The 56753-nt window shown below is 69.0% G+C and carries 54 protein-coding genes (2 of these 54 running past the window's edge); 21 read left to right on the top strand and 33 right to left on the bottom strand.

Annotation, left to right across the window (positions count from 1 at the left end):
- Nucleotides 1–391, top strand: the 3' portion of a protein-coding gene (locus ACWIBS_RS05275) for an Lrp/AsnC family transcriptional regulator (RefSeq protein WP_376126434.1). The gene continues 83 nt to the left of window position 1, outside the view; the window shows 391 of its 474 coding nt (coding positions 84–474); the start codon falls outside the window, past its left edge; its stop codon occupies nt 389–391.
- On the opposite strand, the gene ACWIBS_RS05270 is transcribed toward ACWIBS_RS05275, so the two are convergent.
- Nucleotides 363–1367: an EamA family transporter gene (locus tag ACWIBS_RS05270; protein WP_376126432.1), complete on the bottom strand. Its 1005-nt coding sequence runs from the start codon at nt 1365–1367 to the stop codon at nt 363–365. The two genes, ACWIBS_RS05275 and ACWIBS_RS05270, sit on opposite strands and share 29 nt — an antisense overlap.
- A 75-nt stretch (nt 1368–1442) precedes the next feature.
- Here ACWIBS_RS05270 and ACWIBS_RS05265 point away from each other — a divergent pair, with 75 nt between their 5' ends.
- Nucleotides 1443–1997, top strand: a complete 555-nt coding sequence (locus tag ACWIBS_RS05265) for a CGNR zinc finger domain-containing protein (protein ID WP_376126429.1) — start codon at nt 1443–1445, stop codon at nt 1995–1997.
- Here the strand turns inward: ACWIBS_RS05265 and ACWIBS_RS05260 are convergent.
- Nucleotides 1957–2856, bottom strand: coding sequence for an alpha/beta fold hydrolase (locus ACWIBS_RS05260; RefSeq protein WP_376126426.1), 900 nt, complete (start codon nt 2854–2856; stop codon nt 1957–1959). The genes ACWIBS_RS05265 and ACWIBS_RS05260 overlap by 41 nt on opposite strands.
- Before the next feature lie 94 nt (nt 2857–2950).
- On the opposite strand from ACWIBS_RS05260, the gene ACWIBS_RS05255 reads away from it, so the two are divergent.
- On the top strand, nt 2951–3679 hold the full coding sequence (locus ACWIBS_RS05255; RefSeq protein ID WP_376126423.1) for an exonuclease domain-containing protein: 729 nt from the start codon (nt 2951–2953) through the stop codon (nt 3677–3679).
- Between the two features lie 52 nt (nt 3680–3731).
- Here ACWIBS_RS05255 and ACWIBS_RS05250 read toward each other — a convergent pair whose 3' ends face one another.
- The 3 genes from ACWIBS_RS05250 to glgA form a co-directional block, all read right to left on the bottom strand.
- Nucleotides 3732–3980 (bottom strand): type B 50S ribosomal protein L31, encoded by a 249-nt coding sequence (locus ACWIBS_RS05250; protein WP_376126420.1) that lies wholly within the window; start codon nt 3978–3980, stop codon nt 3732–3734.
- A gap of 82 nt (nt 3981–4062) precedes the next feature.
- Nucleotides 4063–4854 carry an ABC transporter ATP-binding protein gene (locus ACWIBS_RS05245; protein ID WP_376126418.1) on the bottom strand — a complete coding sequence of 264 codons (792 nt, stop codon included), beginning with the start codon at nt 4852–4854 and terminating at the stop codon, nt 4063–4065.
- A 10-nt stretch (nt 4855–4864) separates the two neighbouring features.
- Nucleotides 4865–6058, bottom strand: a complete 1194-nt coding sequence (glgA, locus tag ACWIBS_RS05240; RefSeq protein ID WP_376126415.1) for a glycogen synthase — start codon at nt 6056–6058, stop codon at nt 4865–4867.
- Nucleotides 6059–6134: 76 nt separating this feature from the next.
- Between glgA and ACWIBS_RS05235 the strand changes: the two genes are divergently transcribed.
- The 3 genes from ACWIBS_RS05235 to ACWIBS_RS05225 are packed head-to-tail and all read left to right on the top strand — an operon-like array spanning nt 6135 to nt 8805.
- Entirely contained in the window at nt 6135–7379 is a 1245-nt protein-coding gene (locus ACWIBS_RS05235; RefSeq protein ID WP_376126412.1) for a glucose-1-phosphate adenylyltransferase, read from the top strand.
- 40 nt (nt 7380–7419) lie between these two features.
- Nucleotides 7420–8061 carry a phosphoserine phosphatase SerB gene (serB, locus tag ACWIBS_RS05230; protein WP_376126410.1) on the top strand — a complete coding sequence of 214 codons (642 nt, stop codon included), beginning with the start codon at nt 7420–7422 and terminating at the stop codon, nt 8059–8061.
- Nucleotides 8062–8094: 33 nt separating this feature from the next.
- Nucleotides 8095–8805 carry an alpha/beta fold hydrolase gene (locus tag ACWIBS_RS05225; RefSeq protein WP_376126408.1) on the top strand — a complete coding sequence of 237 codons (711 nt, stop codon included), beginning with the start codon at nt 8095–8097 and terminating at the stop codon, nt 8803–8805.
- 20 nt (nt 8806–8825) lie between these two features.
- Here ACWIBS_RS05225 and ACWIBS_RS05220 read toward each other — a convergent pair whose 3' ends face one another.
- Nucleotides 8826–9536 (bottom strand): beta-ketoacyl-ACP reductase, encoded by a 711-nt coding sequence (locus ACWIBS_RS05220; protein ID WP_376126406.1) that lies wholly within the window; start codon nt 9534–9536, stop codon nt 8826–8828.
- Between the two features lie 108 nt (nt 9537–9644).
- On the opposite strand from ACWIBS_RS05220, the gene ACWIBS_RS05215 reads away from it, so the two are divergent.
- The 4 genes from ACWIBS_RS05215 to ACWIBS_RS05200 are packed head-to-tail and all read left to right on the top strand — an operon-like array spanning nt 9645 to nt 11658.
- On the top strand, nt 9645–10184 hold the full coding sequence (locus ACWIBS_RS05215) for a DUF4190 domain-containing protein (protein WP_376126404.1): 540 nt from the start codon (nt 9645–9647) through the stop codon (nt 10182–10184).
- A 33-nt stretch (nt 10185–10217) separates the two neighbouring features.
- The gene (locus ACWIBS_RS05210; RefSeq protein WP_376126402.1) at nt 10218–10601 is read left to right on the top strand and encodes a DUF3099 domain-containing protein; all 384 of its coding nucleotides are present in this window, start codon (nt 10218–10220) and stop codon (nt 10599–10601) included.
- Nucleotides 10598–10804 carry a hypothetical protein gene (locus tag ACWIBS_RS05205; RefSeq protein ID WP_376126400.1) on the top strand — a complete coding sequence of 69 codons (207 nt, stop codon included), beginning with the start codon at nt 10598–10600 and terminating at the stop codon, nt 10802–10804. Before ACWIBS_RS05210 ends, ACWIBS_RS05205 begins: the two co-directional genes overlap by 4 nt.
- Nucleotides 10801–11658: an SURF1 family cytochrome oxidase biogenesis protein gene (locus tag ACWIBS_RS05200; protein WP_376126397.1), complete on the top strand. Its 858-nt coding sequence runs from the start codon at nt 10801–10803 to the stop codon at nt 11656–11658. Before ACWIBS_RS05205 ends, ACWIBS_RS05200 begins: the two co-directional genes overlap by 4 nt.
- A 116-nt stretch (nt 11659–11774) precedes the next feature.
- Here the strand turns inward: ACWIBS_RS05200 and ACWIBS_RS05195 are convergent, their stop codons facing one another.
- Genes ACWIBS_RS05195 through sufB form a run of 8 tightly spaced genes read right to left on the bottom strand, consistent with a single transcriptional unit; the run spans nt 11775 to nt 20027 of the window.
- Nucleotides 11775–13373, bottom strand: a complete 1599-nt coding sequence (locus ACWIBS_RS05195) for an ABC-F family ATP-binding cassette domain-containing protein (protein ID WP_376126394.1) — start codon at nt 13371–13373, stop codon at nt 11775–11777.
- 58 nt (nt 13374–13431) lie between these two features.
- The gene (locus ACWIBS_RS05190) at nt 13432–14796 is read right to left on the bottom strand and encodes an MFS transporter (RefSeq protein ID WP_376126392.1); all 1365 of its coding nucleotides are present in this window, start codon (nt 14794–14796) and stop codon (nt 13432–13434) included.
- Nucleotides 14793–15953, bottom strand: coding sequence for a MalY/PatB family protein (locus tag ACWIBS_RS05185; RefSeq protein ID WP_376126389.1), 1161 nt, complete (start codon nt 15951–15953; stop codon nt 14793–14795). Before ACWIBS_RS05185 ends, ACWIBS_RS05190 begins: the two co-directional genes overlap by 4 nt.
- A gap of 19 nt (nt 15954–15972) precedes the next feature.
- Nucleotides 15973–16302 (bottom strand): metal-sulfur cluster assembly factor, encoded by a 330-nt coding sequence (locus ACWIBS_RS05180; RefSeq protein WP_376126386.1) that lies wholly within the window; start codon nt 16300–16302, stop codon nt 15973–15975.
- Nucleotides 16303–16311: 9 nt separating this feature from the next.
- The gene (sufC, locus tag ACWIBS_RS05175; protein WP_376126383.1) at nt 16312–17094 is read right to left on the bottom strand and encodes a Fe-S cluster assembly ATPase SufC; all 783 of its coding nucleotides are present in this window, start codon (nt 17092–17094) and stop codon (nt 16312–16314) included.
- On the bottom strand, nt 17095–17421 hold the full coding sequence (locus ACWIBS_RS05170) for a non-heme iron oxygenase ferredoxin subunit (protein WP_376126380.1): 327 nt from the start codon (nt 17419–17421) through the stop codon (nt 17095–17097).
- A complete protein-coding gene (gene sufD / locus ACWIBS_RS05165; RefSeq protein WP_376126378.1) occupies nt 17418–18608 on the bottom strand; it encodes a Fe-S cluster assembly protein SufD in 1191 nt (396 codons plus the stop codon). The genes ACWIBS_RS05170 and sufD overlap by 4 nt, the downstream gene beginning before the upstream one ends.
- Nucleotides 18609–20027 (bottom strand): Fe-S cluster assembly protein SufB, encoded by a 1419-nt coding sequence (gene sufB, locus ACWIBS_RS05160; RefSeq protein ID WP_376126376.1) that lies wholly within the window; start codon nt 20025–20027, stop codon nt 18609–18611.
- A gap of 247 nt (nt 20028–20274) precedes the next feature.
- On the opposite strand from sufB, the gene ACWIBS_RS05155 reads away from it, so the two are divergent.
- Complete coding sequence (locus ACWIBS_RS05155) at nt 20275–21246, top strand: COX15/CtaA family protein (protein WP_376126373.1); 972 nt, start codon at nt 20275–20277, stop codon at nt 21244–21246.
- A 672-nt stretch (nt 21247–21918) separates the two neighbouring features.
- On the opposite strand, the gene ACWIBS_RS05150 is transcribed toward ACWIBS_RS05155, so the two are convergent.
- Nucleotides 21919–22845 carry a heme o synthase gene (locus ACWIBS_RS05150; protein WP_376126370.1) on the bottom strand — a complete coding sequence of 309 codons (927 nt, stop codon included), beginning with the start codon at nt 22843–22845 and terminating at the stop codon, nt 21919–21921.
- A 255-nt stretch (nt 22846–23100) separates the two neighbouring features.
- On the opposite strand from ACWIBS_RS05150, the gene tkt reads away from it, so the two are divergent.
- From tkt to pgl, 6 genes are read left to right on the top strand one after another with little or no spacing between them, the layout of a single operon-like run.
- Nucleotides 23101–25182: a transketolase gene (gene tkt / locus ACWIBS_RS05145; protein ID WP_376126368.1), complete on the top strand. Its 2082-nt coding sequence runs from the start codon at nt 23101–23103 to the stop codon at nt 25180–25182.
- Nucleotides 25179–26297, top strand: a complete 1119-nt coding sequence (gene tal, locus ACWIBS_RS05140) for a transaldolase (RefSeq protein ID WP_376126365.1) — start codon at nt 25179–25181, stop codon at nt 26295–26297. Before tkt ends, tal begins: the two co-directional genes overlap by 4 nt.
- On the top strand, nt 26294–27916 hold the full coding sequence (locus tag ACWIBS_RS05135; RefSeq protein ID WP_376126363.1) for a glucose-6-phosphate isomerase: 1623 nt from the start codon (nt 26294–26296) through the stop codon (nt 27914–27916). Before tal ends, ACWIBS_RS05135 begins: the two co-directional genes overlap by 4 nt.
- 13 nt (nt 27917–27929) lie before the next feature.
- Complete coding sequence (gene zwf / locus ACWIBS_RS05130; RefSeq protein WP_376126360.1) at nt 27930–29480, top strand: glucose-6-phosphate dehydrogenase; 1551 nt, start codon at nt 27930–27932, stop codon at nt 29478–29480.
- Nucleotides 29477–30430: a glucose-6-phosphate dehydrogenase assembly protein OpcA gene (locus tag ACWIBS_RS05125; RefSeq protein ID WP_376126357.1), complete on the top strand. Its 954-nt coding sequence runs from the start codon at nt 29477–29479 to the stop codon at nt 30428–30430. The genes zwf and ACWIBS_RS05125 overlap by 4 nt, the downstream gene beginning before the upstream one ends.
- On the top strand, nt 30423–31202 hold the full coding sequence (pgl, locus tag ACWIBS_RS05120; protein ID WP_376126354.1) for a 6-phosphogluconolactonase: 780 nt from the start codon (nt 30423–30425) through the stop codon (nt 31200–31202). The genes ACWIBS_RS05125 and pgl overlap by 8 nt, the downstream gene beginning before the upstream one ends.
- Here the strand turns inward: pgl and ACWIBS_RS05115 are convergent.
- The 13 genes from ACWIBS_RS05115 to coaE form a co-directional block, all read right to left on the bottom strand.
- Nucleotides 31196–31549, bottom strand: a complete 354-nt coding sequence (locus ACWIBS_RS05115) for an RNA polymerase-binding protein RbpA (protein ID WP_376126351.1) — start codon at nt 31547–31549, stop codon at nt 31196–31198. The two genes, pgl and ACWIBS_RS05115, sit on opposite strands and share 7 nt — an antisense overlap.
- Entirely contained in the window at nt 31549–31800 is a 252-nt protein-coding gene (gene secG / locus ACWIBS_RS05110) for a preprotein translocase subunit SecG (protein WP_376126348.1), read from the bottom strand. Before secG ends, ACWIBS_RS05115 begins: the two co-directional genes overlap by 1 nt.
- A 124-nt stretch (nt 31801–31924) precedes the next feature.
- Nucleotides 31925–32716 carry a triose-phosphate isomerase gene (gene tpiA / locus ACWIBS_RS05105; RefSeq protein ID WP_376126345.1) on the bottom strand — a complete coding sequence of 264 codons (792 nt, stop codon included), beginning with the start codon at nt 32714–32716 and terminating at the stop codon, nt 31925–31927.
- Complete coding sequence (locus ACWIBS_RS05100) at nt 32707–33921, bottom strand: phosphoglycerate kinase (protein ID WP_376126343.1); 1215 nt, start codon at nt 33919–33921, stop codon at nt 32707–32709. The genes tpiA and ACWIBS_RS05100 overlap by 10 nt, the downstream gene beginning before the upstream one ends.
- Before the next feature lie 9 nt (nt 33922–33930).
- Complete coding sequence (gene gap, locus ACWIBS_RS05095; protein ID WP_376126340.1) at nt 33931–34935, bottom strand: type I glyceraldehyde-3-phosphate dehydrogenase; 1005 nt, start codon at nt 34933–34935, stop codon at nt 33931–33933.
- Nucleotides 34936–35167: 232 nt separating this feature from the next.
- On the bottom strand, nt 35168–35788 hold the full coding sequence (locus ACWIBS_RS05090) for a superoxide dismutase (protein ID WP_376126337.1): 621 nt from the start codon (nt 35786–35788) through the stop codon (nt 35168–35170).
- Between the two features lie 132 nt (nt 35789–35920).
- Complete coding sequence (gene whiA, locus ACWIBS_RS05085; RefSeq protein WP_376126334.1) at nt 35921–36898, bottom strand: DNA-binding protein WhiA; 978 nt, start codon at nt 36896–36898, stop codon at nt 35921–35923.
- 69 nt (nt 36899–36967) lie between these two features.
- The gene (gene rapZ, locus ACWIBS_RS05080; protein WP_376126331.1) at nt 36968–37849 is read right to left on the bottom strand and encodes an RNase adapter RapZ; all 882 of its coding nucleotides are present in this window, start codon (nt 37847–37849) and stop codon (nt 36968–36970) included.
- Nucleotides 37850–37874: 25 nt separating this feature from the next.
- Nucleotides 37875–39839, bottom strand: coding sequence for an excinuclease ABC subunit UvrC (gene uvrC / locus ACWIBS_RS05075; RefSeq protein ID WP_376126330.1), 1965 nt, complete (start codon nt 39837–39839; stop codon nt 37875–37877).
- A gap of 1 nt (nt 39840) precedes the next feature.
- Entirely contained in the window at nt 39841–42696 is a 2856-nt protein-coding gene (uvrA, locus tag ACWIBS_RS05070) for an excinuclease ABC subunit UvrA (RefSeq protein WP_376126524.1), read from the bottom strand.
- A gap of 237 nt (nt 42697–42933) precedes the next feature.
- Nucleotides 42934–45201: a bifunctional metallophosphatase/5'-nucleotidase gene (locus ACWIBS_RS05065; protein WP_376126327.1), complete on the bottom strand. Its 2268-nt coding sequence runs from the start codon at nt 45199–45201 to the stop codon at nt 42934–42936.
- 178 nt (nt 45202–45379) lie between these two features.
- Nucleotides 45380–47476: an excinuclease ABC subunit UvrB gene (uvrB, locus tag ACWIBS_RS05060; protein WP_376126324.1), complete on the bottom strand. Its 2097-nt coding sequence runs from the start codon at nt 47474–47476 to the stop codon at nt 45380–45382.
- 62 nt (nt 47477–47538) lie between these two features.
- Nucleotides 47539–48159, bottom strand: coding sequence for a dephospho-CoA kinase (coaE, locus tag ACWIBS_RS05055; RefSeq protein ID WP_376126321.1), 621 nt, complete (start codon nt 48157–48159; stop codon nt 47539–47541).
- A 219-nt stretch (nt 48160–48378) separates the two neighbouring features.
- Here coaE and ACWIBS_RS05050 point away from each other — a divergent pair, with 219 nt between their 5' ends.
- From ACWIBS_RS05050 to ACWIBS_RS05035, 4 genes are read left to right on the top strand one after another with little or no spacing between them, the layout of a single operon-like run.
- Complete coding sequence (locus ACWIBS_RS05050) at nt 48379–48918, top strand: hypothetical protein (RefSeq protein WP_376126318.1); 540 nt, start codon at nt 48379–48381, stop codon at nt 48916–48918.
- Nucleotides 48919–48959: 41 nt separating this feature from the next.
- The gene (locus ACWIBS_RS05045; RefSeq protein WP_376126316.1) at nt 48960–49505 is read left to right on the top strand and encodes a signal peptidase I; all 546 of its coding nucleotides are present in this window, start codon (nt 48960–48962) and stop codon (nt 49503–49505) included.
- A complete protein-coding gene (locus ACWIBS_RS05040; RefSeq protein WP_376126313.1) occupies nt 49502–50143 on the top strand; it encodes a hypothetical protein in 642 nt (213 codons plus the stop codon). The genes ACWIBS_RS05045 and ACWIBS_RS05040 overlap by 4 nt, the downstream gene beginning before the upstream one ends.
- Nucleotides 50144–50151: 8 nt before the next feature.
- Nucleotides 50152–51012, top strand: coding sequence for a response regulator transcription factor (locus ACWIBS_RS05035; protein ID WP_376126310.1), 861 nt, complete (start codon nt 50152–50154; stop codon nt 51010–51012).
- On the opposite strand, the gene ACWIBS_RS05030 is transcribed toward ACWIBS_RS05035, so the two are convergent.
- The 5 genes from ACWIBS_RS05030 to ACWIBS_RS05010 all read right to left on the bottom strand — a co-directional run.
- Nucleotides 51013–52173 (bottom strand): hypothetical protein, encoded by a 1161-nt coding sequence (locus tag ACWIBS_RS05030; protein WP_376126307.1) that lies wholly within the window; start codon nt 52171–52173, stop codon nt 51013–51015. It abuts the gene before it with no gap.
- Nucleotides 52170–53843, bottom strand: coding sequence for a sensor histidine kinase (locus tag ACWIBS_RS05025; RefSeq protein ID WP_376126305.1), 1674 nt, complete (start codon nt 53841–53843; stop codon nt 52170–52172). The genes ACWIBS_RS05030 and ACWIBS_RS05025 overlap by 4 nt, the downstream gene beginning before the upstream one ends.
- A gap of 158 nt (nt 53844–54001) precedes the next feature.
- Nucleotides 54002–55450 (bottom strand): 30S ribosomal protein S1, encoded by a 1449-nt coding sequence (rpsA, locus tag ACWIBS_RS05020; protein WP_376126303.1) that lies wholly within the window; start codon nt 55448–55450, stop codon nt 54002–54004.
- A 188-nt stretch (nt 55451–55638) separates the two neighbouring features.
- The gene (locus tag ACWIBS_RS05015; RefSeq protein ID WP_376126300.1) at nt 55639–56001 is read right to left on the bottom strand and encodes a TraR/DksA family transcriptional regulator; all 363 of its coding nucleotides are present in this window, start codon (nt 55999–56001) and stop codon (nt 55639–55641) included.
- Nucleotides 55998–56753 carry the 3' portion of a zinc-dependent alcohol dehydrogenase family protein gene (locus ACWIBS_RS05010; RefSeq protein ID WP_376126297.1) on the bottom strand. 294 nt of this gene lie beyond the right edge of the window, so 756 of the gene's 1050 nt are visible here — the last part of the coding sequence; its start codon lies off the right edge, out of view — the gene reads right to left on this strand; the stop codon is at nt 55998–56000. The genes ACWIBS_RS05015 and ACWIBS_RS05010 overlap by 4 nt, the downstream gene beginning before the upstream one ends.

Raw genomic sequence — 56753 nt, 5'->3', positions numbered from 1 at the left:
GAGACTCGGCCTGTCACGCAACACCGTCCAGGCGCGCATGTCGCGTCTCGACCGCGCCGACGTGTTCCTGTCGTATGAGCGTGCTCTCTCGTCGGCCGCTCTCGGCTACCCGATCGAGGCGTTCATCAGCGTCATCGTCCGGCAGGCAGACCTGCCGCGCATCACGGAAGACCTCGCTGCGATCCCCGAGATCGTGCAGGCGCACGGACTGAGCGGTCAGATCGATCTGCTCGTGCGCGTCGCCTGTCGAGACACCCAGCATCTGTTCGATACGGACGCGCGCATCCTCGCGATCGACGGCGTCGAGCGCACCGAGACATCGCTCGTGATGGACGAGGTCATCCCGTACCGCCTGATGCCGCTCATGGAGCTGGCACGGCGGGAGAGATAGCCTTCCCGGCGCGCCCCCGCCGCCCCGTGCCCGCCGAGGCATCGAGGCGCACGAGCACGACGCCGACGAGGATGAGCGCGCCGCCCACGAACTGGACGGGCGCGGGCACCTCGGCCAGCAGGAGCCAGGCGAACCCCAGAGCGAAGAGCACTTCGGACAGCCCGACGAAGGACCCGACCCGCGATCCGATGCGCGGGATCGCCATGACACCCAGACCGTATCCGAGCGTCGTCGCGACGCACGCGACCCACAGCAGCGGCACGAACCACGGCACCTCGATGCCGGCGAGCTCGACCGAGACCGGTGGAGCGTGGAACGGCAGGACGCCGATGACCACGAGGACCCCCATGAACAGGGCGCCGGCGAGCAGTCCTCCCGCCGCGAGCGCGAGGGGCGGCAGATCGTCGCGCGACTTCTCGGCGATCAGGTAGTAGGCCATGACGCAGACGGCGGCGCAGAGGGCGAAGAGCGTGCCGACGAAGTCGAAGCTCACCCCCGAGATGTCCACGACGAGCACGAGACCCGCAACGGCCACGACCGATCCCACGATGACGAGCGTGGACGGCGCGCGCTTCGTGCGCACCCAGGCCAGCAGAACGAGCATGACGGGGGCGAGGAACTGGATGAGCAGCGCCACGGCCACCGGCATCCGCTGCATCGCCAGGAAGTAGAACAGCTGGCATCCGACGACGGCGGTCACCCCGAACCCGACCATGAGCAGACCGTGGCGACGCAGGAACGACCGCTGTCGTCGCATCGCGACGAACAGCGCGGGCGAGAGCAGCAGCCCCGCGAGGCCGATCCGGACGATGAGCGCTGCGCCGACCGACCAGCCCGCTTCGAGGAGCGGCTTGATGAACGGCCCGCTCGATGAGAAGGCGAGGGCCGAGGCGACCGCCAGGACGAGGCCCGTCGTGCTGAGTCTCGTCGGCGGGGCGATGTCGCGGATGATCGGGATGGGTGCGGTCGAGGTCATGGGCGGCATCCGGCTGTCAGGAGTGAAGGGTGATTACACTGGTGACAGTATCCGAGTCGAATGTCAGGAGTCAACATGGTCTTCATCCGTGACACGAGACAGAGTCTCGAAGCCGCCGCCGCCCTCGTGAACACGCTCCCGCTGTGCGACGGCGAGGACACCATGACCACGGTCGCCGACCTCGATTCCTACCTCGCCGATCACCCGTATTCGGGTACCGTCCGGCGCGATCGAGCGACGGTCGAGGAGATCCGCCAGGTGCGCGCCCGGGTGCGGAAGCTGTGGGAGGTCGACCGCGAAGGAGCCGTGCCGCTCATCAACGACATGCTGCGCGACGGCGAGGCCGTGCCGCGGCTGGTCATCCACGGCGAACACGACTGGCATATCCACGCGACTCCCGACGACGCCCCCATCGCGACGCGCATCATGGTCGAAGCGGCGATGGCCTTCGTCGAGGTGATCCGCAGCGACTCGTACGATCGCGTGCGGGTGTGCGAGGCCGATGACTGCGACGCGGTCTACATCGACTATTCGCGCAACGGATCGAAGCGCTACTGCGACACCGGAAACTGCGGCAACCGCATGAACGTCATCGCGTACCGGGAACGGAAGGCGCGAGAAAGCGCCTGATCGCTGCGGCCGCGGGTTCCGGGGTCTCGTAGTGGATCAGATGCCCGACATCGGGGATCTCGACGAGCTCGACGTCGGCGAACAGCGTCGCGAGGTGGCGCTGCGCCTGGATCGGGGTGATGTCATCGCGCACGGCGGCGATGAGCAGCGTCGGCACGTCGATGCGCGGTGCCGCCTCGCGGACATCGTGCGACACCGACGTCACGAACGCGTCGTGCAGCACATCGCGGTCGGCGAAGCGTGAGAAGTAGGTGTCGTGCTGATCGTGCACGAAGCGCCGCAGCGCGGCATCCTTCGTCTTGGCCATCGACACGCTCATGACCCGCACGATGAGGCCATTGCGCAGCAGCGCTTCGCCGATCGCCGCGGGCAGCTTCGCACCGGCCCAGTAGTAGAGGACGGCGAGCCGCGTCAGCACGCCCCGCGGGCCCTCGAGCGCGGGAGCGCCGATCGGATTGATCAGGATGAGGCGGGGCGTGGCCAAGCCGCCGGCGACCGCCGCCGAGGCGACGATCGAGCCGAAGGAATGCCCGAGGATCACGGCGCCGGGGGCGACCGTCTGCGCGAAGCGCGTGAGCCACTGGGCGTAGGCCTCGAGATCGTGCGTGCGGCCCGGCAGCGGAGGTGTCTCTCCGAAGCCGGGGAGATCGGGCGAGATGACGCGGATGCCGCGCAGTTGGGCGATCACCGGTTCCAGCCCGTGGTGGTCGCCGCGGAACCCGTGCACGGCGATGATCGTCGTCTCGGCGTCGTGCGGACCGTAGTCCCAGTACGCCGTCGTGCCACCGAGCACCTCGACCTCATGCCGCTCGACGGGGATCTGCTCGAGCAGGGCGGCATAGGGGTTGAACGCGGGCACCGGACGAGTCTACGAGTGCGGGCAGGACCAGGCCGCCTGTCGCACGCGGAGCGCCTCGCGCGCGATGTCGGGGGTGTCGCATACCGTGGGCGGCATGCAGCCCACGCACGCCGCGCCCGCTCCCCCGGTGCATCCGCACTGGTCCACCGCCGTGGGCGTGTTCGATCTCGAGACGACGGGCGTCGACGTCCGCACCGATCGCATCGTGACGGCCTACGTGGGACTGCTCGACGGCACGGGAGCCGTCGTGCGCGCGCGAGACTGGCTCGCCGATCCCGGGGTCGAGATCCCCGAGGGCGCCGCTGCGATCCACGGGGTCACCACCGCCCGGGCCCGCGCCGAGGGCCGCGCCGCGCGCGATGTCGTCGGCGAGGTCGTCGAAGCGCTCCGCGCGATGCTCGACGCCGGCATCCCGGTCGTCGCCTACAACGCGGCATACGACTTCTCGCTGCTCAAGCACGAGGCCGAGCGCCACGGCATCGCCGGCATCGCCACGCCGTCGCCCGTCATCGATCCGTTCGTGATCGACAAGCACTGCGACCGCTATCGCCGCGGCAAGCGCACGCTCGAGGCCGTCGCGGCGCACTACGCCGTGCCGCTCGCGAGCGCGCACGAAGCGGCATCCGACGCCGTCGCCGCGGGCCGCGTGGCACAGGCGCTCGTCACGCGCTACTCCACGCGCCTGCCCGCCACACCGCACGAGCTGCACACGAGTCAGATCTCCTGGGCGCGCGCGCAGACGGCGAGCCTCACCGAGTACTTCATCCAGATCGGGCGTCTCGACCCCGGCGACGCCCTCGACGGCGTGTGGCCCGTGCGCTGACGCGCACAGACGACGAAAGCCCCGCCGGAGCGGGGCTTTCGCACGTCGGCTGTTACTTGCCGAAGTTCTTGAAGCGCTGGTTGAACTTCTCGACGCGACCGGCCGAGTCCATGATGCGCTGCTTGCCCGTGTAGAACGGGTGCGATGCCGACGAGATCTCGACGTCGATGACGGGGTACTCGACGCCGTCGAGCTCGATCGTCTTGTCGCTCGTGACCGTCGAACGGGTGAGGAAGGTCTCGCCCGAACCGAGGTCGCGGAAAACGATGGCCCGGTATTCGGGGTGGATGTCAGTCTTCATGAAAAGTCCTTAAGGGGATGGCGTCCCTGCTGAGAACCAGGGACCAGGGTCCGTGGTGCGAGTGCACCAAGGAGCGATTCTATCAGGAAACCGACTCCGCGCGCGCCGCGTACCGGCCGTCGGCCTCGGACAGGATGATCGGCACGCCGAACGTTTCGGTGAGCGACTCTGCCGTGAGCGCTTCGGCGATCGGGCCCTGTGCGACAGCGCGTCCGTCGCGCAGCAGCAGCACGTGCGTGAAGCCGACCGGGATCTCTTCGACATGGTGGGTCACCATGATCATCGCCGGGGTCGTGGGCGCCTGCGCGTATCCGCTGAGGAGCGCGAGGAGCTCTTCCCGCGCCCCGAGGTCGAGGCTCGCGGTCGGCTCGTCCAGCAGCAGCATCTCGGGGTCGGTCATGACGGCACGCGCGATCTGCACGCGCTTCTGCTCGCCGTCGCTGAGCGTGCCGAACGTGCGATCGGCGAGGTGGTCGAGCTTCCACTCCGCGAGCACGCGCAGCGCGCGCCTCTCGTCGATGTCCTCGTAGTCTTCGCGCCAGCGCCCGAGCACCGAGAACGCCGCCGTCAGCACGACATCGACGACGGTCTCCTCCGGCGGCACACGGCGTGCCATGGCGGACGAGGCGAAGCCGATGCGCGGACGCAGCTCGAACACGTCGGTGCGACCGAGTCGCTCACCGAGGATCGTCACGACGCCGGACGTGGGGTGCAGGAGCGTGTCGGCGAGCTGCAGCACCGTCGTCTTGCCGGCGCCGTTCGGGCCGAGGATGACCCATCGTTCGTCGTCCTCCACCGTCCAGTCGAGGCGATCGACGATGTTGCGGGAGTTTCGGCGGACGATGACGTCGGAGAAATCGAGCACCTGGGGCATGACGCCCAGCCTAACGGCCCGACGCGGCGACCTCGGCGTAGAGCGCCGCCGTCTGCTCCGCGATGCGCGCCCAGCTGAAGTCCTTGCCCGCGCGCTCGCGCCCCGCTGCACCGTAACCGGCGGCGCGAGCCGGATCGCTCACGACCTCGGCCAGGACGCGCGCGAGGTCGGCGACGAACCGGTCGGGGTCGGTCGGGGTCCCGGTCCCGTCCTGCACCTGGTCGATCGGCACGAGCCGGCCCGTCACCCCGTCGACGACGACCTCGGGGATGCCGCCGGTCGCGGTGCCGACGACGGCGGCGCCGCACGCCATCGCCTCGAGGTTGACGATGCCCAGCGGTTCGTAGATCGACGGGCAGACGAACGTCGTGGCCGCCGTGAGGATCGTGCACAGCTCGTGCCGCGAGAGCATCCGATCGATCCACACGACGCCGTCGCGCGTGCGTTGGAGGCCACGCACGAGGTCCTCGACCTCGGACATGATCTGCGGTGTGTCCGGTGCGCCCGCGCACAGGATGACCTGCACGTCGGGCGGCAGCAGCTGGGCGGCGCGCAGGAAGTACGGCAGTCCCTTCTGCCGCGTGATGCGCCCGACGAACACGACCGACGGGCGGGACGCGTCGACCCCGAGCTCGGCGAGCAGGGCGGGATCATCGACGGGATGCCACCCCTCGACGTCGATGCCGTTGTAGACGACGTGCACCTTGGCGGCATCCAGCGCCGGGTAGCTGCGCAGGATGTCGTCGCGCATGCCCCCGCTCACGGCGATGACGGCGGCGGCCGACTCGTACGCCGTCTTCTCGATGTAGCTCGACACGGCGTACCCGCCGCCGAGCTGCTCGGCTTTCCAGGGGCGCAGCGGCTCGAGCGAATGCGCCGTCACGATGTGCGGGATCCCGTGCAGCAGGGACGCGAGGTGCCCGGCGAAGTTCGCATACCAGGTGTGGGAGTGCACGACGTCGGCACCGGCGACATCGCCCACGATCTCGAGGTCGGTGCCGAGTGTCCGGATCGCGGCATTGGCATCCGCCAGTTCGGCGGGCACGCCGTACGACGTCGTGCCCGCTTCGTCGCGGTCTGCCCCGAACGCGCGCACTCGCACGTCCATGCTCCGGCGCAGGGCCGCGACGAGCTCGGTCACGTGCACGCCCGCGCCACCGTAGATCTCCGGCGGGTACTCCTTGGTCACGATGTCGACGCGCATGGCACGAAACCTAGTACACGAGACGTTCCTGTGACAGTCGCTATACCTCGCCGCGCGGCGCCCCTAGGGTGGTGCCATGCCTGCAGCGCCGAAGGTCTTCGGAATCATCCTCGCGGGGGGCGAGGGCAAGCGACTCATGCCTCTCACGGCCGATCGCGCCAAACCGGCGGTGCCGTTCGCGGGCCAGTACCGGCTCATCGATTTCGCGATCTCGAACCTGATCAACTCCGGCCTGCGCCAGATCGTCGTGCTCACGCAGTACAAGTCGCACAGCCTCGACCGCCACATCTCCCAGACATGGCGCATGTCGCCGCTGCTGGACTCCTACGTCGCCTCCGTACCCGCTCAGCAGCGACTCGGGAAGCGCTGGTTCTCGGGATCGGCCGACGCGATCCTGCAGAGCCTCAACCTCATCACCGACGAGAAGCCGGACATCGTCATCGTGATCGGCGCCGACCACGTCTACCGCATGGATTTCCGGCAGATGCTCGGCGCGCACGTCGAGTCCGGCGCGCGGGCGACCGTCGCCGGCATCCGCCAGCCCATCGGGCTCGCCAACCAGTTCGGGGTGATCGACGTCGACCCGGCCGATCCCGGCCGCATCCGCGAGTTCCTCGAGAAGCCGCAGGACCCGACCGGGCTCGCCGACTCCCCCGGCGAAGTGCTCGCGTCGATGGGCAACTACATCTTCGACACCGACGCGCTCATCGAGGCCGTCGAGTCCGATGGCGAGCTGCCGACCTCGAACCACGACATGGGCGGCGACATCGTGCCGTACTTCGTCGAACGCGGCGAGGCGGGCGTGTACGACATGAATCGCAACGACGTGCCGGGCTCGACCGACCGCGACCGGTACTACTGGCGCGATGTCGGCACGATCGAGTCGTTCTTCGACGCCCACCGCGACCTGATCTCGACGCTGCCGATCTTCAACCTCTACAACATGCAGTGGCCGATCCACTCGCAGGCCGTCAACTCCCCGCCCGCCAAATTCGTGCGCGACGCGGACGGACGCATCGGCAACGCGATCGACTCGGTCGTGTCGCTGGGCTCGGTGCTCTCGGGCACGCATATCGAACGCAGCGTCGTGGGGCCCTGGACGCTCGCCGGGGGTGGATCGACGATCACCGACTCCGTGCTGTTCGACCATGTCCGCGTCGGGGCGGGCGCGCGCGTGCACCGCGCCATCCTCGACAAGAACGTCTTCCTCGACGACGGCGCGACCGTCGGCGTCGACGTCGAACGCGATCTGGCGCGCGGCTACACCGTGACCGACAGCGGCATCACGGTCGTCGGCAAGGGCATCCGCGTCGAGCGCTGACGTGTCCGGCGCGGCACTCGCGCGACGCTAGCGTGGAGGGATGCCGCTTCAGGACGCCCGTTTCCTCGTCGTTCTCGACGCCGATTCCACGCTCATCCGCAACGAGGTCATCGAGCTCATCGCCGATGAGGCGGGGCGCGGCGCCGAGGTCGCCGAGGCGACCGAGGCCGCGATGCGCGGCGAAGTCGACTTCGCGACGAGTCTGCGCTCGCGTGTCGCCACCCTCGAGGGCGTGCCTGTCGCGGCGTTCGCCCGCGTGCTCGCGCGCGTCGAGCCGACGCCGGGCGTGCACGAACTGATCGCCGCCGTGCACGAGCGCGGCGGCCGGTTCGGCGTCGTCTCGGGCGGCTTCCACGAGATCCTCGACACGGTCGCTCCGCAGCTCGGCGTCGACATCTGGCGCGCGAACCGTCTCCAGGCCGCCGAGGGCGCCCTCACGGGGCTCGTCGACGGCGAGATCGTGGATGCCGCGGGCAAAGCCACCGCACTCGGCGAATGGGCCGCCGCAGCCGGTGTCCCGCTGTCGCGCACGATCGCCGTCGGCGACGGCGCGAACGACCTGCTCATGATGGCGGCCGCGGGGCTGGGCCTGGCGTTCAACGCGAAGCCCGCCGTGCGGGAGCTCGCCGACCTCGTGATCGGTCCCGTCGACCTGCGCGAGGTCATTCCGCTGCTGCCCTGACGGATGTCCGAGGTCCGGCGTACCGTCTGTGCCATGGACATCGTGCTCATCCCGGGACTCTGGCTGGACGCATCCTCCTGGCGTGCGGTGACCCCCGCGCTCGAGCGCGCGGGGCACACGCCGCATCCGCTCACGATGCCGGGGGTCGGCGAGCCCGCGCCGGCATCGGGCGACATCGGCATCGCGGACTGGGTCGCCGCGACGGTGTCCGAGATCGACCGGATCGACGGTCCCGTCGTGCTCGTCGGCCACAGCGGCGGCGGCAACGTCGCCTACGGCGCGGCAGACGCCCGCCCCGAGCGCGTGCAGCACATCGTGTTCCTCGACACCTTCCCGCCCGGCGACGGGGGTTCCATCTGGGAGTTCCCGGCCGTCGACGGGGTCGTCCCCTTCCCCGGCTGGAGCTTCTTCGACGCCTCCGACACCGCCGACCTCGCCGACGATCTCCGCGCGGCGATCGGTGCCGGCGCGCAGACGGTTCCCGTGCGCGTGCCGACCGACCCGATCCGTCTCACGGATGAGCGGCGCCGCAGCGTGCCCGCGACGATGATCACCTCGACGGTGCCCGAGGCGCAGATCCGCGCGCACATCGCGCAGGCGCCGGCGTGGGCGGCCGAGCTCGCCGCGCTCGAGAACCTGAACATCGTGCAGATCGTGCCCGACGGTGAGCCCACGGGCCACTGGCCGCAGTTCTCACGCCCCGGTGCGGTGGCGGCGGCGATCGTCGAGGCGATCGCGCGCTGACGCGGCGGGGTCGGTGCGGGTCAGTGCCCCATGCCGAGGCCGCCGTCGACGGGGATCACGGCGCCGGAGATGTAGGCGGCGTCGTCCGACGCGAGCCACGTGACGACGCCCGCGATCTCGTCGGGGGCCCCGAAGCGGCCGGCGGGGATGTTCTTCTTGTACTCCGCCTGCGTCTCGGGCGCGAGCTGCGCCGTCATGTCGGTCTCGACGAAGCCCGGAGCGACGACGTTCGCGGTGATGCCGCGCCCGCCGAGCTCCCGCGTGAGCGACCGGGCGAACCCGACGAGGCCGCTCTTGGACGAGGAGTAGTTGATCTGCCCGGGCGAGCCGTAGAGGCCCACGACCGACGAGATGAGGATGACGCGTCCCCAGCGCGCACGCAGCATCCCCTTCGATGCGCGCTTGACGACACGGAACGCACCGCCGAGGTTCGTCGCGACGACCGAGTCGAAGTCGTCCTCGGTCATGCGCAGCAGCAGCATGTCCTTCGTGATGCCGGCGTTGGCCACGACGATCCCGACCGGACCGAGCTCCTGCTCGACCTGTGTGAAGGCGACATCGACGGATGCCGCATCCGTGACGTCGGCGCGCACCGTCAGCGTGCCCTCGGGACCCTCGCCGGAGCGCGCCGTGACGGCGACCCGGTATCCCGCGGCGACGAAGCGCTCCGCAATGGCGCGACCGATGCCGCGGTTTCCGCCGGTGACGAGCACGACGCGATCGGTGAACATGACAGCTCCCTCGGGATGACGACGAACCGCCCCAGCCTAGCGGCGCGTCGTTTGACCTATGCCGCCCGCGCTGGAACGCTGGAGGCAGCATCGACGAAAGGCGCGACCGTGAGCACCCCGGAGAACCCCTCTAACGACGACCACGACGACGCGCGTCCGACGTACGCTCCTCCGGCCTACACGCCGCCTCCCGCGTACAGCGCGCCGCCCGCCTACACTCCTCCGGCCGAAGCGCCGGCGCCGCCCGCGGCGGACGCACCCCCGCAGGCGCCCGGCGCCTACCCCGCCTACGGCGGGTACGCGCAGCCGCAGTATCCCAGCGCGCCCGCGTACGGTGCCCCGGCGGGCCCGTACGGGGCCGCTCCCGCCTATGGCTACGCCGCTGTCAAGACGAACGTCCTCGCCATCATCTCGATGATCGCGAGCATCGCCGGATTCATCTGGATCCTTCCCTTCGTCGGCTCGCTCGCCGGCGCCATCATGGGTCACATCTCGCTCAAGCAGATCGCGCGCACGGGCGAGAAGGGTCGCGGCATGGCCCTGGCCGGCGTCATCGTGGGCTGGGTCGGCCTGGCCTTCCTCGTGCTGGGTGTGCTCTTCTTCCTGGCGTTCATCCCCTTCGCCGCCACGCAGTCGTCTTTCCGCTGATCCGCCGCGGGCGAAGCGGCGTACGCTGGATGGGTGAGGAACTCGTCTGCGCGGCAGTCTGCGACTTCGCTCCCCGCGTCGCCGCACGACGACACGAGCGACCGCGCGAAGCACTACCTCATCACGATGGGCGTGCGGGTCGCGTGCTTCGTGCTGATGGTCGCGATCACCCCCTACGGCTGGTACACGTGGGTGCTCGGTGCGGCCGCGGTGTTCCTGCCCTACTTCGCGGTCGTCACGGCCAACGTGAGCAAGAGCACGAACCGCACGACGTCGGAGTCGCCCGAGCTCGCCCTGCCGTCGCAGGCGTCGCCCACCGCCGCCGGCGGTCCCACCGTCATCCGGCTGAACGAGGCCCGCGCTGTCGACGAGGGCCCGCACGACGCGACCGGGCCCGTCGAGAAGGATTCCGCATGACCGGCGCCACCGACACCACGTGCTCGCGCGCCGGGTGCCGTGCGACGGCCCGCTGGCGCATCGACTGGCGCAATCCGCGCATCCACGCCGAGGACCGCCGCAAGACGTGGGTGGCGTGCGACGACCACGTGGCGTACCTGCGCGAGTTCCTCTCGGCGCGCTCCTTCCCGCTCGACGTGGGTGAACTCGAGGTTCCGTCATGAAGAACGCCCCCGCCGCCGTCCGCTGGTCGACCTATGTGCTCGTCGCCGCCGTGTTCGCGATCGCGTGCGCGTTCCTGTCGGACTGGCAGTTCACCCGCAACGGCGACCGCTCCGCGCAGCTCGCGCTCGTCGAGCAGAACTACGACGCCGCGCCGGTCGCCTTCGCCGAGCTGATCCCCGACGGCGAGACGCTCGACGCGGGTGATGAGTGGCATCCAGTCGTGTTGACGGGCGAGTACCTCGCCGATGAGCAGCTGCTCGTGCGCAACCGCCCGCACGGCGGCACGGCGGCGTATGAGGTTCTCGTGCCGTTCCGCCTCGACGACGGGCGCGTGCTCGTCGTCGATCGCGGCTGGGTTCCGCCCGGCGCCGACCAGCCCGAGCCCGATGCCGTGCCGGCACCGCCGGCCGGCGAGGTGACGGTCATCGTCCGGCTCCGGCCGGGTGAGCCGCTCCCCGCGTCCGGCCGCACGGCCGATGCGGGTCAGGTGCCGACGATCAACCTGCCCTTCGTCGCCGAGCGGGTCGCGCCCGACATCGGCGACGCGCTCGTGCAGAGCGCCTACGGCATCATCGTGTCCGAGGATCCCGCCGTCGAGGCGATGCCCGGTTCCCTCCCGTCGCCCTCCGAGGACCCCGGCCCGTACCTGTCGTACGCGATCCAGTGGATCCTGTTCGCCGTCATGGGCTTCATCTTCATCGGATACATGATCCGCACCGAGATCATCGCCCGCCGCGAGGACGCCGAGGACGACGAGCACTCCCCGCCGAGGCCGCCGCGCCCCGCGGCATCCGCTCGTCGTCGCGACCGCGACGCCGACGCCGAGGACGCCCTCCTCGACGCCGTCCGCTGACCCCACCCCTCACCCGCGAGACTGCACGGGGCGGCCGAGACCGCGGGGTTCACCCGCAGTCTCGGCGCGCGCGTGCAGTCTCGCCGTCAACGGGCAGAGGGGATGCCGCGGGCCGGTCAGGCGAGGGAGACGAGGTCGGCGTAGTCGCGACCCCAGATGTCCTCGACGCCGTCGGGAAGGATGAGCACACGCTCGGGATTGAGCGCCTCCACGGCGCCCTCGTCGTGCGAGACGAGCACGACGGCGCCCTCGTAGTGCGCGAGCGCACCGAGGATCTCCTCGCGCGAGGCGGGGTCCAGGTTGTTCGTGGGCTCGTCGAGCAGCAGCATGTTCGCCGAGGACACCACGAGCGTCGCGAGCGACAGTCGCGTCTTCTCGCCGCCCGAGAGCACACCGGCGGGCTTGAGCACGTCGTCGCCCGTGAACAGGAACGACCCGAGCACCTTGCGCGCCTCCGTCGCCGTGATGTCCGGCGCCGCCGACATCATGTTCTCGAGCACCGACCGCGAGACGTCGAGGTTCTCGTGCTCCTGCGCGTAGTAGCCGATCTTGAGACCGTGTCCCGGTTCGAGCTGCCCCGTGTCGGGCTTGTCGACGCCGGCGAGGATCCGCAGCAGCGTCGTCTTGCCGGCGCCGTTGAGGCCGAGGATCACGACGCGCGAACCGCGGTCGATCGCGAGGTCGACGTCGGTGAAGATCTCCAGCGAACCGTACGACTTCGACAGTCCCGACGCCATGAGCGGCGTCTTGCCGCACGGTGCGGGCTTGGGGAACCGCAGCTTCGCGACGCGCTCCTCCTGCCGCACCTCGTCGAGCCCCGCGAGCATCTTCTCCGCGCGCGCGACCATCTGGTGCGCGGCAGCCGCCTTCGACGCCTTCGCCCCGAACCTGGCCGCCTGCTGCTGCAGCACGGTGGCCTTCTTCTCGACGTTGGTGCGCTCCTTCTTGCGGCGCTCCTCGTCGGCCACCCGCTGGCGCAGGTAGTTCTTCCAGTTCATGTTGTAGACGTCGATGACCTGGCGGTTGGCATCCAGGTAGAAGACGCGGTTGACCGTCTCGCCGACGAGCTCGACATCGTGCGAGATCACGATGAGCCCGCCCTTGTATCCCTTGAGGAACTCCCTCAGCCACACGACGCTGTCGGCGTCGAGGTGGTTGGTCGGCTCGTCGAGGATCATCGTCTGGGCATCCGAGAACAGGATGCGAGCGAGTTCGATGCGGCGGCGCTGACCACCCGACAGCGTCTTGAGCGGCTGATCCAGGATCCGGTCCGGCAGCGAGAGGTTGTGAGCGATGGATGCCGCTTCCGCTTCGGCGGCATACCCCCCGAGCGCCTCGAACCTCTCGGTGAGGGTGCCGTACTTGCGCATCGCGCGAGCAGCGACAGCGGGATCGTCGTCGCCCATCGCGAGCGAGGCCTCCTGCATGCCGATCGCGAGCGAGCCGAGCCCGCGCGCGTCGAGCACACGGGTCCGCGCGAGCATCTCGGGGTCACCCGACCGGGGGTCCTGCGGCAGGTAGCCCAGCTCGCCCCAGCGTTCGACCTTGCCGTCGGCGGGGATCACGTCACCCGCGAGCACCTTCGTGAGCGTCGTCTTGCCGGCGCCGTTGCGGCCCACGAGGCCGATCTTGTCTCCATCGGAGACGCGGAAGGACACGTCCGACATGAGCACGCGTGCACCCACGCGGATCTCGAGGTCGTGCACGGCGAGCACAGCGGACGTCCGTTCTTCAGGGCGGGTGGGTGGGCGGCCGAGCGGCCAGCCGCCCAGTCTACCGGGTCTTCTCGTGCGCGTGACCGAGCCGCAGCCCGGGGACGAGCGCAAGCACCGAGAGCACGGCCGCGAGGGCGAAGACAGCCGTGAATCCCCCACCCGAGGCGCTCAGCGCCGTGAACACGAGCCCCATGACGGCGATCGTCGTGGCCGACCCGACAGCGTCCGAGATCGACAGAGCCGACGAATTGAATCCCTGGTTCCGCGGCGTCGAGTACGCGAGCGTGAGAACCGTGAGCCGCGGGTACATGAGCCCCATGCCGCTGCCCGCGAGCGCCCAGCCGGCGATGAGCAATCCGGGCGGCAGGTGCGACAGCGCCGTGATGCCCGCCAGCACGATCGCGGCGAGCAGCTGGGCGGTGCCGATGAGGGTGATGCGCGCGTTGCCGATGCGGTCGCCGAATCGGCCCTGCACGTCCGCCGCGAGTGCCCAGGTGAGCGCGGCGGCGGTGAGCCCGAGCCCCGCCCATGTTGGCGAGAACCCGTACTCGTCGATCAGCAGGTACGGAATGTAGATCTCGGCGCCGAACAGCGCTCCCGCGATGAGTCCCCGCATGAGCACGACACTGGGCAGTCCGCGTCCCGCCACGAGCGTGCGCGGCGGCAGCAGCGGCCGCGCGGCGAGGGCGATGACGACAGCGGATGCCGCCACCACGACCCATGCGCCCGCGCCGAGCTCGCCGGCCAGGCTCAGGGCGAGCGCGCCGACGGCGACCGCGACGGCACACGCGAGGCGGGGGGCGATGCGGCCCGTCGCCGGCTGATCGGTGTGCAGCGGAAGCCCGTGCAGGCGCGTCACCACCATCGCGAACGCCACGACGGTGAGACCGGCGACGCCGAGGAACACCCAGCGCCAATGCAGGAGCTCGGTGACGGCGCCGGCGAGGAACGGGCCGATGAGGGACGGCACGACCCACGCGGCTGAGAACGCCGCGAACACGCGGCCGTGCAGGTCGGTCGGGTAGACACGGGCGACGGCGACATACAGGGCGACCGTCTGGCCGCCCGTGCCGAGGCCCTGCACGAGCCGCCCCGCGACGAGCAGCTCCATCGTGGGCGCGGCGCCGGCGATGATGAGCCCGATCACGAAGAGCACGACCGCCGTCGTGAGCGGTGCGAGCACTCCCCCGCGGTCGCACCATGCGCCGACGGCGACCATGCCGATGACGCTGGTTGCCAGGGTGCCCGCGAAGGCGACGGCGTACAGCGACTCACCCGCCAGGTCGGCGCTGACGACGGGCATGACCGTCGTGACGGCGAGGGACTGCATCGCGGCGAGGAAGATCAGCGCGACGGCGCCGACCGTCACCCAGACGTAACGAGCGCTCCAGACACCGGCACCGCGATGCGCGGGCGCCGTCACGTGCTCACCAGCGCGGAGACGCGCCGGATCGCTTCGCGCAGCATGTCGGGTGCGCAGCCGAAATTGATCCGCACGTGTCCTGCGCCCTGCTCGCCGAACTGAGGACCGAAGTGGAAGGCGACCTTGGCGTCGCGCAGGATGAGCCGCCCCGGGTCATCGCCCCAGCCGTACGCCGAGAGGTCGACCCACGCCAGGAAGCCCGCGTCGGGGATCCGGTAGACGGCGTCGGGCAGGTACTCATCGAGCAGTTCGGCCAGCAGTCGGCGGTTGACATCGAGCGCGGCCAGCTGCGCATCGAGCCAGGCGTCGCTTTCGACCGAGAACGCCGCGATGGCCGCGATCGCTCCGAAGTGCGCCGTGCGCCATTCGATCTCGTCGGGAAGCGCCCGCAGCACGGCGGAGTTCTCGTCGGAAGCGGTCACCATGAGGGCGCACTTCAGGCCCGCGAGGTTGAACGCCTTGCTCGCCGACACGAAGGCGTAGCCGACACGTTCGGCAGCGGGCGAGGCAGACAGGAACGGTGTGAAGACGACATCGGGCTGCGTGAGCGGAGCATGGATCTCATCGCTCAGGACGACGGCCCCGTGCCTTTCGGCGATGGCGGCGAGTTCGGCGAGGTCCGCCTTGGCGTGCACGGTCCCCGTCGGGTTGTGCGGATTGCACAGCAGCACGGTCCGCGCGCCCGCGGCGAGAGCGGACTCGATGCCTGTCAGATCCAGCTGCCACCCGGCATCCGATTCGCGCAGCGGCACGGTCTCGACGACGGCACCCGCTTCGGGGATGCAGTCGAAGAACGGCGGATACACGGGGGTCGTCACGACGACCCGGTCTCCGGGGCTGGTGACCCGTCGCAGAACTTCGACGACGCCCATCATCACGTCGCATGTCGTGCGGGCGCGGGCGGGGTCGACACTCCAGCCGAATCGACGGAGCGCAAAGGCCGCATAGGCCGCCCCGACGCCCGCGCCGGGCGCCGAGTACCCCGTGTCGCCGAGCTCGACGGCGCGCGCCAGGGCGGCCGTGATCGCGGGCGCCGGTGCGAAGTCGGTCTCGGCGACGAACAGCGGCAGGACGTCGTCGGGATACGCACGCCACTTGACGCTCGTGCGCTCTCGGAGACGTTCGACGGGAAGGGCCTGCAGGGGGGTCACGCTCACCGCGCAAGCCTACCGAAGGTCAGATGGCGAAGCCGAGCGCCCGCATCATGTCGCGGCCGTCGTCGGTGATGCGCTCCGGACCCCACGGCGGCATCCACACCCAGTTGATGCGGAAGCGATCCACGACCTCGTCGAGGGACTGCGCGGTCTGCTCTTCGAGCACGTCGGTGAGCGGGCAGCCCGCCGACGTCAGCGTCATGTGGATGATGAGGGCGTCGTTCTCGTCATCCCATGCGAGGTCGTAGATGAGTCCGAGGTCGACGACGTTGATCCCCAGTTCGGGGTCCATGACGTCCTTGAGCGCTTCGATGACCTCTTCGTACTTCTCGGGTGCGAGCGTGGCGGACATACGGCGATCCTACGCGCCGGCTTCGACGACGGCGCCGTCCGAAGGGTCGAGGAACCGGTCGTAGCCCTCGTTCTCGAGGCGGTCGGCCAGTTCGGGGCCGCCCTCTTCGACGATACGGCCGCCGATCATGACGTGGACGAAGTCGGGGTGAATGTAGCGCAGAATGCGCGTGTAGTGCGTGATCAGCAGGACACCGAGGTCGGTCTCCTCCTTCGCCCGGTTGACGCCTTCCGAAACGACCTTGAGCGCGTCGACATCGAGGCCCGAGTCGGTCTCGTCGAGCACGGCGATCTGCGGCTTCAGCAGTTCGAGCTGCAGGATCTCGTGGCGCTTCTTCTCGCCGCCCGAGAACCCCTCGTTGACGTTGCGCTGGGCGAACTTGCCGTCCATGCGCAGGTTCTTCATCGACTGCTTGACGTCCTTCGTCCAGTGGCGGATCGAGGGGGCTTCGCCTTCGATCGCCGTCTTGGCGGTGCGCAGGAAGTTCGTCACCGTCACGCCCGGGATCTCGACGGGGTACTGCATCGCGAGGAACAGGCCCGCGCGGGCACGCTCGTCGACGGACATCTCGAGCACGTCTTCGCCGTCGAGCGTGATGGAGCCGCTCACGACCTCGTACTTGGGGTGGCCGGCGATCGTGTAGGCGAGGGTCGACTTGCCCGAGCCGTTGGGGCCCATGATGGCGTGGGTCTCACCCTTGCGGATCGTGAGGGTCACACCGTTGAGGATGGGCGTGGTGCCGGCATCCGTCTGGACCGTCACATACAGGTCGCGGATCTCGAGGACAGACATTCAGACTTCCTTCTTCAAAGCGGGGTCGATGAGCACGTCGTCGCCGTCGATCTGAACGACATAGACGGGGACGGGCTCATACGCGGGGAGGTTGAGGGGCTTGCCGGTGCGCAGCGAGAAGGCCGAGCCGTGGGCCCAGCATTCGAGCGTCTCGCCGTCGACGAAGCCCTCGGACAGCGAGATGTCACCGTGCGTGCACGTGTCGCCGATCGCGTGCACCTCGCCACTGGAATCGAGCACGAGTGCGATCGGCACACCGTCGACCTCGACACGACGGGCTTCGTCCTGCACGAGGTCGCTGAGCGCGCACACGCGGGTCGCGCTCACGAAGCCGTCCCGCCCTCGAGTTCACGCTCGATGGCGGCGGACAGCTCTTCTTCGAGATCGGCGATGCCGATCTTCTGCACGATCTCGGTGAGGAATCCGATCACGACGAGGCGGCGGGCCTCGGCCTCGGGGATGCCGCGGGCCTGCAGGTAGAACAGCTGCTCGTCATCGAATCGGCCCGTCGCGCTCGCGTGACCGGCGCCCTGGATGTCGCCCGTCTCGATCTCGAGGTTCGGCACCGAATCGGCGCGCGCGCCGTCGGTCAGGATGAGGTTGCGGTTGGCCTCGTACGAGTCGGTGCCGACGGCATCCGCCCCGATGAGCACGTCGCCGACCCAGGCACTGCGAGCCGATTCGCCCTGCAGCGCGCCCTTGTAGAGCACGTCGCCGCGCGTGTGCGGACCCTTGTGGTGCAGGTACACCTGGCTCTCGAGGTGCTGACCGGCGTCGGAGTACGACAGTCCGTACAGCTCGCCCTGCGCGCCGGGGCCCGCGAGCTCCACCGAGGGGTTGACGCGTACGACGCCGCCGCCGAAGCTCACGACGAAGTGACGCAGGAAGGCGTCCTTGTCGACGCGCGCCTGGTGGGATGCCGCGTGCACGGCGTCGTCGTCCCACTGCTGCACCGTGATGACGTCGAGTCGGGCACCGTCACGCACGATGATCTCGACGTTCTGCGCGTGGTGCGCCGATCCGACGTGGCGAAACAGCACGATGGCGCGCGAGTTGGGCATCGCCTCGACGACGACATGCGCGTGCGCGAGGCCGCCCGTGCCGCGCAGGTCGACGACGATCGGCTCGTCGAGCTCGACGCCGGCGGGAATCCGCAGGAGCGGCGCGTCGGTCTCTTGGCTCCACGCGATCGCCGAGGGCAGGTCTTCGGGAGTGAACACGTCGCCGCGCGGCGACTGTCCGACCCGGAGGGTCAGCTGCTCGACGGCGGCGGGCGCGTCGACCGCGACCTCGACGACGCCGTGCGGGCCGGCCTCGTCGACGAACAGCGGCGCGAGCCGGTCGAGGGGCGCGTACTTGAACCCGACGTCGCGTGAGGTGGGGACGGAGAAATCAGCGGGGTCGAACGACCAGGGTCGTTCGGACCGCGTCTGCACCGGGACGAATGCCCCGGCCCCGTCGGAGTGCGCTCGAGAACCCGGCACCGTCGTGGGTGCCTGTGTCATGGCCGTCATCTAGCCGACCGATCCTTCCATGCCCATCTCGATGAGCTTGTTGAGTTCCATCGCATACTCCATGGGAAGCTCGCGTGCGATCGGCTCGATGAAGCCGCGCACGATCATCGCCATGGCCTCGGCCTCGGGAAGGCCGCGCGACTGGAGGTAGAACAGCTGTTCCTCGCTGACCTTGGACACCGTCGCCTCATGACCGAGCTGCACGTCGTCGACGCGGATGTCGATCGCGGGATAGGTGTCCGAGCGCGAGATGGTGTCGACCAGGAGGGCGTCGCACACGACCGAGTTCGCGGAATGGTGCGCTCCGGGCTCGACGCGGATCTCACCGCGGTAGCCCGTACGACCGCCGCCGCGGGCGATCGACTTCGAGACGATCGAGGATTGCGTGTAGGGCGCCATGTGCACCATCTTGGCGCCGGCGTCCTGGTGCTGTCCGGGACCGGCGAACGCGACCGACAGGGTCTCGCCCTTCGCGTGCTCGCCCACCAGGAAGATCGACGGGTACTTCATCGTGACCTTCGAGCCGATGTTGCCGTCGACCCACTCCATCGTCGCGCCCTCGTGCGCGACCGCACGCTTCGTGACGAGGTTGTAGACGTTGTTCGACCAGTTCTGGATCGTCGTGTAGCGCACGCGGGCGTTCTTCTTGACGATGATCTCGACCACGGCGGAGTGCAGCGAGTCGCTCTTGTAGATCGGGGCCGTGCAGCCCTCGATGTAGTGCACGTACGAGCCCTCGTCGGCGATGATGAGCGTCCGCTCGAACTGGCCCATGTTCTCGGTGTTGATCCGGAAGTAGGCCTGCAGCGGGATCTCGACGTGCACGCCCGGCGGCACGTAGACGAACGAGCCGCCCGACCAGACCGCCGTGTTCAGGGCCGCGAACTTGTTGTCTCCGGCGGGGATGACCGTGCCGAAGTACTCCTGGAAGAACTCGGGGTGCTCGCGCAGCGCCGTGTCGGTGTCCATGAAGATGACGCCCTGCTCCTCCAGATCCTCGCGGATCTGGTGGTAGACGACCTCGGACTCGTACTGCGCCGCGACGCCCGCGACCAGGCGCTGGCGCTCGGCCTCGGGGATGCCGAGCTTCTCGTACGTGTCACGGATCTCCTCGGGGAGGTCCTCCCACGACTGCGCCTGCTTCTCGGTCGAGCGCACGAAGTACTTGATGTTGTCGAAGTCGATCTCACTGAGATCAGCACCCCACGTGGGCATCGGCTTGCGGCCGAAGAGCTGATAGCCCTTGAGCCTGGTCTTCAGCATCCATTCGGGTTCGTCTTTGAGGGCCGAGATACCGCGCACGACGCTCTCGTCGATCCCTCGCTTGGCGATGGCACCCGCGGGATCCGCATCGTGCCATCCGAACTCGTAGACGCCCAGCCCATCCAGCTCCGGGCGGTCGATCAGCACATCTGACATCGTCACACTCTCCTCTGGGCCTCAACGGTTTCATCCGCCCCGGCATTCCGTTCACCTGATGTATTCGAAGGAATGGATGCCGCTGGTGGGCCCTCTCAAGTGGCGCTGTGCTTCGCGCCTAGACTGTCTCTGGATCACGGTGCCTCGGGCAGCCGCATCCGACCTCTTGATTCTACAGGGTCCGCCCGTCCCGCGGGCGAGACACCCTGCTCCGCCGCCGCACCGCAGTAGACCCGCAGGAGAACCCATGTCCGCGCAGACGCTCATCACCCCGACGCCGCGCTGGCTTCCGGACCACGTCGATCGGCGCATCCGTGTGTTCGCGTGGCTGTCGTTCCTGGCAGAGGTGCTCATCATCGGCACGGGAGGCGCCGTACGACTGACCGGCTCGGGCCTCGGCTGCCCCACGTGGCCCACCTGCACGGCGGATTCGCTCGTGCCGACGCCCGAGATGGGCATCCACGGGGTCATCGAATTCGGCAACCGCACCCTGACGGGGCTCGTCGGCATCCTCGCGCTCATCGTCGTCGTGCTCGTGTGGCGCATGCGCCGTTCACGCCGCGACCTCTTCGTGCTGGCCCTGATCGTGGTCGGCGGCGTCGTCGCGCAGGCGATCGTCGGCGGGATCACGGTCTGGACGGGGCTGAACCCCTTCATCGTCGGCTTCCACTACATCGCCTCGGTCGTGCTCGTGTGCGTCACGACGGCGTTCCTCGTGCGGATGCGGCAGGAGCCGGGGCCCCGCGTACTCGCCATGCCGCGGTGGTACGCCGTCGTCGCCCACGTCACGACTGTCGCGCTCGTCCTCACGATCGTGTTCGGCGTGCTCACGACCGGCGCCGGCCCCCACTCGGGCGACGCCGACGCGGGCCGCAGCGGGTTCAACGCCGAAGTGCTCGAGCACGTTCACGCGTGGCCGGGCTACATCCTGTTCGCGCTCACGCTCGTCCTGCTCGTGGGCTCGTGGGCGCGCCGCTCGGTCGTGCCGAGTCTCGCGCTGTGGACCGCGCTGCTGCTCGCCGCCGAGCTCGTGCAGATCGCCGTCGGTCTCTACCAGGCCCGCAACGGACTGCCCGTGCTCGCCGTCGGCGTGCACATGGTGCTCGCCGCCCTCACGGCCGCGACGATGACCGTCGTCATCCTGCACCTCAGGCTGCCCCAGGCCGCGATCGACGCCGAACGCGCGACACGCGCCCCCGAGGCCGCTCGTCCGCTCTGATCGGCCTCGCAGCACCGGCGGATCCGCGCGCGCACGCTGCGCTGCGGCGCGGTGCTCCACCCTCGCGCTACCAGAACCTGCACGCGCGCCCGGCCACCACCCTCGCGCTACCAAGACCTGCACGCGCGCCCGGCCACCACGCTCGCGCTACCGAAACCCGCCGGCCACCACCGTCGCGCTACCGAAACCCGCACGCGCGCCCGAGCACCACGCTCGCGCTACCAAGACCCGCACGCGCGCGCGAAGTTCGGGTAGCAGCTGCAGGTTTCGGTAGCGGCTGCTGAAACCCGCACGCGCGCCGGGCCGACACCCTCGCGCTACCAAAACCTGCACGCGCGCCCGGCCTCCACCCTCGCGCTACCGAAACCCGCACGCGCGCCCGAAGTTCGGGTAGCAGCTGCAGGTTTCGGTAGCGGCTGCTGAAACCCGCACGCGCGCCCGGCCACCACCCTCGCGCTACCAGAACCTGCACGCGCGCCGGGCCGACACCCTCGCGCTACCGAAACCTGCATACGCGCCCGGCCACCACCGTCGCGCTACCGAAACACGCACGCGCGCCCGAAGTTCGGGTAGCGACTGCGGGTTTCGGTAGCGCGGGCCGCAGTGGTCCTCGACCCCAGCCCGGCCGTGAGCTGTCGCCCGAGTCGAGACCACGGGCGCGCCGAGCGGGGCTCAGAACGGCAGCAGCGGGTCGACGGCGATCGCGACGAAGAGGAGCGTCAGATAGGTGATCGACGCGTGGAAGACGCGCATGGGGCGCGCCTCGGTGCCGCGCACGGCCCGGCTGTACATGCGGTGCGACTCGTAGATGAACCATCCGCCGAAGACGATCGCCGAGACCGAGTAGACGAGCCCCATGTGCGCGACGGGAATGAGCAGGAGCGAGCAGGCGACGGTCGCCCACGCGTAGAGGATCACCTGCAGGCCGACCTGCGAGCCGTTGCGCGTCGCACCCAGCATGGGCACGTCGACGTCCTCGTAGTCGACCTTGTACTTCATCGACAGCGGCCAGTAGTGCGGCGGCGTCCAGAGGAAGACGACGACGAACAGGATGATGGGGGGCCACGCGAGCGAGCCCGTCACGGCCGTCCAGCCGATCAGCACGGGGAAACAGCCGGCGATGCCGCCCCACACGATGTTCTGCTCGGTGCGGCGCTTGAGGATCATCGTGTAGATCACGACGTAGAAGAAGATCGCGCCCGCCGACAGTGCCGCGGCGACCCAGTTCGTCGTGAACAGCAGCCACGCGGTCGAGACCACGGCGAGCACCCAGGAGAAGACGAGGGCGCCGCGCGGCGACACCTCTCCCGTCACGATCGGACGGTTGACCGTGCGCGCCATGTGCGCGTCGATGTCGCGATCGAGGTACATGTTGAACGAGGCGGCTGAGCCGGCGCTCAGCGAACCGCCGATCACGGTCGCGAGCACGAGCCACAGATCGGGCAGGCCGTTCTGGGCGAGAACCATGACGGGCACGGTCGTCACGAGCAGCAGCTCGAGCACGCGCGGCTTGGTCAGCTGGACGTAAGCGCGGATCTTCCGTCCGAGCGGGCGACGGGTGGCGGATGTCGCAGTCGTCCGCAGTGTCGTCGTGTCCATTGCTCCCGCTCTTCGCCCGCCACAGAATCCCCTCAAGTCTAGGCCATCCGGCGTCTCGCGCCTCTCCCGGCGCCGCGGGCGACCCGCGGTCGATGCGTTCGCCGAGCCACCGTCGATGCGTTCGCATCGTCGTCGCGGCATGCGCCTTCGCTATGCTGAAATCACACGCGCGCCCCCGGGCCGGCTGCCCCTTCCCAGGACGCGGTCTGCTGACCGGCTTCGACGGGCGCACCCCTCTTTCTGGAAGGCGGCCGGGTGTCGGATCTGCAGTGGGACGAAATCGATCGGCGCGCGGTGGACACCGCGCGAATCCTCGCGGCGGACGCCGTCGAGAAGGTGGGCAACGGCCACCCGGGCACGGCGATGAGCCTCGCTCCGGCGGCGTACCTGCTGTATCAGCGGGTGATGCGCCACGATCCGACCGACACCGACTGGCTCGGCCGCGACCGCTTCATCCTCTCGGTCGGTCACTCCTCGCTCACGCAGTACGTGCAGCTGTACCTCGGCGGCTTCGGTCTCGAGCTCGAAGACCTCGAGAGCCTGCGCACGTGGGGTTCGAAGACCCCCGGACACCCCGAGTACGGCCACACCGACGGCGTCGAGATCACGACCGGACCGCTCGGCCAGGGCCTGGCCTCGGCCGTCGGCTTCGCGTACGCGGCCCGCTACGAGCGAGGTCTGTTCGATCCGGATGCCGCGGCGGGAACGAGCCCCTTCGACCACTTCGTCTACGTCATCGCCGGCGACGGTGACCTGCAGGAAGGCGTCACGAGCGAGGCATCCTCACTCGCGGGACACCAGCAGCTCGGCAACCTCATCGCGATCTACGACTCGAACCAGATCTCGATCGAAGACGACACCAACGTCGCCTACTCCGAGGACGTCGCCGCGCGCTACGAGGCATACGGCTGGGACGTGCGGACCGTCGATTGGAAGAAGACGGGCGACTACGTCGAAGACGTCGCCGAGCTGTATGCCGCGATCGAGGCCGCCAAGGCGGAGACCGAGCGGCCGTCGCTCATCATCCTGCGCACGATCATCGGATGGCCGTCGCCGGGCAAGCAGAACACGGGCAAGATCCACGGCTCCGCCCTCGGCGCCGACGAGCTCGCCGCGACGAAGAAGGTGCTCGGCTTCGATCCCGAGCAGTCCTTCGTCGTCGCCGACGACGTCATCGCGCACACGCGCCAGCTGGCCGACCGCGCGCGGGCGGACCGCGCCGCGTGGCAGGAATCGTTCGATGCCTGGGCTGCCGCGAACCCCAAGCGCAAGGCTCTGCTGGACCGGCTCGAGGCGGCGACTCTGCCCGACGGCATCGCCGATGTGCTCCCGAGCTTCGAAGCAGGCAAGGACGTCTCGACGCGCGCCGCATCGGGCCTGGTCCTCAATGCCCTCGCCGAGCAGCTGCCCGAGCTGTGGGGCGGATCGGCCGACCTCGCCGAGTCCAACCTCACGACGATCAAGTCGGCGAAGTCGTTCATCCCGGCCGAGTGGTCCACGAGCGAATGGTCCGGCGACCGCTACGGGCGGGTGCTGCACTTCGGCATCCGCGAGCACGCGATGGCCGCGATCGTGAACGGCATCGTGCTGCACGGACCGACCCGGGCGTACGGCGGCACGTTCCTCATCTTCAGCGACTACATGCGCCCCGCCGTGCGTCTCGCGGCGCTCATGAACGTGCCCTCGGTGTTCGTGTGGACGCACGACTCCGTCGCGCTCGGTGAGGACGGCCCGACGCATCAGCCCATCGAGCAACTCGCGACGCTGCGCGCGATCCCGAACCTCGCGATCGTGCGCCCCGCCGACGCCAACGAGACCGCAGCCGCGTGGCTCGAGATCCTGCGCCGCAACGAAGGCCCCGCCGGCATCGCGCTGACGCGCCAGAACATCCCGGTCTTCCCGCGCGGCGAAGACGGCTTCGCGTCGACCGACGCCGTGGCGAAGGGCGCGTACGTGCTCATCGACGCACCGAACGGCGAACCGGACGTCCTCCTCATCGCGACGGGGTCCGAAGTCCAGCTCGCCGTCGAGGCACGGGAGACGCTCGCCGCCGAAGGCGTGCAGGCGCGCGTCGTGTCGGTGCCGTCACTCGAATGGTTCGCCGAGCAAGACGAGGCGTACCGCGAATCGGTCCTCCCCTCTGCCGTCAAGGCGCGCGTCTCGGTCGAGGCGGGTCTGGCCCTCACGTGGCGCGACATCGTCGGCGACACGGGCCGCTCCGTGTCGATCGAGCACTTCGGCGCGTCCGCGGACTACAAGACCCTTTTCCAGAAGTTCGGCATCACCGCCGAAGCGGTCGTGCACGCGGCCCGCGAAACCCTCAAGGAGAACGCATGAGCACTCCCACTCAGCAGCTGTCCGAGGCGGGCGTGAGTATCTGGCTCGACGACCTCTCGCGCACCCGCATCACCTCAGGCAACCTCGCCGAGCTCATCGACTCCCGCAACATCACGGGCGTCACGACGAACCCGACGATCTTCCAGGGCGCCATCGGCGGCGGAGGCGACGCGTATGCGGCGCAGATCGCCGAGCTCGCGGCATCCGGAGCAGATGCGGATGCCGCGATCTTCGCGGCGACGACCGATGACGTGCGCGACGCCGCCGACATCTTCCTGCCCGTGTACGAGGCCACGAACGGCGTCGACGGTCGTGTGTCGATCGAGGTCTCCCCCGATCTCGCTCACGACACGGCAGCGACGGTGGCTCAGGCGAAGGAGCTGTACAAGCGGGTGGGTCGCGACAACGTGCTCATCAAGATCCCGGCGACCAAAGCGGGGCTGCCCGCGATCACCGAGACCATCGCGGCCGGCATCAGCGTGAACGTGACGCTCATCTTCAGCCTCGAGCGCTACGCCGAGGTCATCGATGCCTACCTCGAGGGGCTCGAGCGCGCACTCGCGGCGGACTTCTCCCTCGGTTCGATCCACTCGGTCGCGTCGTTCTTCGTCTCACGCGTGGACACCGAGGTCGACAAGCGTCTCGTGGCGATCGGCTCCGACGACGCGGAGGCGCTGAAGTCCCTCGCGGGCGTGGCCAATGCGCGCCTCGCCTACGAGCTGTACGAGCAGAAGTTCGCCGAGGCGCGGGCCCGCAAGCTCATCGAACTCGGCGCGAACGTGCAGCGCCCGCTGTGGGCGTCGACCGGTGTCAAGGACCCGTCGCTTCCCGACACGCTCTACGTGACCGAGCTCGTCGCTCCCGGCACCGTCAACACGATGCCCGAGAAGACGCTCGAGGCGACGTTCGACCACGGGGAGATCGCCGGCGACGCCATGACGGGCACCTACGAGGCCGCGCACCAGGTCTTCGCCGATCTCGCTGCCGTCGGCATCGACTTCGCCGATGTCACGCAGGTGCTCGAAGACGAAGGCGTCGACAAGTTCATCGCGTCGTGGCACGACCTGCAGCAGACCGTGACCGATGCCCTGACGAACGCGAAGGAAGACCGATGAGCTTCGACATCCACCTCAGCGGCCACGCCAAGTCCGTCGTCGAGGCCACCCTTCCCGGTCTGGCCGAGAGCCTCGTCGCCTCGGCCATCACCGCCGGCGATCCGACCCTGTGGGGCCCCGCAGCCGAAGCCGAGGCGGCTCAGCGTCTCGGCTGGGTGCAGGCGGTCAGCACTTCGCGTCCGCTCGTGCCCGAGATCGAGGCACTGCGCGCCGATCTCGTGGCGAAGGGCGTCACCCGCGTCGTGCTCGCGGGCATGGGCGGTTCCTCGCTCGCGCCCGAAGTGATCACCCAGACGGCCGGAGTGCCGCTCGTGATCCTCGACTCCACGGCACCCGGGCAGGTCCTCGCCGCGATCGACGGCGACCCCGAGGCCGGCGGACTCGACAAGACGGTGCTCGTCGTGTCGTCGAAGTCCGGTTCGACGGTGGAGACCGATTCCGCCAAGCGAGCCTTCGAGGCCGCGTTCCGCGACATCGGGGTCGACCCCGTCGAGCGGATCGTCATCGTGACCGACCCCGGATCGCCGATGGACAAGGCGGCGCGCGCCGACGGCTATCGCGTCTTCAACGCCGACCCGACGGTCGGCGGACGCTACTCGGCGCTCACGGCGTTCGGCCTCGTGCCGTCCGGACTCGCCGGTGCCGACATCTCCGGGATCCTCGACGAAGCCGAGGCGACCCTTCTCGAGGTGGCGATCGACAGTCCGGAGAATCCGGCACTCGTCCTGGCCGCTGCCATCGCGGGCGCCGACCCGCGCCGCGACAAGCTCGGCCTCGTCACCGACGGCACGCACATCGTGGGACTGCCCGACTGGATCGAGCAGCTCGTCGCCGAATCGACGGGCAAGGAAGGCACCGGCATCCTTCCCGTCGTGCTGCTCCCCGTCTCCCCCGAGGTCGAGAGAAAGCCCGCCGACATGCAGATCGTGCGCCTGGTCGACGAGGCGAAGGAGTTCCACCTCTTCGAGCACCATGACGGCGAAGTTCTCGTGAGCGGCTCGCTCGGCGCGCAGTTCATCGTGTGGGAATACGCGACGGTCATCGCGGGGCGGATGCTGGGGATCAATCCCTTCGATCAGCCCGATGTCGAATCGGCGAAGATCGCCACGCGTGGCCTGCTCGACGCCCGGCCCGAGCCGACGGCCGCGGCCTTCACCGCCGACGGCGTCGAGGTGCGCGTCTCGGACCCCGAGCTCGCGGCATCCGGAACGCTCGCCGGCGTCCTCGACGCCCTGTGGGCGCGCATCCCCGCCGACGGCTACGTCGCGGTGCAGGCTTACGTCGACCGCCTGCGACTGCCGCAGCTGCAGGGTCTGCGCGAGCTCGTGGCGGCTGATTCCGGGCGTCCGACGACGTTCGGCTGGGGTCCGCGCTTCCTGCACTCGACCGGGCAGTACCACAAGGGCGGCCCCGCGACGGGCGTGTTCCTGCAGATCCTCGAGCAGACCGACGTCGATCTCGAGATCCCGGGGCGGCCGTTCACTTTCGGGCAGCTCATCCAGGCGCAGGCGGCGGGCGACGCGAGCGTGCTCGCGGACGGGCACGGTCGTCCCGTCGTGACGCTCACCCTGACCGATCCGCAGGCCGAAGTGCTCACGCTCTTCGAAGCAGCCCAGTAGGAGCCGCTCCCACATGACCGTGGAAGTCTCGCGCGGACACAATCCGCTCCGCGACCCCGATGACCACCGCTTGAACCGCATCGCGGGGCCCAGCGCCCTCGTGATCTTCGGGGTGACCGGTGACCTGTCGCGCAAGAAGCTCATGCCCGCCGTGTACGACCTCGCCAATCGCGGGCTCCTGCCGCCCGGCTTCGCGCTCGTCGGCTTCGCCCGCCGCGACTGGGCCGACCAGGATTTCGCCGAGGTCGTCTACCAGGCGGTGCGCGAGCACGCTCGCACGGAGTTCCGTGAAGAGACGTGGCAGCAGCTCATGCAGGGCATTCGCTTCGTGCAGGGCGAGTTCGACGACCCGCAGGCCTTCCACCGCCTGCGTGAGACGGTCGATCGGCTCGACGTCGAGCGCGGCACGATGGGAAACCACGCCTTCTACCTGTCGATCCCGCCGAAGGACTTCCCCGTCGTCGCCGAGCAGCTCAAAGCATCCGGGCTCGTCGATGACACCGCCGACCAGCCGGAGCGCTGGCGACGCGTCGTCATCGAGAAGCCGTTCGGGCACGACCTCGAGTCGGCGCGCTCTCTGAACGACGCGCTGCGTGCGGCGTTCCCGACCGACTCCATCTTCCGGATCGACCACTATCTCGGCAAGGAGACGGTGCAGAACATCCTCGCGCTGCGGTTCGCGAATGAGCTGTACGAGCCCATCTGGAACCGCAACTACGTCGACCACGTGCAGATCACCATGGCCGAGGACATCGGTGTGGGCGGCCGGGCCGGCTACTACGACGGTATCGGCGCGGCACGCGACGTCATCCAGAACCACCTGCTGCAGCTGCTCGCGCTCACGGCGATGGAGGAGCCGAATTCGTTCGAGGCCCGCGATCTGCGCGCCGAGAAGGAGAAGGTGCTCGGCGCCGTGACGCTGCCGAACGACCTCGCGCGCTCGACGGCGCGCGGGCAGTACGCCGGCGGCTGGCAGGGCGGCGAGAAGGTGCTCGGCTTCCTCGAAGAGGAAGGCATGAACCCGCAGTCCACGACCGAGACCTACGCCGCCATCACGCTCGAGATCAACACGCGCCGCTGGGCGGGCGTGCCGTTCTACCTGCGCACGGGCAAGCGCTTGGGCAGGCGCGTCACCGAGATCGCCGTCGTATTCAAACGCGCTCCCGAGCTGCTCTTCCCATCGAGCCAGACATCGGGTCAGGGGCAGAACGCCCTCGTCATCCGTGTGCAGCCCGACGAGGGCGTGACGATCCGTTTCGGTTCGAAGGTGCCCGGTGCCGGAGTGCAGGTGCGCGACGTCACGATGGACTTCGGCTACGGCCACGCCTTCACCGAGGCGAGCCCCGAAGCCTACGAGCGACTGATCCTCGATGTGCTCCTGGGCGACCCGCCGCTGTTCCCCCGCCACGAAGAGGTCGAGCTCTCGTGGAAGATCCTCGATCCCATCGAGGAGTTCTGGGAACAGCAGGGCGGTCCGCTCGAGCAGTACTCGCCCGGGTCCTGGGGCCCCCCATCCGCGGACGACATGCTTGCCCGCGACGGACGAGCCTGGAGGCGCCCGTGATCGTCGATCTGCCCGACACGACCGTCAGCAAGATCTCGCGCGCTCTGGTCAACGTGCGCGAAGAGGGCGGTGTCGTCGCCCTCGGGCGCGTGCTGACCCTCATCATCCTCACGAACGAGCGCGCGATGGAAGAGGCCATCGAGGCCGCCAACGACGCCTCGCGCGAGCACCCGATGCGCGTCATCGTGCTCATGCTCGACGAGGATGCCCCCGAAGCGCGGCTCGATGCCCAGATCCGCGTCGGCGGTGACGCCGGAGCCAGCGAGGTCGTCACGCTCCACGCGCTCGGCGAGGCCGCGAGGTCGAACCAGGAGAGCCTCGTGACGGGGCTCCTGCTGCCCGACGCGCCCGTCGTGGCGTGGTGGCCCAACACGACGCCGGATTCGCCGTCGACGACCTCGATCGGGCGCATCGCGCAGCGCCGCATCACGGATGCCGCGACCAAGCCCGACCCGTCGAGCTTCGTCGCCCACCTCGGGCGCACGCACGCGCCCGGCGACACCGACCTCGCCTGGACGCGTCTGACGCACTGGCGGGAACAGCTCGCCGCCGTCCTGGACCAGCCGCCGTACCAGCCCGTCACGGCGGTCGAGGTGCGCGGCGCGGGAACGTCGCCGTCCACGGCACTGCTCGCGGCGTGGCTGCGCCTCGCTCTGGATGTGCCCGTGGACTGGCAGTACCTGCCCGAAGACGAGTGGGCCGAGGGCATCAAGTCGGTGCGACTCGTGCGGGCGGACGGTGACATCCTGCTGGAGCGGTCCAGTCCCGCCGTGGCGTGCCTGACGCAGCCCGGCCAGCCGCTGCACGACCTCGTGCTCCCCCGCCGCACACTGCGCGAATGCCTCGCGGAAGAGCTCCGCAGGCTCGGTCCGGACCTCCTGTATGGTCGAGTGATCACCGAGGGCTGGGCGCTCTTGGACACCGGTGCGATGCAGGAGACTCATGGCTGAGCTCGATGGCGAGAAGCGGGTCGTGATCGCGGCCGACCCCGAGGCACTCGCGACCGCGGTCGCGACGAGGTTGATCACACGGATCCTCAAGCGGACCGAGCGCGGCAAGACGGTGCACGTGTCGCTGACGGGTGGCTCGATGGGCGGGCGCGTGCTGTCCACGGCGGGCCGGGACGCACGCATGGCCGACATCGACTGGTCACTCGTGCACTTCTGGTGGAGCGACGAGCGCTTCGTGCCGAACGGCCACGACGACCGCAACGACGTGCAGTCCCGGCGCGCGCTGCTGGACTCGCTCGACATCCCGGCCGAGAACATCCACGCGGCCGCCGGCAGCGACGAGGGCATCGACCTCGATGCGGCGGCCGAACGCTATGCCGCCGAGCTCGCACGTTTCGGCACGCCCGACCAGCCGTGGCCATCGTTCGACGTGTGCCTGCTCGGAGTGGGCCCCGACGCGCACATCGCGTCGTTGTTCCCCGATCGCCCCGAGATCCAGGTGACCGATCGTGCGGTCCTCGACGTGCGCGACTCCCCCAAGCCTCCGCCCGAGCGCGTCACGATGACGCGGCCCGTGATCAACGCCTCACAGCGCGTCTGGCTCGTCCTCGCCGGCGCCGACAAGGCGGCGGCGCTCGGACTCGCGCTCGCCGGTGCGAGCTATGAGAGCGTGCCCGCGGGCGGCGCGAAGGGCCGCAAACGCACGGTGTTCTTCGTCGATGACGCGGCGGCGGGGCAGGTTCCCCCCGAGCTCATCGACCGCGACTACTGACCGCGGCGCTCGCGCAGCTGCGTGAGCGCGTCGTCGAGGAGCGCGTCGGCCTCTTCTTCGGTGCGACGCTCTTTCACGTACGCGAGGTGGGTCTTGTACGGCTCGGTCTTGGCGACCGCCGGCGGATTGGTCTTGTCGCGTCCGGCCGGAAGACCGGAGTGCGGCGAGTCGATCGTCTCGGGGATCTCCTCGTCGGGGATGCCCGCCGCGAAATAGCGGACGGTCTCGTTGCCGACGGCATCCCAGTAGGACACGGCGACGCGATCGGCGTGGAAGCCGTGGTCCTGCTCGCCCATGGGACCGGCACCGACGCGCGTGCCGCGGATCGCGTTTCCCCCGGAAGCCATTAGAGCAGACCCTGGAACTTGGTGACCAGGCCCAGCGCCACGATCGACAGGAACCACGCGAAGGCGAGGACGACCGTGAACCGGTTGAGGTTTCGTTCGGCGAGGCCGGACGAGCCCATCGATGAGGTCATGCCACCGCCGAACATGTCGGAGAGGCCACCGCCGCGCCCCTTGTGGAGCAGGATGAGGAGGGTCAACAGGAGGCTCGTGATGCCGAGGAGCACCTGGAGGACGAACTCGAGGATCTGCACAGTCGTTGAAGCCTTTCGCCGCGATCTCCCAGCGATCGCACAAGGGTCAAGTATACGGGCCGGGCGCACAAGTCTCGACAGGCTCGTCGGCGATGTCGGATCGTCGACGAGCCCGTCGCACGATTCAGACGCCGACGTGCTTCTGGAACCGGATGATCGCGGCGAACTCGTCGACGACGAGGCTCGCACCTCCGACGAGCGCGCCGTCCACATCGGGCTCGCGCATGAAGCTCGCGATGTTGGCGGCCTTGACCGAGCCGCCGTAGAGGACACGGGTACGGGCCGCGGCCTCGTCACCGAGCTTCGCGGCCACGACCTCGCGCAGCTTCGCGCAGACCTCTTGCGCCTGCTCGGGCGTCGCCGCCTGACCGGAGCCGATCGCCCAGACGGGCTCGTACGCGACGACGATGTCCGCCTCGGGCTTCACGCCCTCGAGCGCCACTTCGAGCTGACCGACGGGCACGGCGCTCGCGCCGAACTTCTCGAGATCCTCCGAGGTCTCGCCGACGCAGATGACGGGGGCGATGCCGTGGCGCAGGGCGGCCTGGACCTTGCCCGCCACGATCTCGTCGGTCTCGTTGTGGTACTGACGCCGTTCGGAGTGGCCGATGATGACGTACGCGTTGTCGAGCTTCGCGAGGAACGCCCCCGAGATCTCGCCCGTGTACGCCCCCGAATCGTGCGCGGACACATCCTGTGCACCGAGGGCGAACGGGATCTTGTCCGCGTCGAGGAGCGTCTGCACCGTGCGGATGTCGGTGAACGGCGGGAACAGCGCCACCTCGACCGAGCCGTCTTCGTGCTTGGCATCCTTGAGCGCCCAGTGCAGCTTCTGGACGAACGCGACCGCCTGCAGGTGGTCGAGATTCATCTTCCAGTTGCCCGCGATGAGCGGGGTGCGTGCCGTCATTGCCATCCGAGGACCTCCAGTCCGGGAAGTGTCTTGCCCTCGAGGAATTCGAGGCTCGCCCCGCCTCCCGTCGAGATGTGTCCGAACTCGTCGTCGGTGAACCCCAACTGGCGCACGGCGGCCGCGGAGTCACCGCCGCCGACGACCGACAGACCGTCGACGTCGGTGAGCGCCTTGGCGAGCGCCTTCGTGCCCGCTGCGAACGCCGGCATCTCGAAGACGCCCATGGGACCGTTCCAGAACACCGTCGCCGAATCGCGCACGACCGCCGCGAACGTCGCGGCGGTGCGCGGGCCGATGTCGAGCCCCATCCCCGAGGCGCCGAAGGCGGTGTCCTCGAGGTGGGTCGCGTCGGCGACGACATGCGCGGCCTCGGCGTCGAAGGATTGCGCCATGACGGCGTCGACGGGCAGGACGAGCTGCACGCCCCGCTCCTTCGCCGTGGCGATGTAGCCCTTGACCTTCTCGAGCAGGTCCTTCTCGAGCAGGCTCGCCCCGACGGCGTGACCCTCGGCGGCGAGGAAGGTGAACATCATCCCTCCGCCGATGAGCAGCCGGTCCACACGCGGCAGCAGATGCTCGATCACGCCGAGCTTGTCGCTCACCTTCGACCCGCCGAGGACGACGGTGTACGGGCGCTGCGGGTTCTCGGTGAGGCGATCGAGCACGCCCACTTCGGTCTCGATCAGCAGACCGGCCGCGCTGGGCAGCAGTTCGGCCAGTTCGTAGACCGAGGCCTGCTTGCGGTGCACGACGCCGAACCCGTCCGAGACGAGCGCGTCTCCGAGGATGGCCAGCTGCTCGGCGAAGGCGCCGCGCTCGGCGGCATCCTTGGATGTCTCACCGTGCTCGAAACGCAGGTTCTCGAGTACCGCGACCTCGCCGGGCTCGAGACCGGCGACGGCCTCACGGGCGGAGTCGCCGACGGTGTCGCGCGCGAAGGCGACGGGCTTGCCGAGCAGCTCGGCAAGCCGCTGCGCGACAGGTTCGAGGCTGAGCGACACGTCGTCCGGCCCCGTGGGGCGTCCGAGATGCGAGCAGACGACCACCACGGCGCCCTGATTGATGAGCGCGTTGAGAGTGGGCAGTGAAGCGCGGATGCGGCCGTCGTCGGTGATCTCGCCGTCCTTGAGGGGGACGTTCAGATCACAGCGGACGATGACGCGCTTGCCGGCGAGCGGCCCGAGCGAATCGATGGTGCGCAGGGTCATACGACGATCTTAGAGACGCTCGGCGACGTACTCGGTGAGGTCGACCAGACGGTTCGAGTAGCCCCACTCGTTGTCGTACCAGCCGACGATCTTCACCTGGTTGCCCATGACCCGGATGAGCCCGGCGTCGAAGATGCACGAGTGCGGGTCGGTGACGATGTCGCTCGAGACGATCTCGTCTTCGGTGTACTTCAGGATGCCCTTCAGGGGACCTTCGGCGGCCGCCTTGTACGCCGCCTTGATCTCGTCGACCGTGATGCCCTCGCGCGTCTCGATCGTCAGGTCTGTGGCCGAGCCCGTGGGGACCGGCACGCGCAGTGCGAAGCCGTCGAGCTTGCCCTTGAGCTCGGGAAGCACGAGCCCGATCGCCTTGGCTGCGCCCGTCGAGGTGGGGACGATGTTGAGCGCGGCAGCGCGCGCACGACGCAGATCCTTGTGCGGGCCGTCCTGCAGGTTCTGATCCGCCGTGTACGCGTGCACCGTCGTCATCAGACCGCTCTCGATGCCGAACTCGTCGTTGAAGACCTTCGCCATCGGCGCGAGGCAGTTCGTCGTGCACGACGCGTTGGAGATGATGTGCATCGTGGCGGGATCGTAATCCTGCTCGTTGACGCCCATGACGAACGTGCCGTCCTCACCCTTCGCGGGTGCCGAGATGAGCACCTTCTTCGCGCCGCCCTCGATGTGCTTGCGCGCGTCGTCGGCGTTCGTGAAGCGACCGGTGGACTCGATCACGATGTCGACGCCGAGTTCGCCCCACGGCAGGTTCGCGGGATCGCGCTCTTCGAAGACCTTGATCGTCTTGTCACCGACCGTGATCGAATCGGCACTGTAGGACACGTCGGCGTCGAGACGGCCGAGGATCGAGTCGTACTTGAGCAGGTGGGCGAGCGTCTTGTTGTCGGTGAGGTCGTTCACCGCGACGATGTCCAGGTCCGCGCCCTGCGCGAGCGCAGCGCGGAGGTAGTTGCGTCCGATGCGGCCGAAGCCGTTGATGCCGATCTTGACGGTCACGGTATCTCCCGTTTTTTCTCGTCGCGCCGGGACCCTGATCGGCGTCCCTGTCACGCGATCTCCCTTGAACGCGAAGATGGTCCCGTCAACCCGAACGACGGGGCCGCCGGGGCATCCTCGCCGACTACGACACTAGCGCAGCGCTCAGCCGGGATGAAGGCCGCGAGCCGAAGAGGAAAGACGACGCCCGGCGGCACCGCGAGGTGCACGCCGGGCGTGTGTCGCACTGCGTTCAGACGAGCAGACCGGCCGTCTTCTCGCGCGCCGTCGAGAAGCGCCTCTGCACATCGGCCCAGTTCGCGATGTTCCAGAACGCCTTGACGTAGTCGGCGCGCACGTTCTTGTAGTCGAGGTAGTACGCGTGCTCCCAGACATCGAGCAGCAGGAGCGGAACCGTGCCCGCCGCGAACTGCGACTGCTGGTCGAAGAACTGCTGGATGATGAGGTTCTGGCCGATCGAGTCCCAGAACAGCCCCGCCCATCCCGAGCCCTGCACTCCGAGCGCGGCGGCTCCGAAGTGGGCCTGGAATTTGTCGAACGACCCGAAGTGGTCATCGATCGCAGCCTCGAGGTCGCCCGTGGGCTTGTCCCCGCCCTCGGGCGACAGGTTGGTCCAGAAGATCGAGTGGTTCGTGTGTCCGCCGAGGTTGAACGCGAGGTCCTTCTCGAGCTTGTTCACGTTCGCGAAGTCGCCCTTGTCGCGCGCTTCGGCGAGCTGCTCGAGAGCCGTGTTCGCTCCGGTCACATAGGCCTGATGGTGCTTGTCGTGGTGCAGCTGCATGATCGTCGCACTGATGTGCGGCTCGAGCGCTGCGTAGTCGTACGGGAGGTCGGGAAGCGTGTAGGTCGCCATGTTCTCTTCTTCCTGTCGGCGCCGCGAACGGGAAGGAGGTTCTGCGGCGAGGGTGACGAGTTCATCCTACTGAGCCGCGCGGCACCCGGCAGGGGCTTGCGGCACGCTCCGCAATGGTGAAGCGAACGGACGTCAGTCCTCGACGCCGGCAGGGACGGCCGACTCGGTGCCGGGGATCTGGTCCTGCTCGGCCTTCTTGTCGGCCATCGCGAGCAGGCGGCGGATGCGCCCGGCGACGGCGTCTTTCGTAAGCGGCGGCTCGGCGTGGTGGCCGAGTTCGTCGAGACTGGCATCCCGGTGCGCGAGGCGCAGTTCGCCCGCCTGCCGCAGATGATCGGGCACCTCATCGCCGAGGATCTCGAGCGCTCGCTCCACCCGCGCGCACGCGGCGACCGCCGCCTGCGCCGAGCGTCGGAGATTCGCGTCGTCGAAGTTGACGAGGCGGTTCACCCCCGCACGCACCTCGCGGCGCTGTCGCATCCGGTCCCAGTCTGCGGCGGCGCGCACGGCGCCCATCTCGGCCAGCGCGAGACGAATGGCCTCGCCTTCCCGGACGACCACTCGCGGCACGCCGCGGACTTCGCGCGCCTTCGCGGGAATGCCGAGCCGGTGCGCCGCTCCGACGAGCGCCATGGCCGCTTCGGGCGCGGGACAGGTGATCTCCAGCGCCGCGGAGCGGCCCGGATCACTCAGCGAGCCGGTCGCGAGGAAGGCCCCCCGCCAGATCGCGGCGAGGTCAGGACGCGCGCCCGTCGTGAGCTTGTTCGGCAGGCCGCGCACCGGCCGGCGCCGCTGGTCGAGCAGCCCCGTCTGGCGAGCGAGGGTCTCACCGCCCTCGATGACGCGCACGGCGAAGTTGTTGTCCGAGCGTCCGCCCGAACCCTGCACGTGCACGAGCTCGGGGCGCACGCCGTAGATCTCCATCAGCTCGCGCGCGACGCGGCGGGCGAGCCGATCGGAGTCGAGCTCCGCTTCGACCGCCACGCGATTCGCGATCGAGTGGAGCCCCCCGGAGAACCGCAGGAGCGACGTGAGCTCGGCGACCCGGGCCGACGGGCGCGGATCCCGCACGGTGATCAGTTCGGCCTTCACGTCGGCGGTCAGCGACACGTCTCTCCTCACAGCTGGGAACGGGGACGATCGTCCAGCTTACTCCCGCGCGGCATCCTCTGCCGCCGTTCACTCTCGGCCGAGGTCGCGGTGCTTGATGCGCACCGCGACGCCGGACACCTTCGACAGGCGCTGCGCGAGCTCGCGCGACATCACGACCGAGCGGTGCTTGCCTCCGGTGCATCCGATCGCGACGACGGAATGCCGCTTGTTCTCGCGCTGATATCCCTCGAGTACGGGCACGAGGGCCTCGGCGTACGCATCGATGAACGGTTCGGCGCCCGTCTGGCGGAGCACGTAATCGCGCACCTGCGCGTCCTCGCCCGTCAGCGCGCGCAGGCCGTCATCCCAGAACGGGTTCGGCAGGAATCGCATGTCCGCCACGATGTCGGCGTCGGGCGGGAGGCCGTACTTGAATCCGAAGCTCATGATCGTGAGCGTGTGGCGTGCGGCGCCCTCTTCCGAGAAGAGATCGACGATGCGGGTCGACAGCTGGTGGACGTTGAGCAGCGACGTGTCGACGATGATGTCCGCACGCTCGCGCACTGCCGCGAGACGTTCGCGCTCCTGCCGGATGCCGTCGATGATGGTGCCGTCCCCCTGCAGCGGATGCGGGCGACGCACGGCCTCGAAACGCCGCACGAGCACATCATCGGAAGCGTCGAGGAAGATCGAGCGGACGGGCCGGCGCTCACGCAGCGTCCGCATCACCTCGGGCAGCTCGACGAAGAGGTCGCGCCCACGCGCGTCGACGACGACGGCCACCTTCGGCAGCGCCTCACCCGCGATCTCGGTCAGATCCAGCAGCGGTTTGAACATCTGCGGCGGCAGGTTGTCGACGACGTACCAGTCGAGGTCTTCCAGCGCATTCGCGGCCGTCGACCGGCCGGCTCCGGACATGCCCGTCACGATCAGCACTTCACCGGCGTCCCGCCGGGAATCGTCGCTCATGCAGTCCCCCGTCTCGGAGTTCACCCTATCGAGTCGCGAGGTGGGCGTGGATCGTCGTGGCGAGCTTCGGGCCGATGCCGGGCAGTTGCGAGATCTCGTCGGGATTCGCCGTCTTCAACGCCGCGACCGACCCGAAATGGCGCAGGAGAGCCTTGATCCTCGCCTCACCGAGCCCGGGCACCTCGGCCAGGACGCTCTGGATATCGCGACGACGGCGCTTGCGCTGGTGCGAGATGGCGAAGCGGTGCGCTTCGTCACGCAGCCGCTGCAGCAGGTAGAGCGCCTCGCTCGTGCGCGGCAGGATGACCGGGTAGTCCTCGCCCGGCAGCCACACCTCTTCGAGCCGCTTGGCGATGCCGCACAGCGCGATCTCCTCGTGCCCCGCGTCGCGCAGCGCGCGAGCGGCCGCCTCGACCTGCGGCTTGCCGCCGTCGACGACGAGCAGCTGCGGACGGTACGCGAACCGCGGTCGTCTGCGCGGCTCGGTCGCAGAATCCACAACCGCGTCCCCGGAATCGACGCCCCCGTCCCCCGAGCCCACGACCCCGCCCCCCGAGCCCGCAACCCCGGCCCCTGAGCTTGCCGAAGGGTCGGGCCGGTCGAGATATGCCAGCCGCCGCGTCAGCACCTGGTACAACGAATCGGTGTCGTCCGTCGTCTCGGCCACGCCGAACGACCGGTACTGGTCCTTGCGCGGCAGCCCGTCCTCGAACACCACCATCGACGCCACGACGTTCGTGCCGCCCAGGTGCGAGACGTCGAAGCACTCGATGCGCAGGGGCGCTTCGGCCAGGCCCAGTGCCTCCTGCAGGTCGGTGAGCGCCTGTGTGCGTGCCACGTAGTCGCTCGTGCGACGCGTCTTGTGCAGCATGAGCGCCTGCTGCGCGTTGAGCGTCGCCGTCTTCATCAGCTCGGCTTTGCGCCCGCGCCGGGCCACCTGGATCGATACGTTCCTGCCGCGCCGCGCGCGCAGCCAGGTCTCGAGCTCCGTCGCGTCGTCGGGGAGCGCCGGCACGAGCACCTGACGCGGGATGTCCGCCTCGCCCGCGTCGCCGTAGGCTCGCTGCACGATCTGGTCGACGAGGTCGCCGCCCGAGATGTCGAGCTCCTTCTCGACGGTCGTCGCACGCACACCACGGACGCGGCCGCCGCGGATGACGAAGTGCTGCACGGCTGCGGCGAGCTCGTCTTCGGCGATGCCGAACAGGTCGGCATCGGTGTCTTCGGAGAGCACCAGCGCGCTCTTGTTGAGCACCGCGTCGATCGCCTGAAGACGGTCACGGTAGACGGCGGCCGCCTCGTAGTCCATCGCGGCGGCCGCTTCTCGCATGCGGGCGGTCAGGTCGCGCGCGAACCTCTGGTCGCCGCCGGCCATGAAGGCGACGAAGTCGTCGACGACCGCGCGGTGCTCGTCGATCGTGACGCGCATCGAGCACGGACCGCCGCAACGGCCGATCTGCCCCGGAAAGCACGGGCGGCCCGTCGCCATCGCCTTCTTGTAGGACGCGTCGCTGCACGTGCGGATGGGGAAGACCTTGATGAGCTGATCGATCGTGTCGTGAACGGCCCAGACCTTCGGATACGGGCCGAAGTACTTCGCCCCCGAGATGCGCCGGTTGCGCGTCACGATGACGCGCGGTGCCTCGTCGGCGAGGGTGACGGCCATGAACGGGTAGGACTTGTCGTCGCGGTAGCGCACGTTGAAGGGCGGATCGAACTCCTTGATCCACTGGTATTCGAGCTGCAGCGAGTCGACGTCGGTTGCGACGACGGTCCATTCGACGGATGCCGCAGTCGTGACCATCCGTCGCGTGCGCTCGTGCAACGTGTGCAACGGTGCGAAATAGTTCGACAGCCGCGCGCGGAGGTTCTTCGCCTTTCCGACATACAGCACGCGCCCGTCCCGATCGCGGAAGCGATACACGCCCGGGTTCGTGGGGATCTCCCCCGGCTTCGGCTTGTAGGCGACGGTGGGGGCGGAACGGGCCACGTCAGCCCGCCTTGCGCTGGATACCCGGTCCTTGGCCTTCCAGCACTTCGGCGAGGAAGGTGCCGGTGTGGCTGCCCTCGACGCGCGCGACCCGCTCGGGGGTGCCCGTCGCGATGACCTCGCCGCCGCCGGCACCGCCCTCGGGGCCGAGATCGATGACCCAGTCCGACGACTTGATGACGTCGAGGTTGTGCTCGATCACGATGACCGTGTTGCCCTTGTCGACCAGGCCGCCCAGCACTTCGAGCAGTCGGGCCACGTCTTCGAAGTGCAGACCCGTCGTTGGCTCGTCGAGCACGTAGATCGAGCGGCCGTTCGAGCGGCGCTGCAGCTCGGTGGCGAGCTTGACGCGCTGCGCCTCGCCGCCGGACAGCGTCGTGGCGGACTGCCCGAGTCGCACGTACCCGAGGCCGACGTCGACGAGCGTCTTGAGGTAGCGGTGGATGGCCTGGATCGGCTCGAAGAACTCGGCTGCCTCGGCGATCGGCATCTCGAGCACTTCGGCGATGTTCTTGCCCTTGTAGTGCACCGACAGCGTGTCGCGGTTGTACCGCTTGCCGTGGCACACCTCGCAGTCGACGTAGACGTCAGGCAGGAAGTTCATCTCGATCTTGATCGTGCCGTCGCCCGAGCACGCCTCGCAGCGGCCGCCCTTGACGTTGAAGCTGAACCGGCCCGGCTGGTAGCCGCGCGCTTTGGCCTCGGGCGTGTCGCTGAACAGCGAGCGGATGCGGTCGAACACGCCCGTGTAGGTCGCGGGGTTGGATCGCGGTGTGCGGCCGATCGGCGCCTGGTCGACGTGCACGACCTTGTCGAGGTTGTCGAGCCCCGTCACTCGCGTGTGCTTGCCCGCGACGCGGCGTGCGCCGTTGAGACGGCTCGCGAGGACTTCGTAGAGGATGCCGTTGACCAGCGTCGACTTGCCCGACCCGCTGACGCCCGTGACGGCGGTCAGCACGCCGAGCGGGAAGTCGACCGTGATGTTCTTGAGGTTGTTCTCCCGCGCGCCCACGACCGTGATCTGACGCTTCTTGTCGATCTTGCGCCGTTTCGCCGGCGTCGGGATCTCGCGGCGCCCCGCGAGGTAGTCGCCCGTGATCGACGCCGGGTCGTCGAGGAGTGACGCGAGCGGACCCGAGTGCACCACTTCACCGCCGTCGACACCGGCACGCGGGCCGATGTCGACGATCCAGTCGGCCGCGTGGATCGTCTCCTCATCGTGCTCGACGACGATGAGCGTGTTGCCCAGGTCGCGCAGGGTGAGCAGCGTCTCGATCAGACGGCGGTTGTCGCGTTGGTGCAGGCCGATCGAGGGCTCGTCGAGCACGTACAGCACGCCGGTCAGCCCCGAGCCGATCTGCGTCGCCAGACGGATGCGCTGCGCTTCGCCGCCCGACAGCGAGCCGGCCGCCCGGCCGAGACTCAGATAGTTCAGCCCCACCTGGAGGAGGAAATCGAGGCGCGCGCGGATCTCGCGCAGCACCGCCGCGGCGATCTGCGCTTCGCGCTCGGTCAGTTCGAGCGTCGCGAAGAACTCCTGCGATTCGGCGAGACTCAGCCGCGACGCGTCGGCGATGGAATGCCCGTGCACGAGCACGGCGAGGACTTCGGGCTTGAGTCGGTCGCCGTCGCAGACGGGACACGGCACTTCGCGCAGGTACTCGGACCACCGCTGCCGCTGCGTGTCGGACTCGGCCTGCAGGTACTGCCGCTCGATGTACGGGACGACACCCTCGAACCCCGACGTGTAGCGCATCTCGCGCCCGTAGCGGTTTCGCCACTTGACCGAGACCTTGTAATCCTCACCGCGCAGCACGGCTTCGCGCACCGATTCGGGCAGGTCCTTCCACGGCGTCTCGAGCGAGAACTCGAGGTCGCGTGCGAGGCCTTCGAGCAGCCGCTCGTAGTACTGATAGAGCCCCTTGCCCTGCGTCGTCCACGGCACCAGGACGCCCTCGCTGATCGAGAGCTCCTCATCGCCGAGCATGAGCTCGACATCGACCGACATGCGGGTGCCCAGACCCGAGCACGCGGGACACGCGCCGAACGGCGCGTTGAACGAGAAGGTGCGCGGCTCGATCTCGGTCAGCTGCAACGCGTGACCGTTCGGGCACGCGAGCTTCTCTGAGAAGGACTGCCACGCGTCGTCGCCCTCTTCGTCGACGAAGTTGACCTGCACGATGCCGCCGGCAAGGCCCAGTGCCGTCTCGACCGAATCGGTGACGCGACTGAGGGTGTTCGGGCCGGCGACGAGCCGGTCGACGACGACGGCGATGTCGTGCTTGTAGCTTTTCTTGAGCTTCGGCGGCTCGGCGAGCTGGATGAGTTCGCCGTCGACGATCGCCCGGGCGTATCCCTTCGCACCGAGCTCGGCGAAGAGATCGACGAATTCGCCCTTCTTCTGGGAGACGACCGGGGCGACGACCTGGTAGCGCGTGCGCTCGGGCAGCTCCATGAGCTGGTCGGCGATCTGCTGCACCGTCTGGCGCTGGATCCGCTCGCCGCACTCGGGACAGTGCGGCACGCCGATGCGCGCCCACAGCAGGCGCATGTAGTCGTGGATCTCGGTGATCGTGCCGACCGTCGAGCGCGGGTTGCGGTTGGTCGACTTCTGGTCGATCGACACGGCGGGGCTGAGCCCCTCGATGAAATCGACGTCGGGGCGGTCGACCTGACCGAGGAACTGACGCGCATAGGCGCTCAGCGACTCGACGTAGCGGCGCTGGCCCTCGGCGAAGATCGTGTCGAACGCGAGACTCGACTTGCCCGACCCCGAGAGCCCCGTGAACACCACGAGCGAATCGCGCGGGATGTCGAGATCGACGTTCTTGAGATTGTGCACGCGAGCGCCGCGCACGCTGAGCGTGCCACTCCCGTGCCCGGATGCGGGGAACGGGCGCGTGACGGCGTGGCTCTGACCGGAGCCTCCGGGCGTGTGATCAGGCGTGGTGACGGGGACGATGGGCACCCGACAAGTTTAGGTGCGGCCTCGGACACGGGATCGAAAGCGTGTTCGCCTCGCGCGAATCTGCGCGGACGACGAGCGGATGCCGCGGGTCCGACCCGCGGCATCCGTTCGTTCAGCCGCCGCTGATCACCACACGAGGACGGGGAAGCGGAAGCTCTTCGATCCGTCGTGCGCGTCGCTGCCGGCGTACGTCGCCGAGAGCAGGTGCAGACCGCGGCTCAGCGTCGGCAGCGTCACCGAGACGACGCCGCGGTCCTTCGCCGTGAGGGTCGCCGTCGCGATGCGACGGTTGCCGTCGAAGATCGCGACCTCGCCCGTCGGGGTGCCTTTCGCGGCGATGACGGCGACGTTGTACTGGATCTTCGTGCCGTGCTTGGCGAGGATCTTGCTCGGCACGCCGAGTGTGATCGTCGCGCTCTTGGCGACCGGCTCGGCGATCGTGATCGGCACCTCGATCGCCGTTCCTGCCAGCGTCGTGATCGTCAGCGCTACGGCGCCGCTCACCCCGGTCGGCACCGTGACCGACAGGTTCGCGGTTCCCGTGACATCGAGCACCTCGTTGCCCACCGTGGAATCCACGGGCGCCGTGCCGACGACCGTGCCGTCGATCGCCACCGACACCGTGTCGGCCTTCGGCTCGGTGGTCGAGAAGTCGAGCGACGAGAGCGAGATGTCGATCGTCGAGCCGGCGGTGTACCCGCCTGCCGGCGGTGCCGACAGCACGAGCCCGATCGAACGCTGCGCGTAGTCGGGCGACGCCGTGCCGACGAAGGCCATGTAGTCGACCATCGCCGCGAGGTCGGCCTGTCCCGTGTCGGCCTTCGCCGTTCCCTGCGTGAACGCGGCGAAGTTGTCCCCACCTGCGGCGAGGAACGAGTTCGCCACGACGCGGTACTCCCCCGCCGGATCGATCGGCGCGCCGTCGAACTGGGCGTTCGCCACGCGGCTGCCGGCCGCTGCCGTCGAGTCGAACGTGTAGGTGAGTCCCTTCGAGACGCCGAGCTTGAGGAACGGTCGAGTCGCTCCCGCCGGCTGCCACTGCTGTTCGAGCAGTGTCGTGAGCTGCGCGCCCGTCAGCGTGAGCGCGACGAGCGTGTTGGCGAAGGGCTGGACGCTCGCGGCCTCGCGGTATGTGAGCACACCGTCCGGCGCATACGTCATGTCGGTGCGCAGACCCCCGGGATTCATGAACGCGATCTGCGCGGTCGGGTCCGTGCGCTGCACGGCCCACAGCTGCGCGTCGGCGACGAAGTTGCCGAGCGTCGATTCAGCGCCCCGGTTCTCGGTCGTGCCGTTGGCGAGCTTGGCGCGGTTGATGTCCGCCGACAGCGTGCCGAGCGGCGCCGCTCCGAGCGGACCCGCGTCGATGACCGCCTGATCGACGATGGCCTGGACGGTCGGGTCGGGCGCGTAGGCGGCGACGCCGCCCTCGAGGTACATGGAATATACGGTGTTGTCCATCGACTGCACCGTCTTGCTGTCGGGGTCGATCGTGATCACCATGTTGCTGAACTTCTCGCCGTACTGTCCCGACGAGATGACGGGACGAAGCCCCGCGTCGCCCGCGTAAGGCACCTGATGCGAGTACGCCAGGTGAGTGTGTCCGGAGACGATCGCGTTGACCTCGGAGTTCACGCCGTTGACGATCGCGCCGAAATTCGTCGTCGGGTCTGTCGCCGTCTCGTACGACGTGTCCTCGGCCCCTTCGTGCACGAGCAGCACGATGACGTCGGCCTCGCCGTTCGACGGGTCACCGTCGCTGAGGTCGTCGGCGACGGCGTTGACGCTCGACACGATCGGCAGCACGTCGAGCGTCGCGATGCCCGCGGGATTGACCAGCGACGGCAGGTCTTCGGTCACGGCTCCGATGAAGCCGACCGACACCCCGTCGACCGCGCGCACCCAGTACGGCGCGAGCGCGAGGTCGTCGGTCTCGGTGTCCCAGACGTTCGCGCTGATGTACTCCCAATCCGCCGCACTCTGCACACGGTCGCGCAAGTCGGCCCAGCCGCCGTCGAACTCGTGGTTGCCGGCCGCGCTGACATCCAGGCCCGCCGCGTTGAGCGCCTGGATCGTCGGCAGATCCTGCTGGATGAACGACTCGAACGTCGATGCGCCGATGAGGTCGCCGGCCGCCGCGAAGATCGTGTTGTCGTTCGCCTCGCGAAACGACGTGACCGCCGTCGCGAGCGCGGCGGCGCCGCCGGCGGGCGCGGATGCCGCGATGCGCCCGTGGAAGTCGTTCATCGTCACGAGATTGACCGTGACGGGGTCGGCGGCCTGGGCCGGAACGGCGACGAAGGCTCCTGCTCCGAGTACCGCGGCGGTGAGCGCCGCTCCGACGGCGAGGCGTCGACGTGACGCGGCGCGGCCGGGTTGTGACCTGTTTCGCATGTGACTGCTTCCTCTGAATGGAATCGGGCAGACACGTCCGCGCGTGATCACCACGACGTGACGCGCCGATGCCGAGCCTAGGACTCCGCGCCGCCGCGCAACAGAGAAATGAGAGGGTGCTCACACACCGGTGCCGTGCAAACGGCGGCGGTTCTGTGCGATGCGTGCATCCGAGCGGTCAGGCGTGCCCCGCGCGCTCCATGGCGCGCAGGTCGCGCTTGAGATCCTGCACTTCGTCGCGCAGGCGCGCCGCGAGCTCGAACTTGAGCTCTTCGGCCGCGACGAGCATCTGCGAGCTGAGGTCGGCGATCGTCGCCTCGAGCTGCTCGGCGCCCTCGGCCGCGATCCCCTCGCGCGCGCCCTTCGAACTCAGCGACCGCGGCGTCGGCGCTTTGCCCTTGCCCGACGCGAGGCGCGACGAATCCCGGCGCGACAGCATTCGATCGGTGTCGGATGCCTCGCGGGCGAGCGCGTCGGTGATGTCGGCGATGCGCTTGCGCAGCGGCTGCGGATCGATTCCGTGCTCTTTGTTGTAGGCGAGCTGCTTGTCGCGACGCCGATCGGTCTCTTCGATCGCGTTGCGCATGGAGTCGGTCACCCGGTCGGCGTACATGTGCACTTCGCCCGAGACGTTGCGCGCCGCACGGCCGATCGTCTGGATGAGCGACGTGCCGCTGCGCAGGAACCCCTCTTTGTCGGCGTCGAGGATCGCCACGAGCGATACTTCGGGCAGGTCGAGACCCTCGCGCAGCAGGTTGATGCCGACGAGCACGTCGTAGACGCCCGCGCGCAGCTCGCTCAGCAGCTCGACCCGGCGCAGCGTGTCGACGTCGGAGTGCAGGTAGCGCACGCGCACGCCGTGCTCACCGAGGAAGTCGGTGAGCTCTTCGGCCATCTTCTTCGTGAGGGTCGTCACGAGCACGCGCTCGTCACGTTCGGCACGCAGCCGGATCTCCTCGAGGAGGTCGTCGATCTGGCCCTTCGACGGCTTCACGATGATCTGGGGGTCGACGAGACCCGTGGGGCGGATGATCTGCTCGACGACGCCGTCGGCGATGCCCATCTCGTAGCGCCCGGGGGTCGCGGAGAGATAGACGGTCTGGCCCACGCGGTTCTTGAACTCGTCCCAGCGCAGCGGTCGGTTGTCCATCGCGCTGGGCAGGCGGAAGCCGTGCTCGACGAGAGTGCGCTTGCGCGACGCGTCGCCCTCGTACATGGCGCCGATCTGGGGCACCGTCACGTGCGATTCGTCGATGACCATCAGGAAGTCGTCGGGAAAGAAGTCCAGCAGCGTGTGCGGCGGCTCGCCCGGCCCGCGACCGTCGAGGTGACGGGAGTAGTTCTCGATACCCGAGCAGAAGCCCAGCTGCTGCAGCATCTCGAGATCGAACGTCGTGCGCATGCGCAGGCGCTGCGCCTCGAGCAGCTTGTTCTGCGACTCGAGCTCTTTCAGCCGCTCTTCGAGCTCGTGCTCGATCGTGCCGATCGCGCGATGCACCGTGTCGGTGCCCGCCGCGTAGTGCGTCGCGGGGAAGATCGGCACCGAATCGAGCTTCTGCACGACATCGCCCGTGAGGGGATGCAACATGAACAGACCCTCGATCTCATCGCCGAACATCTCGATGCGCACGGCGTACTCCTCGTACACCGGAATGATCTCGATCGTGTCGCCGCGCACGCGGAAGTTTCCGCGCGAGAAGTCGACGTCGTTGCGGTTGTACTGCATCGCGATGAACTTGCGGATCAGCGCGTCGCGGTCGTACCTCTCGCCCAGCTGCAGGGCGACCATCGCCCGCAGATACTCTTCGGGCGAGCCGAGACCATAGATGCACGACACGGTCGACACCACGACGACATCGCGACGGCTGAGCAGCGAGTTCGTCGTCGAGTGGCGCAGTCGCTCGACCTCGGCGTTGATCGACGAGTCCTTCTCGATGAAGGTGTCCGTCTGCGGGACGTACGCCTCGGGCTGGTAATAGTCGTAGTACGACACGAAGTACTCGACGGCGTTGTTCGGCATGAGCTCGCGGAACTCGTTCGCGAGCTGCGCCGCGAGCGTCTTGTTGTGCGCGAGCACGAGGGTCGGGCGCTGCACCGCCTCGACGAGCCACGCCGTCGTCGCCGACTTTCCGGTTCCGGTCGCACCGAGGAGCACGACATCGGTCTCGCCCGCGTTGATGCGCGCCGCGAGTTCGGCGATCGCCTGAGGCTGATCTCCGGATGGGGAATAGTCGCTGATGACCTCGAAGGGCCGCACGGAACGTGTCGTCTGCACCTTTCCAGCGTAGGCGCGGGCTCCGACATCGGGGCGCGTCGGACCTCAGCCCGCTCGAGAAGTCAGCGCGCGGCGCGTTGCGCGATGTGCTGCGGGAGCGCGTCCCACAGCGCGTCGACCTGCCGCATCGTGTCCTCGATCGTGCCCGTCGTGTCGACCACGACATCGGCGACCGCGAGGCGCGCGGCGTCGGTCACCTGCGACGCGAGACGCGCGTCGGCGTCTGCTTCGGCCATCCCCCGCAGCTCGACGAGCCTCGTTCGCCGCACGTCGGCCGGCGCGTGCGCGACGACGATGAGCTGCCACGGGTCTTCGACGCGGGCTTCGACCAGGAGCGGCACGTCGTAGACGATGACGGCATCGGGGTCGATCGCGAAGGCCGCGGCGAAGCGCCGCTGCGACTCGACGCCCACGGCGGGATGCACGATGGCGTTGAGCCGCGCGACCGCCGCGGGGTCGCCGAAGGCCTTCGCCGCGAGGGCCGCGCGGTCGAGGGCGCCGTCGGGCAGGATGACGTCTTCGCCGAACTCGGCGGCGAGCGCCGCGAGCACAGGTGAGCCCGCGCTCTGCACGTCGCGGACGATCTGGTCGGCGTCGACCACGACGGCACCGTGATCGGCGAGACGGGCGGCGATCGTGGACTTCCCCGACGCGATCCCGCCGGTGAGGGCGATGAGCGGCATGTGACGAGCATGCCATGACGGCATCCCCGATCCGAGTCGAACAATATTCACGCGCATGAAATCTCAGTTTCGGCTCAGGACGACGATCCTTGGATCCCCCTGAGGTGCGCACAAGCCGGGGCTGAGGATGCGGCCATAGCTTCGAGATGTCGCAGAAACCGCGGGTCAACCCACAACGGAGGATCCGGTCGCGACTCCCGAACCTCACGAAAGGCCATCATGTCCGCATCCGTCACCCAGCCCGAGACCCGCCGCAAGAACAAGCGTCGCCCGATCGTCGCCTTCGCCCTGGCCACCCTCGCGGTCGGCGGCGTGGGCGCAGCGCTCACCAGCGCCGCCTGGACCGACAACGTCTTCGCCGCCGCACCCGCCGATGCCGCGACGTTCGACCTCCAGGCCTCGCTCGACGGAGTCACCTGGCAGCAGTCCGACAAGAAGGACGCCGTCGAACTCGTCGTCCCGGCGACGACGTTCGCGAAGCTCCTGCCCGGCCAGACGCGCACCGTCACGCTGCACGTCAAGAACTTCGGCAACGTCAGCGCGGCCGTGGTGCCGAGCGTCGAGTGGGCCGGATCCACGTTCCTCACCGAACCGACGGCGCAGGTCTCCGGCCTGGCTACGACGCTCGCCCCGGCCGGAACCATCCGCGACACGAGCACCTTCACGCTCACGGTCACCGCACCGGCGGACTGGAAGCCCGAGAACAAGGGCAAGACCGGAACGATCATCGTCACCGTCGCGGGCGAAGCCGCGGCCTGACGCACCTCTTCCGAACGACACGAGACCGACAGGAGATCATCATGCAGGCACTGCGTCGCGTCACGATGGTCGCCCTGTGGGCGCTCGCCGTCGTCGGAGTGGCGAGCGGTGTGGTCTGGGGGGCCACCGCTGCCGGCATGATCAAGCCGCTCATCGTGATCTCGGGTTCCATGGAGCCCGAGATCACGACGGGCGACCTGCTCATCGCCACCAAGAAGCCCGTCGCCGATCTGGGGGTCGGTGACGTCGTGAGCTTGCCCAGCGAGCTCACGAGCACACTCGTGACGCACCGCATCGTGGAGATCACGGCCGAGGGGGACGGCAGTGTCATCACGATGAAGGGCGACGCGAACGAGTTCGAGGACGCCCTCGACTACCGCGTGGCCGGCGCGGTGTGGATGCCGCAGATGCAGGTGCCCGGCGCGGGCGCCGTCATCGCGCGCATCTCCACCCCCGCTGTCGCGGTGCCCCTGCTGATCGGTCTCGTCGCTCTCCTCGGGCTGACGTGGCTGATCCCCGCTCCCGAGTCCCGCGGAACCCGAAAAGCCGGGGACTCGGGAGCACTCCTGCCGGAGGTCGCGCGATGAGCCGTGCGACCGCCGCGGACCGCGTCGCGGTGGGGGCCGCGACACCGGCCGACGTGGGGACGTCGGCCGGTCGGTCTGTTCGCGCGCGTGGCCGTGCGCGCTCCGGCATCCTGTCGCTGCTCGCGGCGCTCGCTCTGATCCTGGGGGTCGGGGCGGGCGCTGCGGCGGCGCAGTCGACGCTCAGTGCGTGGACCGATCCGGTACGGGCGGTCGCGACCGTGAGCGCGGGCCAGTGGGAGGCCCCGGCGACGCTCGGCTGCATCGCGATGAACGCCGACGGCAGTGTCAAGAACAACGGGCACTGCGCCGTCACCTCGGTCGTCTTCGACCAGTGGGGCACGGACGCCGGCCATCACCGCAACTACTACGTCACCGTCACCAGCAACGCGGGCAACGGGTACGTCGTCGTCACGATCGATCTGGCCTCCGCCCGGATGCGCTCGGACACGGGCACCGGCACCTGGAGGTGGGAGAACGCCGCGACGACCGGCGGTCACCTCGCACCGTCGTCGGCGTGCGCGGACCTGCCGCTGCTGACGGCGAGCACGCCGCTCGGATGGGGCGGGTCGGGTCAGTTCTACCTGCCGATGGTCGACAACCGCGCATCGACGCCGGCGGGATCGGTCACGTGCCGGTGAGTCCAGACGTGCCCGGCAGAGCGTTCCGTCGCCTCTTCTGGGATATCATCACGGTTGTCGACTCGGCGACCGAGTTCGATGAGTCGGATGCCGGGGGTGTGCACGTGCAGGACAGCCGCGTCGCCGTCGTGATCGAAGACGAAGCCGACATCCGGCAGCTCCTGAGCGATGTCCTCGAAGCCGCGGGCTTCACGGTGCATGCGGCCGGATCCGGACTCGATGGCATCGAGCTCGTCCGGACGAAGCAACCCGTCGTGACGACGCTGGATGTCAGCATGCCGGGCATCGACGGGTTCGAGACGGCCAAGCGGATCCGCGCCATCAGCAGCACATACATCGTGATGCTCACGGCGCGCAGCGAAGAGATCGATGCGCTGCAGGGGCTCGAATCCGGTGCCGACGATTACGTCACGAAGCCCTTCCGGCCCCGTGAGCTGCGCGCGCGCATCGATGCGATGCTGCGTCGCCCCCGCGTGCACACCGCCGCGGGCGACGCGCCTGCCGATCCCCCGCAATCGTCGTCGACGACGGTCCGGGATCCGGATGACGGCTGGCTCGAGCACCGCGGACTGCGCGTGCACCCGGACATGCGCCTCGCGACGCGCGACGGGCAGAACCTCGATCTGACGCGCAGCGAGTTCGACATCGTCGTCGACCTCCTCACCGCGCGCGGCCGTGTCGTCAGCAAGACCGACCTCGCCCTCATGCTGCGTGGTGACCACTACAGCACGAACGGCTTCGTCAGCGACGCCGATGCGCGCGCGATCGAGGTGCACATGGCGAATGTGCGCCGCAAGCTCGGCGAGACGCCGACACGGCCGCGCTGGATCGAGACCGTGCGCGGTGTGGGCTACCGGCTCACGCGGTGATCACGACGTCACGACGACGGCCGCCTCGGCGGCGTGCGCGGCGTCCGTCGCCGCCCGCCGCGCTCCGCGCATGAGCGCTGCGGGCTCGTAGCCCGTCGTGTCGCTGAGGGTCACGCCCACGCCCACGACCGGGATCACCGCCCCCACGACTCCCGACAGCTCGTCGAAGAGCCCCCGGCGGATGCGTTCCGCCGTGCGGCGCGCTTCGGCGGGCGACCCCGGCTGGATGCCCACGAAGAGGCCCGTCGGTCCGTCCTGGCCGACGAACGCGCTCGTCGGTGCGAAGCGCCGCACGACCGTGCGGAACGCGTCGGCGACGCTCGCGGCCGCCTCCGTCCCGAAGGCCGTCGAGATCGCCGGCAGATCGTCGATGCGCACCGAGATGACGCCGACGAGTTCGCCGCGGCGTCGCGCGCGACCGCTCATCCCCAGCAGCACGTACGCGAAGGACAACTCGGGCAGCACGTCGTCGTCGGTGAGGGCGAGGTCGCGCGACGCGACGACACCCACCGATCCGGCGCGGTCCGACAGCAGCACCGAGGTCACGACGACCGCGACGATCGTCGTCAGGGTGGTGATGAAGCTCGTGGGGATCGTGTCCAGCCACGTGCGGAAAACGTCGCTCTCCGGGCCGGCGACGAGGAACACGACCGTGCGCACGAGGTAGAACACGGACTGGAATCCGAGCACCGCGACGAGACTCCACGCGTTGCGGTTGCGACCCATGTCGCCACGCAGACTCTCGACGGCGCCCAGGGCGGCGAAGATGAGGATGCCGACGAACATGACCGGCGCCCCCGCCCACCCTCCGCCCTCGGGTCCCGCGACGACGACTGCGCCGATGGCCACAACCGCGGTGGCCGCCACGACGAGGCCCGCCACGAGCATGCGTCGTGTGTTGTAGGCGCGGCATCCGAGCCAGATGCAGCCCGGGATCGCCACGAAGGCCCCGTTTCCGATCGCGATCGCCCACCAGGCCTCCGGCGCCGCCGACCAGACGAGATAGCTGACCGATGTCAGCACGGCGGCGAGGAACGCCAGACCCCACATGCGACCCGCACCATCGTCGCGCCGCAGGATCGATCCCAGGATGAACACGACGCTGCTCGCGACGACGACGACGGTCGTCATCACCGAGACGGAGAAGAGGTCGAGGGTCATACGGTTCCTTCCGGTGCTTCCAGGCGATGCGCCCCCAAGGGCAGTCGCACCACGAACGTCGTTCCCGACCCCAGTTCGCTTCGCACCGTGATCTCGCCGCCGTGGGAGCGGACGATGTCCCGGCTGATCGCCAATCCCAGCCCGCTGCCGTGCGTCGACGTCATGCGCACGGCGTCGGAGCGGAAGAACCGATGGAACAGCCGCGGCATCTCGGCATCCGAGATCCCCCGGCCCGAATCCCGCACGACGATCCACGCGTGTACGTCATCGGTCGTGGTGCCGACCTCGATCGATCCGCCGTCCTTGTTGTACTTGACGGCATTGGAGAGCAGGTTGTCGAGCACTTGACGGATCCGCGATGCGTCGACGAAGGCGACGGCGCTCTCGACCCCGGAGGAATCGATCCGGATGCCGCGCTCCGCGGCGCGCGGATCCTGCAGCTCGATCGCGGCGATCGCGATCGCGGCGATGTCGGTCTGCTGCGGGCGGATGCTGAGTTCGACCGTCGTGCGATCAGAGCTGGATGCCGCGAGGATGTCGGACACGATCGAAAGCAGCCGGTGCGCGTTGCGCTCGGCGACTTCGAGCCCGCGGCGCGCGGACGGCGACAGATCTTCGTCGAGCACGAGGTCGAGGTAGCCGACGATCGCGGTGAGGGGCGTACGCAGTTCGTGCGACACCGACGCCACGAGGTCCTCACGGGCACGCACGGCGATGAGCTCGGTCGTGATGTCGCGCGAGACGATGACGGTTCCCGTCACCTGCCCGTCGTCGTCGCTGAGGTGCCGCGCCGTCACGGTGAGCGCACGGCGCTGCTCACCCGGCTCGCCGAACCAGACGACCTCGTCGTCGAACGTCTCACCGCGCATCGCCCGGGCGAGGGGCTGCTCGTCGGCGGGCAGGAGCGTGATCCCGTCGCGCGAATAGGCGGGCACGAGGGTCGTCGCCTCCTGTTCGGCTCGGGTGTCCTTGACGCGCTGCAGGCGTCCGTGCGCGTCGTTGCGCACCGCGATGCGGCCGTCTTCGCCCACCCGGATGATGCCGAAGTCGACGGCATCCAGCACGCTCGTCACGGTCTGCTCCTGCTGACGGGCGTTCTCGAGAGCCTTGCCGAGGATGCGCGTCTGGCTGTCGAGGAGAATCCGCTGCACGCGCGAGCGCCGCGCCGTGAGGTAGCTCGTCGTCGACAGGGCGATGACAGCCATTGGCAGCAGCAGCGCCGAGAACGTCAGTGGCCGATCGGGCAAGAACGTCTGGAATCCGTAGATGGTGCAGATGCTGAGGATCGACACGAACAGACCCACGAGGCCGAACCCCGATGCGAGCCACATCGCGGGAAAGATCCACAGCAGCCCGAACCCCGCCGTCGGGCTGGATTCGCGCATGAACGCGATGGCCGCGACGTCCGCGAGCGGCAGCACGATACTCACCCACTGCGGGAGGCTGTTCCACGGCACCGCGATCGCCACACCGCCTCCGACGAACACGACGAGGACCGCGGCGAAGAAGATCGGCGTGTCACCGGGAAAGTCGCCGATGACGGCGATCAGCGTGACGATGAGCACGACGGCGCCCAGCAGGAGCTGGTTGAGCACCGTCGTTCGGGCCCGCGTCCGGTCCTCGAACTGCGCACGACCGACGCGGCGGCGGAGTGCGGGCGGCCAGGACATGGTGCGACGCTACCGCGCGGGGTGCGCTCGGCGCTGCTCGCCGCTCCGGATGCCGCGGGTGCGGCATCCGTCTCGTGAAACGCCGAAGAGGCCAGGACCCGAAGGTCCTGGCCTCTTGGCGGTGTCGAGGAGGATACTCCCCGATCAGCTGTGTCGGATCAGCGACCCGAGAGCTTCTCGCGGAGAGCGGCGAGCGCCTCGTCGTCGGCGAGCGTTCCGCCGCCGGCCTCGGAGGTGAAGCTCGACGACGAACCCGTGTCGGCGGGGGCGTTGGCCTCGGCCTCGGCTGCCTTCGTGACGGCGGCCTTGTGCGCCTCCCAGCGGGCGTGGGCAGCGGCGTACTCCTGCTCCCACTTCTCGCGCTGCTCGTCGAAGCCTTCCTTCCACTGGTTGGTCTCGGAGTCGAAGCCCTCGGGGTACTTGTACTCCCCGTTCTCGTCGTACTCGGTGACCATGCCGTAGAGGGCCGGGTCGAACTCGGTGCCGAAGGGGTCGACCGACTCGTTCGCCTGCTTGAGCGAGAGCGAGATGCGACGACGCTCGAGGTCGATGTCGATGATCTTGACGAAGACCTCTTCGCCGACCGACACGACCTGCTCGGCGAGTTCGACGTGCTTGCCGGAGAGCTCCGAGATGTGCACGAGGCCCTCGATGCCGTCGGCGACGCGGACGAACGCACCGAACGGAACGAGCTTGGTGACCTTGCCCGGAGCGACCTGACCGATCGCGTGCGTGCGGGCGAAGACCTGCCACGGGTCTTCCTGCGTCGCCTTGAGCGAGAGCGACACGCGCTCGCGGTCCAGGTCGACCTCGAGGATCTCGACGGTGACCTCCTGGCCGACCTCGACGACCTCGGACGCGTGCTCGATGTGCTTCCACGACAGCTCCGAGACGTGGACGAGACCGTCGACGCCACCGAGGTCGACGAACGCACCGAAGTTGACGATCGACGAGACCGTGCCCTTGCGGACCTGACCCTTGTGGAGGTTGTTGAGGAAGTTCGAGCGCGACTCGGACTGCGTCTGCTCGAGCAGAGCGCGGCGCGAGAGCACGACGTTGTTGCGGTTCTTGTCGAGCTCGAGGATCTTCGCCTCGATCTCCTGACCGAGGTACGGCGTGAGGTCGCGGACGCGGCGCAGCTCGATGAGCGAAGCGGGGAGGAACCCGCGCAGACCGATGTCGACGATGAGGCCGCCCTTGACGACCTCGATGACGGAGCCGGTGACCACGCCGTCGTCTTCCTTGATCTTCTCGACGTCGCCCCACGCGCGCTCGTACTGCGCGCGCTTCTTCGACAGGATGAGGCGGCCTTCCTTGTCCTCCTTCTGGAGAACGAGGGCCTCGACCTCGTCGCCGACCTTGACGACCTCGTTGGGGTCGACGTCGTGCTTGATCGAGAGCTCGCGCGAGGGGATGACACCCTCGGTCTTGAAGCCGACGTCGAGGAGGACCTCGTCGCGGTCGACCTTCACGACGGTGCCTTCGATGAGGTCGCCGTCGTTGAAGGACTTGATGGTCAGTTCGACCGCGGCCAGGAAGTCCTCAGCAGAGCCGATGTCGTTGATTGCGACCTGCTTGGTGGCCGGGGCGGTCGTTGCGCTAGTCATGTAGTGGGTTGTCCTTGTGGGTTTGGGGTCTCGGGCTCGGCACCTCGAACGCGCGGACGCGAACGAAACAGCAGCCGAAGCGAAGCGGATTGTTGTCGTGCGATGTCACCAGCCCCGTACCGGGACGTGGCTGTAGAACCACAGAAGTGACATTCCAGGGTATCAGAATGCCGCCGACGCCCGCGAGGTCAGGCTCCGGCACGCGTCGCGCACGGCACGCAGCGCGTCGCCGTCGGCCGGGCGACGAGACGGGCGAGCGGGATCGGGGCGCCGCAGTCCGCGCAGATCCCGAAGCCTTCCGTTCCGGTCCGCGCGAGCGCGGCATCGACCTCGTCCCGTTCCCGCGCCGCATCCGCGCGCAGCCCCGCGAGCCGCGACCACTCCGCCGAGAGGGTCGCACCCTCGGGATCGTGCTCGTCGTCGGCGGTCTCGGCACCGCGGTCGGCGCGCAGCTCGACGAGCGTGTCGTCGAAACGGCGGATGCGGTCGTCGAGCTCGGCGCGCAGCGTCTCGAGCGCCTGCTGCACCTGCCCCGCGGCATCCGTCGTCACGGCTGAAGCAGCACCTTGACGGCGCGGCGTTCGTCCATCGCCGCGTAGGCCTCGGCAGCATCGGCGAGCGGCAGCACGAGGTCGAAGACGCGCCCCGGCTGGATGCGGCCCGAGCGCACGTCGGGCAGCAGCTCCTCGATGTACCCGCGTACCGGTGCGACTCCCCCGTTGACGCCGACGTTGCGGCTGAACAGGTGCGTGATCGGCAGCTCGGGACCGCCGTTGGGCACGCCCACGAACCCGACCATGCCGCCGGGCCGCGTGGCGCGCAGCGCCTGGTCCATCGACTCCTTCGTGCCGACGCACTCGAGGACGCGATCGGCACCGATGCCCTCGGTGAGCGCACGCACGGCCGAGACGCCCTCGTCGCCGCGCTCCTCGACGATGTGCGTCGCGCCGAACTCGCGGGCGAGCTCCTGCCGGCGCGGGTGCCGCGACATCGCGATGATCGTCGTGGCGCCGAGCCGCTTGGCCGCGATGACGGCGCACAGGCCCACGGCGCCGTCGCCCACGACGGCGACCGTGTCGCCGGGTGCGACGCCCGCCGAGACCGCGGCGTGGTGGCCCGTTCCCATGACGTCGCTGAGGGCGAGGAGGCCCGGGATCTCGTCGTCCGAGACGGGGCCGGGCACGACGGCGAGCGTGCCGTCGGCGAGCGGAACGCGCACGCGCTCCCCCTGGCCTCCGTCGGCGAACCCGCCGAAGCGGTCGTCGCGCCCCCACCAGTCACCCTCCAGGCACGACGTGCTCAC

It is taken from the genome of Microbacterium sp. NPDC055442, from assembly GCF_053644215.1.
The sequence above is the reverse complement of the archived record's forward strand: the minus strand, read 5'-3'. Positions and strand labels throughout refer to the sequence as shown.

Excerpts from the sequence above, each read along its gene's own strand:
- ACWIBS_RS05150 (WP_376126370.1), bottom strand. The coding sequence starts at position 22,845 with ATGGACACGACGACACTGCGGACGACTGCGACATCCGCCACCCGTCGC.
- ACWIBS_RS05235 (WP_376126412.1), top strand. The coding sequence starts at position 6,135 with ATGCCTGCAGCGCCGAAGGTCTTCGGAATCATCCTCGCGGGGGGCGAG.
- ACWIBS_RS05050 (WP_376126318.1), top strand. The coding sequence starts at position 48,379 with ATGTCCGCATCCGTCACCCAGCCCGAGACCCGCCGCAAGAACAAGCGT.
- ACWIBS_RS05250 (WP_376126420.1), bottom strand. The coding sequence starts at position 3,980 with ATGAAGACTGACATCCACCCCGAATACCGGGCCATCGTTTTCCGCGAC.
- ACWIBS_RS05135 (WP_376126363.1), top strand. The coding sequence starts at position 26,294 with ATGAGCTTCGACATCCACCTCAGCGGCCACGCCAAGTCCGTCGTCGAG.
- tpiA (WP_376126345.1), bottom strand. The coding sequence starts at position 32,716 with ATGGCAATGACGGCACGCACCCCGCTCATCGCGGGCAACTGGAAGATG.
- ACWIBS_RS05180 (WP_376126386.1), bottom strand. The coding sequence starts at position 16,302 with ATGTCCGCCACGCTCGCACCCGAGAAGTACGAAGAGGTCATCGAAGCG.
- ACWIBS_RS05220 (WP_376126406.1), bottom strand. The coding sequence starts at position 9,536 with ATGTTCACCGATCGCGTCGTGCTCGTCACCGGCGGAAACCGCGGCATC.
- ACWIBS_RS05100 (WP_376126343.1), bottom strand. The coding sequence starts at position 33,921 with ATGACCCTGCGCACCATCGATTCGCTCGGGCCGCTCGCCGGCAAGCGC.
- ACWIBS_RS05245 (WP_376126418.1), bottom strand. The coding sequence starts at position 4,854 with ATGCCCCAGGTGCTCGATTTCTCCGACGTCATCGTCCGCCGAAACTCC.
- ACWIBS_RS05065 (WP_376126327.1), bottom strand. The coding sequence starts at position 45,201 with ATGCGAAACAGGTCACAACCCGGCCGCGCCGCGTCACGTCGACGCCTC.
- pgl (WP_376126354.1), top strand. The coding sequence starts at position 30,423 with ATGGCTGAGCTCGATGGCGAGAAGCGGGTCGTGATCGCGGCCGACCCC.
- ACWIBS_RS05155 (WP_376126373.1), top strand. The coding sequence starts at position 20,275 with ATGTCCGCGCAGACGCTCATCACCCCGACGCCGCGCTGGCTTCCGGAC.
- zwf (WP_376126360.1), top strand. The coding sequence starts at position 27,930 with ATGACCGTGGAAGTCTCGCGCGGACACAATCCGCTCCGCGACCCCGAT.
- ACWIBS_RS05255 (WP_376126423.1), top strand. The coding sequence starts at position 2,951 with ATGCAGCCCACGCACGCCGCGCCCGCTCCCCCGGTGCATCCGCACTGG.
- ACWIBS_RS05225 (WP_376126408.1), top strand. The coding sequence starts at position 8,095 with ATGGACATCGTGCTCATCCCGGGACTCTGGCTGGACGCATCCTCCTGG.
- ACWIBS_RS05040 (WP_376126313.1), top strand. The coding sequence starts at position 49,502 with ATGAGCCGTGCGACCGCCGCGGACCGCGTCGCGGTGGGGGCCGCGACA.
- sufD (WP_376126378.1), bottom strand. The coding sequence starts at position 18,608 with ATGACGGCCATGACACAGGCACCCACGACGGTGCCGGGTTCTCGAGCG.
- tal (WP_376126365.1), top strand. The coding sequence starts at position 25,179 with ATGAGCACTCCCACTCAGCAGCTGTCCGAGGCGGGCGTGAGTATCTGG.
- ACWIBS_RS05115 (WP_376126351.1), bottom strand. The coding sequence starts at position 31,549 with ATGGCTTCCGGGGGAAACGCGATCCGCGGCACGCGCGTCGGTGCCGGT.
- coaE (WP_376126321.1), bottom strand. The coding sequence starts at position 48,159 with ATGCCGCTCATCGCCCTCACCGGCGGGATCGCGTCGGGGAAGTCCACG.
- ACWIBS_RS05200 (WP_376126397.1), top strand. The coding sequence starts at position 10,801 with ATGAAGAACGCCCCCGCCGCCGTCCGCTGGTCGACCTATGTGCTCGTC.
- glgA (WP_376126415.1), bottom strand. The coding sequence starts at position 6,058 with ATGCGCGTCGACATCGTGACCAAGGAGTACCCGCCGGAGATCTACGGT.
- ACWIBS_RS05030 (WP_376126307.1), bottom strand. The coding sequence starts at position 52,173 with ATGACCCTCGACCTCTTCTCCGTCTCGGTGATGACGACCGTCGTCGTC.
- ACWIBS_RS05205 (WP_376126400.1), top strand. The coding sequence starts at position 10,598 with ATGACCGGCGCCACCGACACCACGTGCTCGCGCGCCGGGTGCCGTGCG.
- ACWIBS_RS05265 (WP_376126429.1), top strand. The coding sequence starts at position 1,443 with ATGGTCTTCATCCGTGACACGAGACAGAGTCTCGAAGCCGCCGCCGCC.
- ACWIBS_RS05045 (WP_376126316.1), top strand. The coding sequence starts at position 48,960 with ATGCAGGCACTGCGTCGCGTCACGATGGTCGCCCTGTGGGCGCTCGCC.
- ACWIBS_RS05025 (WP_376126305.1), bottom strand. The coding sequence starts at position 53,843 with ATGTCCTGGCCGCCCGCACTCCGCCGCCGCGTCGGTCGTGCGCAGTTC.
- rpsA (WP_376126303.1), bottom strand. The coding sequence starts at position 55,450 with ATGACTAGCGCAACGACCGCCCCGGCCACCAAGCAGGTCGCAATCAAC.
- rapZ (WP_376126331.1), bottom strand. The coding sequence starts at position 37,849 with ATGAGCGACGATTCCCGGCGGGACGCCGGTGAAGTGCTGATCGTGACG.
- sufB (WP_376126376.1), bottom strand. The coding sequence starts at position 20,027 with ATGTCAGATGTGCTGATCGACCGCCCGGAGCTGGATGGGCTGGGCGTC.
- serB (WP_376126410.1), top strand. The coding sequence starts at position 7,420 with ATGCCGCTTCAGGACGCCCGTTTCCTCGTCGTTCTCGACGCCGATTCC.
- ACWIBS_RS05090 (WP_376126337.1), bottom strand. The coding sequence starts at position 35,788 with ATGGCGACCTACACGCTTCCCGACCTCCCGTACGACTACGCAGCGCTC.
- ACWIBS_RS05270 (WP_376126432.1), bottom strand. The coding sequence starts at position 1,367 with ATGACCTCGACCGCACCCATCCCGATCATCCGCGACATCGCCCCGCCG.
- sufC (WP_376126383.1), bottom strand. The coding sequence starts at position 17,094 with ATGTCTGTCCTCGAGATCCGCGACCTGTATGTGACGGTCCAGACGGAT.